This window comes from Arthrobacter sp. C2, assembly GCA_024207135.1.
Taxonomy (GTDB): domain Bacteria; phylum Actinomycetota; class Actinomycetes; order Actinomycetales; family Micrococcaceae; genus Paeniglutamicibacter.
Genome location: CP042428.1, coordinates 3,180,405 through 3,238,075, shown reverse-complemented (window position 1 = coordinate 3,238,075; position 57,671 = coordinate 3,180,405). Strand labels below are relative to the sequence as shown.

40 protein-coding genes, 1 tRNA gene and 6 rRNA genes (2 of these 47 cut by a window edge) are annotated in these 57,671 nt (G+C 63.8%); 14 read left to right on the top strand and 33 right to left on the bottom strand.

The features are described 5' to 3' along the window. The 3 genes from FPY90_RS15000 to FPY90_RS14990 form a co-directional block, all read right to left on the bottom strand. Positions 1-9, bottom strand: the start of a protein-coding gene (locus FPY90_RS15000) for an AzlC family ABC transporter permease (protein WP_071214578.1). It extends 702 nt beyond the left edge of the window; 9 of the gene's 711 nt are visible here — the first part of the coding sequence; its start codon is at positions 7-9; the stop codon falls past the left edge of the window. 80 nt (positions 10-89) lie between these two features. Further along, a complete protein-coding gene (locus FPY90_RS14995) occupies positions 90-764 on the bottom strand; it encodes an alanyl-tRNA editing protein (protein WP_071214577.1) in 675 nt (224 codons plus the stop codon). Between the two features lie 10 nt (positions 765-774). Then, entirely contained in the window at positions 775-1,656 is an 882-nt protein-coding gene (locus FPY90_RS14990) for a glycerophosphodiester phosphodiesterase (RefSeq protein WP_307580430.1), read from the bottom strand. Between the two features lie 115 nt (positions 1,657-1,771). Between FPY90_RS14990 and FPY90_RS14985 the strand changes: the two genes are divergently transcribed. Then, complete coding sequence (locus FPY90_RS14985; RefSeq protein ID WP_307580431.1) at positions 1,772-3,043, top strand: DUF445 domain-containing protein; 1,272 nt, start codon at positions 1,772-1,774, stop codon at positions 3,041-3,043. Here the strand turns inward: FPY90_RS14985 and FPY90_RS14980 are convergent. The 3 genes from FPY90_RS14980 to FPY90_RS14970 form a co-directional block, all read right to left on the bottom strand. Then, positions 3,040-3,861 carry a hypothetical protein gene (locus FPY90_RS14980; RefSeq protein ID WP_498681838.1) on the bottom strand — a complete coding sequence of 274 codons (822 nt, stop codon included), beginning with the start codon at positions 3,859-3,861 and terminating at the stop codon, positions 3,040-3,042. The two genes, FPY90_RS14985 and FPY90_RS14980, sit on opposite strands and share 4 nt — an antisense overlap. Before the next feature lie 159 nt (positions 3,862-4,020). After that, the gene (locus FPY90_RS14975; RefSeq protein WP_498681837.1) at positions 4,021-4,473 is read right to left on the bottom strand and encodes a DUF2871 family protein; all 453 of its coding nucleotides are present in this window, start codon (positions 4,471-4,473) and stop codon (positions 4,021-4,023) included. A gap of 170 nt (positions 4,474-4,643) precedes the next feature. Further along, positions 4,644-5,270 carry an alpha/beta hydrolase gene (locus FPY90_RS14970; protein WP_071214572.1) on the bottom strand — a complete coding sequence of 209 codons (627 nt, stop codon included), beginning with the start codon at positions 5,268-5,270 and terminating at the stop codon, positions 4,644-4,646. A 70-nt stretch (positions 5,271-5,340) separates the two neighbouring features. Between FPY90_RS14970 and FPY90_RS14965 the strand changes: the two genes are divergently transcribed. The 3 genes from FPY90_RS14965 (at position 5,341) to FPY90_RS14955 (ending at position 8,574) form a co-directional block, all read left to right on the top strand. Beyond that, the gene (locus FPY90_RS14965; RefSeq protein ID WP_498681834.1) at positions 5,341-5,916 is read left to right on the top strand and encodes an Lrp/AsnC family transcriptional regulator; all 576 of its coding nucleotides are present in this window, start codon (positions 5,341-5,343) and stop codon (positions 5,914-5,916) included. A gap of 143 nt (positions 5,917-6,059) precedes the next feature. Next, positions 6,060-7,139, top strand: coding sequence for a histidinol-phosphate transaminase (gene hisC, locus FPY90_RS14960; RefSeq protein WP_498681832.1), 1,080 nt, complete (start codon positions 6,060-6,062; stop codon positions 7,137-7,139). Then, complete coding sequence (locus tag FPY90_RS14955; RefSeq protein ID WP_498681831.1) at positions 7,132-8,574, top strand: amino acid permease; 1,443 nt, start codon at positions 7,132-7,134, stop codon at positions 8,572-8,574. The genes hisC and FPY90_RS14955 overlap by 8 nt, the downstream gene beginning before the upstream one ends. An 84-nt stretch (positions 8,575-8,658) precedes the next feature. Here the strand turns inward: FPY90_RS14955 and FPY90_RS14950 are convergent, their stop codons facing one another. From FPY90_RS14950 to FPY90_RS14920, 7 genes are all read right to left on the bottom strand, one after another. After that, positions 8,659-9,912, bottom strand: coding sequence for an endonuclease/exonuclease/phosphatase family protein (locus FPY90_RS14950; protein ID WP_083411179.1), 1,254 nt, complete (start codon positions 9,910-9,912; stop codon positions 8,659-8,661). A gap of 112 nt (positions 9,913-10,024) precedes the next feature. Continuing rightward, a complete protein-coding gene (locus FPY90_RS14945) occupies positions 10,025-11,686 on the bottom strand; it encodes a thiamine pyrophosphate-binding protein (RefSeq protein ID WP_498681829.1) in 1,662 nt (553 codons plus the stop codon). 427 nt (positions 11,687-12,113) lie between these two features. Continuing rightward, positions 12,114-12,878, bottom strand: a complete 765-nt coding sequence (locus FPY90_RS14940) for an ABC transporter permease (protein WP_071214568.1) — start codon at positions 12,876-12,878, stop codon at positions 12,114-12,116. Further along, a complete protein-coding gene (locus FPY90_RS14935; RefSeq protein WP_071214567.1) occupies positions 12,875-13,708 on the bottom strand; it encodes an ABC transporter ATP-binding protein in 834 nt (277 codons plus the stop codon). The genes FPY90_RS14940 and FPY90_RS14935 overlap by 4 nt, the downstream gene beginning before the upstream one ends. A gap of 25 nt (positions 13,709-13,733) precedes the next feature. Beyond that, a complete protein-coding gene (locus FPY90_RS14930) occupies positions 13,734-14,096 on the bottom strand; it encodes a DUF1048 domain-containing protein (protein ID WP_498681826.1) in 363 nt (120 codons plus the stop codon). A gap of 2 nt (positions 14,097-14,098) precedes the next feature. Next, entirely contained in the window at positions 14,099-14,449 is a 351-nt protein-coding gene (locus FPY90_RS14925) for a PadR family transcriptional regulator (protein WP_071214565.1), read from the bottom strand. A 424-nt stretch (positions 14,450-14,873) separates the two neighbouring features. Then, a tRNA-Lys gene (locus FPY90_RS14920) sits at positions 14,874-14,946 on the bottom strand. 296 nt (positions 14,947-15,242) lie between these two features. On the opposite strand from FPY90_RS14920, the gene FPY90_RS14915 reads away from it, so the two are divergent. The 3 genes from FPY90_RS14915 to FPY90_RS14905 all read left to right on the top strand — a co-directional run bounded on the left by FPY90_RS14915 (position 15,243) and on the right by FPY90_RS14905 (position 17,833). Continuing rightward, positions 15,243-15,902, top strand: a complete 660-nt coding sequence (locus FPY90_RS14915; protein ID WP_071214564.1) for a hypothetical protein — start codon at positions 15,243-15,245, stop codon at positions 15,900-15,902. Positions 15,903-16,185: 283 nt separating this feature from the next. Further along, positions 16,186-16,800 (top strand): hypothetical protein, encoded by a 615-nt coding sequence (locus tag FPY90_RS14910; RefSeq protein WP_071214563.1) that lies wholly within the window; start codon positions 16,186-16,188, stop codon positions 16,798-16,800. Between the two features lie 7 nt (positions 16,801-16,807). After that, positions 16,808-17,833, top strand: a complete 1,026-nt coding sequence (locus tag FPY90_RS14905) for an inorganic phosphate transporter (RefSeq protein ID WP_083411178.1) — start codon at positions 16,808-16,810, stop codon at positions 17,831-17,833. A gap of 49 nt (positions 17,834-17,882) precedes the next feature. Here the strand turns inward: FPY90_RS14905 and FPY90_RS14900 are convergent, their stop codons facing one another. The 6 genes from FPY90_RS14900 to pstS all read right to left on the bottom strand — a co-directional run bounded on the left by FPY90_RS14900 (position 17,883) and on the right by pstS (position 24,501). Beyond that, positions 17,883-18,914, bottom strand: coding sequence for an Ldh family oxidoreductase (locus tag FPY90_RS14900; protein WP_498681821.1), 1,032 nt, complete (start codon positions 18,912-18,914; stop codon positions 17,883-17,885). A gap of 231 nt (positions 18,915-19,145) precedes the next feature. Beyond that, positions 19,146-19,901: a DUF3592 domain-containing protein gene (locus FPY90_RS14895; RefSeq protein ID WP_498681819.1), complete on the bottom strand. Its 756-nt coding sequence runs from the start codon at positions 19,899-19,901 to the stop codon at positions 19,146-19,148. 422 nt (positions 19,902-20,323) lie between these two features. Continuing rightward, positions 20,324-21,103, bottom strand: coding sequence for a phosphate ABC transporter ATP-binding protein PstB (gene pstB, locus FPY90_RS14890; protein ID WP_071214559.1), 780 nt, complete (start codon positions 21,101-21,103; stop codon positions 20,324-20,326). Between the two features lie 51 nt (positions 21,104-21,154). After that, positions 21,155-22,306 carry a phosphate ABC transporter permease PstA gene (gene pstA, locus FPY90_RS14885; RefSeq protein WP_498681817.1) on the bottom strand — a complete coding sequence of 384 codons (1,152 nt, stop codon included), beginning with the start codon at positions 22,304-22,306 and terminating at the stop codon, positions 21,155-21,157. Next, entirely contained in the window at positions 22,306-23,238 is a 933-nt protein-coding gene (gene pstC / locus FPY90_RS14880; protein WP_498681815.1) for a phosphate ABC transporter permease subunit PstC, read from the bottom strand. Before pstC ends, pstA begins: the two co-directional genes overlap by 1 nt. Before the next feature lie 147 nt (positions 23,239-23,385). After that, the gene (pstS, locus tag FPY90_RS14875; RefSeq protein WP_498681814.1) at positions 23,386-24,501 is read right to left on the bottom strand and encodes a phosphate ABC transporter substrate-binding protein PstS; all 1,116 of its coding nucleotides are present in this window, start codon (positions 24,499-24,501) and stop codon (positions 23,386-23,388) included. 226 nt (positions 24,502-24,727) lie between these two features. On the opposite strand from pstS, the gene FPY90_RS14870 reads away from it, so the two are divergent. The 3 genes from FPY90_RS14870 to disA all read left to right on the top strand — a co-directional run bounded on the left by FPY90_RS14870 (position 24,728) and on the right by disA (position 28,500). Then, complete coding sequence (locus tag FPY90_RS14870; protein WP_071214555.1) at positions 24,728-25,858, top strand: FUSC family protein; 1,131 nt, start codon at positions 24,728-24,730, stop codon at positions 25,856-25,858. A gap of 56 nt (positions 25,859-25,914) precedes the next feature. Next, positions 25,915-27,306, top strand: a complete 1,392-nt coding sequence (gene radA, locus FPY90_RS14865) for a DNA repair protein RadA (protein ID WP_071214554.1) — start codon at positions 25,915-25,917, stop codon at positions 27,304-27,306. A 117-nt stretch (positions 27,307-27,423) separates the two neighbouring features. Then, on the top strand, positions 27,424-28,500 hold the full coding sequence (disA, locus tag FPY90_RS14860; protein WP_071214553.1) for a DNA integrity scanning diadenylate cyclase DisA: 1,077 nt from the start codon (positions 27,424-27,426) through the stop codon (positions 28,498-28,500). 25 nt (positions 28,501-28,525) lie between these two features. Here the strand turns inward: disA and FPY90_RS14855 are convergent, their stop codons facing one another. Next, positions 28,526-29,146, bottom strand: a complete 621-nt coding sequence (locus FPY90_RS14855) for a hypothetical protein (RefSeq protein ID WP_498681810.1) — start codon at positions 29,144-29,146, stop codon at positions 28,526-28,528. Positions 29,147-29,249: 103 nt separating this feature from the next. Between FPY90_RS14855 and FPY90_RS14850 the strand changes: the two genes are divergently transcribed. Continuing rightward, positions 29,250-30,245, top strand: a complete 996-nt coding sequence (locus FPY90_RS14850; protein ID WP_498681808.1) for an HhH-GPD family protein — start codon at positions 29,250-29,252, stop codon at positions 30,243-30,245. A 27-nt stretch (positions 30,246-30,272) separates the two neighbouring features. On the opposite strand, the gene FPY90_RS14845 is transcribed toward FPY90_RS14850, so the two are convergent. From FPY90_RS14845 to lysS, 5 genes are all read right to left on the bottom strand, one after another. Beyond that, positions 30,273-30,779 (bottom strand): amino-acid N-acetyltransferase, encoded by a 507-nt coding sequence (locus tag FPY90_RS14845; RefSeq protein WP_071214550.1) that lies wholly within the window; start codon positions 30,777-30,779, stop codon positions 30,273-30,275. Positions 30,780-30,920: 141 nt separating this feature from the next. Then, positions 30,921-33,434, bottom strand: coding sequence for an ATP-dependent Clp protease ATP-binding subunit (locus tag FPY90_RS14840; RefSeq protein ID WP_498681806.1), 2,514 nt, complete (start codon positions 33,432-33,434; stop codon positions 30,921-30,923). 228 nt (positions 33,435-33,662) lie between these two features. Then, positions 33,663-33,983, bottom strand: a complete 321-nt coding sequence (locus tag FPY90_RS14835; RefSeq protein ID WP_071214548.1) for a histone-like nucleoid-structuring protein Lsr2 — start codon at positions 33,981-33,983, stop codon at positions 33,663-33,665. Positions 33,984-34,103: 120 nt separating this feature from the next. Then, positions 34,104-34,280, bottom strand: a complete 177-nt coding sequence (locus FPY90_RS14830) for a hypothetical protein (protein ID WP_209905819.1) — start codon at positions 34,278-34,280, stop codon at positions 34,104-34,106. Next, positions 34,281-35,735, bottom strand: coding sequence for a lysine--tRNA ligase (lysS, locus tag FPY90_RS14825; protein ID WP_498685602.1), 1,455 nt, complete (start codon positions 35,733-35,735; stop codon positions 34,281-34,283). A gap of 163 nt (positions 35,736-35,898) precedes the next feature. Here lysS and FPY90_RS14820 point away from each other — a divergent pair, with 163 nt between their 5' ends. Next, complete coding sequence (locus tag FPY90_RS14820; RefSeq protein WP_498681804.1) at positions 35,899-36,771, top strand: alpha/beta fold hydrolase; 873 nt, start codon at positions 35,899-35,901, stop codon at positions 36,769-36,771. 66 nt (positions 36,772-36,837) lie between these two features. Here FPY90_RS14820 and FPY90_RS14815 read toward each other — a convergent pair whose 3' ends face one another. From FPY90_RS14815 to FPY90_RS14800, 4 genes are all read right to left on the bottom strand, one after another. Next, entirely contained in the window at positions 36,838-38,841 is a 2,004-nt protein-coding gene (locus FPY90_RS14815) for a M13 family metallopeptidase (RefSeq protein ID WP_498681802.1), read from the bottom strand. Positions 38,842-39,378: 537 nt separating this feature from the next. Continuing rightward, positions 39,379-39,495: ribosomal RNA gene (rrf, locus tag FPY90_RS14810) — 5S ribosomal RNA — on the bottom strand. Positions 39,496-39,668: 173 nt separating this feature from the next. After that, positions 39,669-42,800 (bottom strand): 23S ribosomal RNA (locus FPY90_RS14805). A 535-nt stretch (positions 42,801-43,335) separates the two neighbouring features. Further along, positions 43,336-44,862 (bottom strand): 16S ribosomal RNA (locus FPY90_RS14800). The 16S, 23S and 5S rRNA genes sit together here, the layout of an rRNA operon. Before the next feature lie 3,553 nt (positions 44,863-48,415). Between FPY90_RS14800 and FPY90_RS14795 the strand changes: the two genes are divergently transcribed. Further along, on the top strand, positions 48,416-49,576 hold the full coding sequence (locus FPY90_RS14795; protein ID WP_498681800.1) for an IS1249 family transposase: 1,161 nt from the start codon (positions 48,416-48,418) through the stop codon (positions 49,574-49,576). A gap of 183 nt (positions 49,577-49,759) precedes the next feature. Here the strand turns inward: FPY90_RS14795 and rrf (FPY90_RS14790) are convergent. From rrf (FPY90_RS14790) to FPY90_RS14780, 3 genes are all read right to left on the bottom strand, one after another. Further along, positions 49,760-49,876 (bottom strand): 5S ribosomal RNA (gene rrf, locus FPY90_RS14790). 173 nt (positions 49,877-50,049) lie between these two features. After that, positions 50,050-53,175 (bottom strand): 23S ribosomal RNA (locus FPY90_RS14785). Between the two features lie 556 nt (positions 53,176-53,731). Continuing rightward, positions 53,732-55,258: ribosomal RNA gene (locus tag FPY90_RS14780) — 16S ribosomal RNA — on the bottom strand. Positions 55,259-55,807: 549 nt separating this feature from the next. On the opposite strand from FPY90_RS14780, the gene FPY90_RS14775 reads away from it, so the two are divergent. Beyond that, positions 55,808-56,824, top strand: a complete 1,017-nt coding sequence (locus FPY90_RS14775; protein ID WP_498681798.1) for an NAD(P)H-dependent flavin oxidoreductase — start codon at positions 55,808-55,810, stop codon at positions 56,822-56,824. A 19-nt stretch (positions 56,825-56,843) separates the two neighbouring features. Here the strand turns inward: FPY90_RS14775 and panC are convergent, their stop codons facing one another. After that, positions 56,844-57,671: the 3' portion of a pantoate--beta-alanine ligase gene (gene panC, locus FPY90_RS14770; RefSeq protein WP_071216278.1), read on the bottom strand. The gene runs 111 nt beyond the window's last position; the window shows 828 of its 939 coding nt (coding positions 112-939); the start codon falls outside the window, past its right edge — the gene reads right to left on this strand; it ends in the stop codon at positions 56,844-56,846.

Genomic DNA, 57,671 nt, shown 5'->3' with positions numbered 1-57,671 from the left:
TGGAGTCATGAGGGATGGCACGGCATCAAGCTTAGCCATCGCCGATGCCGCCGCGTGCATCGTGGTCTGCGGTTGCCTGTGGCCCGGGCTTAGGCGTGGGTGGCCTCGTAGCGCACCTTCAGTGCGCCGCGTTTGATCTTGGCCTCCAGGATCCGGGCACCCTTCAAGGCACCCAGGTCGCTGACGTGGGTGCCGCCGCACGGTTCGGCGTTGACCCCGGCGATCGCCACGGTGCGGATCCCGTGGGCGTCAATGCTGCTGGTGACCGGCGCCCGGGTGTCGATCAGTTCCTGCATCCGCGCCTGGAGCTGCGCGATAACCGCGGCACGGGTGTCCGGGTCGCCGAGGTCCTCGGCGACAGACTCGGGGTGGAAGTCCAGGCGGGCCTGGCCGGGGAAGTGGCTGTGCCCGCTGTGCCGCCAGCCCCGCTCCTCGCCCAGGAATCCAACCAAGTGGCCGGCGGTGTGCAGGGCGGCATGCAGCAAGCGGGTGCCGGGATCCACGGCGGCGTGCACCGTGGTCCCGAGCCCGGGCAGTTCCTCGCCGGACAGGACCACCAGGCCGTTCCCTTGGCGAGCCACTGTGACTTCGCGGCCATCGACCGTGCCGGCGTCCTCCATCTGTCCCCCGCCGCGCGGGTGGAAGATGTTCGGGCCCAACGCGATCCACGCTTCGCCGGCATCGGTGTGCCCGGCGGCGATGACGACGGTTTCGGTCTCGAAGAGGTAGGTGTCGGAGAAATATGCGCTTGTTTGTGGTTCCACGAATGCCAGCCTACGCTTCGGCTCCCGGGCACCCGTTCAGGCCGAGGTGTTCCTTGATGGCCGCGGGAACGTTGCTGGTGAGTTGGGCGACCCCGCGCTTCACGAGGTAGCTGGCGTCCTGCGGGTCATCGACGGTCCACACCCGGAGTATCGCCCCGCGGGCCAGCCAGGCATCGGTCAGTTGTGGGTACTTGCGCATGTAGGCCACGCCCGGGCCGGCGAGCTGCGGCACCCCGGAACCAAGCAGGTCGACCCCCGCGGTCATGGCCCGGGCCAGCACCGCGGCCACGCCGGCCCTGTCGGTTTCCCCGGCCTTGACCAGCTCATCGATCCACTCCTCGTCGACCTCGGTGACCAGTTGGCAGACGTGGTCCGGGGACACCCGTTCCATCAGGTACCGCACCGAATCCGGGTCGAAGCTCATGAAGGAGACCTGGATGTTGCCCAGCGCGGAGGTCTCCGCGTCCCAACCCAGGGCCGAAAGCTCCTCGAACATCGCCTCCTCCAGCCGCCTGCCGAAGGGGCTTGGATGCTTGATCTCCACGGCCAGGCCGATGGGACGGCCGGCATCCTGCAGGAGCCCGACGAGTTCACCCAGCGTCACCAATTGCTCGTGCAGCCCCCCGTAGGCCGCCGGGATCGCCGGGTTCTTCCAGGACGAAAAATCCAGTGCCTTCAACTCCGACAGGGTCTTTTCCCCTACCCGCCCGCTGGAGTCCGAGGTCCTATCGACCGTGGGGTCGTGGTGGCACACCACGAAGCCGTCCGAGCTCAGGTGGATGTCGCACTCGATGCCGTCCGCCCCGTCAGCAAGGGCTTGCATGTAGGCTGCGCGCGTGTTTTCCGCGTAGGCCTGTGACGAACCGCGGTGGGCATAGACGAGGGTTCTCATGCCTTTCACGCTACCGCCGGGCACGGCATCCGTGCCGCTTCCCGCGCCTGTGGCTTAGTGAACTATCGTTGGAACCCTGTCCCACCCGCACGCCCAGGCCAAGGGAGCCGCACCCATGACATCGACAGGATTCGGCCTTGCCGCAGCAAACGATGCCGCCAAGGCGGTCGCGCTGCGCAAGATGAAACGCCTGGCCACCTCCCTGCTGGCGGTCTTTGCCGTGATCTTCGCCGTGGCCTTCGCGCTGCAGCACAGCTACCCGTGGCTGGAGTACGTGCGGGCGGCGGCCGAGGGCGGAATGGTTGGCGCATTGGCCGACTGGTTCGCCGTCACCGCCCTGTTCAAACACCCGATGGGGCTCAAGATCCCGCACACCGCGATCATCCCGCGCAAGAAGGACCAGATCGGCGAAAGCCTGGGCCAGTTCGTGCAGGAAAACTTCCTCTCCCGGGAGGTCGTGGACGCCAAGCTGCAGCAATTCGATGTCTCGCGCAGCGTCGGGACGTGGCTCGCCAAGGACGAGGCGGCCACCCGGGTTTCCCAGGAGGTTTCCACGGTGGCCCGGGCGGTGCTGGAGGTCTTGGACGACCGCGACGTGCTGGCCCTGCTGGAGTCGCTGGCCAAGAAACACATGCTCGCCCCAGAGTGGTCCTCGACCCTGGGGCGGATCATGGCGCGCGTGGTCGCCGACGGGCACCACAAACCCGCGGTGGACCTGCTGGCCGAACGCGCCGAGCAGTGGGTCGACGGCAACCGCGTCATGATCGTGTCCCTGGTCGCCGAGCGTTCCCCTTCCTGGGTGCCGGCGATGGTCGACACCCTGCTGGGCGAGAAGCTTCACCGCGAGCTGCACAAATTCGTCCGTGCCGTGCGCGAGAACCCGCACCACCCGATGCGGCTGAGCATCGATGCGTGGCTGGAGAAATTCGCCACCGACATGCAGGACGACGCCGAAATGATCGCCAAGGTCGAGGCCTTGAAGCATTCGGTGCTGGGGGATGCGCAATTGCGTGATCTTGCGGCCACCAGCTGGTCCTCGATCAAGGCCGGCCTAATCGACTCCATGGAAAACCCGGAATCGGAACTGCGCCGATCCATGATTGCGGCGATCCGCGACCTCGGCGCCAGGCTGCGCGACGACGCGCAGCTCGCGGCGAAGGTCAACGGGTGGGTGGGCAACGCCGTGGGCTACGTCGTGGAGAACTACCGCGGGCAGATCACCTCGCTGATCACCGAGACCGTGGCCCGCTGGGACGGGCGGGAAACCAGCGAAAAGATCGAGTTGCAGGTGGGACGGGACCTGCAGTTCATTCGCATCAACGGCACGGTCGTGGGCTCCCTGGCGGGCCTGGCCATCTTCACGGTGGCCAACGCGCTGCTGCGTTAAGGCGTCTCGCCGGCTTCCAGGCTCGTTCCGCGCCGCAGGCGTTCGGCCTCGATGCCGGCCTCGACCTCGGCCATGGCCTCGCGCCGTTCGCCCTCGCTGACCAGTTGCCCGGGGATGGTGGTCGGCAGGGTGCCGAAGGCCAGGCCCGCGGCCTCGATGACCTTCTTGCCCAGGAAGCGGTTGCCGAAGCCACCAACCGCCGCGCCGATGCCAAAGGGGACCATCCGCCCAAGCATCGAAGCACCCTGGGTGGCGAACATCTTCTTCAGGAAGGTCCGCTGGATGGTTCCCTGCAGCGTCGAGACCAGGCTGGAGGGTTTGTTGGTCCCGAACATTGCCGCCCATCCCTTGACGGGTCCCGCGCCGTGGCCTGCGGCCTGGTGGGTCAGGGCCGAAATCATCGAGCTGCCCTCGTCGCCCAGCAGGATCGCCATGACCAGGAGACGGGCCTTGTCCGGGTCCTCGGTGGTGATGCCGTGAAGTTCCGCCAGTGATTGGGCGTAGAGGGCGCTGGCCTCGAGGAAGGCCACGGTTGCAGCGGCCGAAAACCCCAGGGCCGCGACGGTCCCCACGCCGGGGATGGCCGCGGTGGCACCCACCGCAGCACCGGAGCCGGTGATGGTGAGCAGGTAGTCGCGCTCGACCAGCTTGGCCAGTTCCGCCGCGCTCCGGTCCGGGTTCTTGCGCCGCATCCGCCGCAGGTAGGCCAGGACCATGGGGCGCTGCACGCCAACGGCCTTCATGATGGCGCCCTGCACTCCCGGCTTGGGCTTGCCGTCCGGGCCAATGACAGTGGAGGTAATCGGGTTCTTTTTCATCCTGCCCCCACTCTATGGGCACCGGGCCGGTCGCCGTAAACGTATTTTCGCTGGGCATATGCTGGCAACCGCACCGCCCGCCCTGCGGCAAGCCCGTGGCGCGGCGGGTTTCCGCGGCGGAAGGCGCCGCGCCGCGGGCGCAACCGGCTTGGCGTCCCCTCAGCGACCGGCGAGCGCCGGCGCAACCGGGCCGACGGCCTCGGCCTTCTTCAGCGCCGCCCGCAGGGACACGAACAGCACGGCAACGGCCAGCGAGATGTGTCCCAGGCCGGCGATCCCGGCGAAGGCCGCCGAACTGGCGTCGGCGCCCAGCACCACGAGCGTCCCCTTCACCAGCATCATCCCTCCGGTCACCGCTACGCCGAGCGTCCACAGCCAGTAGAACCAGGTGAAGGCGCGCGGGGCGGCGGCGGTGATGGCGAAGAGCTTCTCCAGCGCCAGCACGATGAGCAGGAAGACGAAGCCGAGCACCAGCAGGTGCGTGTGGACCAACGGCAGCTGGGAGGCCGAGCGGTCCATGAAGTCGTTGGCCTTGGTCAGCTCCCGGTAGTACAGGCCCGAAAGGACCCCGGTGGCTCCAAAGGCAAAGGCGGTGTAGAGCAGGCGCATCATGAGAGTGTTCTTCCTTGTCGCAGGTGCCCGGGCAGGCGATGGTTGTGCCGGCAGGACCCGAGGGGCCCGGGCCTTGCCGCATCCCACCACCAACTCTGCCCGGAAGCGTTCCCGCCCGGATCAACCATCCGGTTGATCCTGCTTGTCGCCCCCGCCAGGCGCAGGCCTGGTCAGGGTGCCAGGTAGTGCTTGAGGAAGTTGCGCACGTCGCGGCGTTCGTCCGCCCCGAACCCGTGCCCCATCTCCGGGTAGGTGCGTGCGGTCAGCGCCGTGTTGCCCGCCAGCCATTGGTCCGTGTGGGCGATGGCGTCCGGGTTGATGACCACATCGCGCGGGTCCCGTCCCCAGAAGCACGGGATCGCGGCCCCGGGCTCGGGAACCGTGTCCGTGAGGTTCAGCAGTTCGTTGGAGAGCACGAAGCCGCTCAGGCCCACGAGGGCCTTGTAGGTTTTGGGCCGCAGCCGATGCAGCGTGGTGGCCATGGCCATGCCCTGGGAATGCCCGAGCACGCTGATCGAACGGTAGCCAAGGGCGTGGCGGTCCTGCCAGTCGAAGACCCGCTGCGCGGCGGCGACGACCTGGGCAAAGTCGTTGGCCAGGAAGTAGTCCAGCAGGAACCAACCGCAGCCCCCGCCCACATCCATCGGGCCGCGCAGTGCCACGCCGGTGGCGTGCGGCGGAAGTTCGTCGAACCAGCCCGTCATGCGTTCGGGGTTCGAACCGTACCCGTGGAGCACCACGACCAGGTCGGTGCCTTCACGCTGCGGCGCCGGGCGCGAATAGATTCCCTCATCCATTCCTCCACCGTAACCGGTGCCGGGCCACCCGATTCGCGCGGACGGTGAGCCGCATCGCATACTGGGGCGCATGAGAATCGATTCGTTGGACGTGTCGCTGATCGAGCTGTTCACCGATTTTCCCGGCATCGGGGTCATGGAGTGCTCCAAGCGCCTGGGGGTGGCCCGCGGCACCGTGCAGAACCGGCTCAACCGGCTGCACGAGTCCGGGGTGATCACCCGGATTGCCCCGCACATCGATGCCGCGGCCATGGGTTACCCGGTCACGGCATTCTGCTCGCTGAGGATCCAGCAGAACCTGGGCCACGACGGCATGGCGGAGAAACTCGCGCAGATCCCCGAGATCCTCGAACTGCACACCGTCTCGGGCTCCAGCGACTTCCTCGTGAAGATCGTCGCCCGCTCGACGGCGGACCTGCAGCGGGTGCTCGATGCGATTTCCTCCACCGAGGGCATGGGGCGCTCCGCCTCCTCCATCGTGCTGGCAACGCACTTCGAGAACCGGGTCATCCCGTTGGCGAGGGATGCAGCCCTCCGGAATCCCGAGCCCGCCCCCGAGCCCGGCGGGCGGTCGCGAAACGGCGTGCAGCGCAATGGCGGTACGCTGAATGCGGCTAGAAAAAACATTGGACACAATGCCCAGTGATTCACGACGCACAGTGAACCTTGTGTACATGTTGTGCGGTGTTTTGCCGGGCGGTTGACCCGCCGGAGCTTGTTTTCGTAGCTTTTGTGAGTCACGTCACCGGCGACGTGCGAGCAGCTTGTTTTCGAAAGGCACCCCCCACCATGAGCATTGTCCAGCGCACATCCCTGCACGCGATCCCCGCCTACAAGCAGGGCGCCACGCCGGGTGCCGGTCAGCAGGCGTTCAAGCTCTCCTCTAACGAGAACCCCTACCCGCCGCTGGATTCGGTCGCCGGCGGGCTTGCCGCGGAACTGGGCGCCATCAACCAATACCCCAACGCCGCGGCCCCCCAGCTGGTTGGCGCACTGGCCGCACGCCTCGGCGTGGAGCCGGGCACCATTGCCCTGGGTGCCGGCTCGGTCGAGGTCGCAGGACAGCTGATCCACGCCACCGCCAACCCGGGCGACGAGGTCGTCTTTGCCTGGCGCTCCTTCGAGGCCTACCCGATCCTCACCCACGTGGCCGGGGCAACCCCGGTGGCGGTGCCGCTGGACGCGCGCGGTGCCCACGACCTTCCCGCCATGGCCGAGGCCATCACCGAGCGCACCGCGCTGGTGTTCATCTGCAACCCGAACAACCCGACCGGCACCGTCGTGGACACCGCCGCGGTCGATGCCTTCATGGCCAAGGTCCCGGCCCGCGTGCTGGTGGTCATCGACGAGGCCTACGTCCACTTCAACACCGACCCGGGCTCGGCCATCGGCCTGGATTTCTTCCGCCGCTATCCCAATGTCGCGGTGCTGCACACCTTCTCCAAGGCCTACGGGCTGGCCGGGCTGCGCATCGGCTACGCCGTGGCTCCCCCGGAGGTCGCCGCGAACCTCCGCAAGACCGCCGTCCCCTTCGGCGTCACCGCCCTGGCCCAGCGCGCCGCGGTGCTTTCGCTGGAGCACGAGGGCGAACTGCAGGTGCGCATCGACAACCTGGTCGCCGCCCGCGAAACCCTGCTGGCCACGCTCCGCGACGCCGGAATCAACGCCACCGATTCCCAGGCCAACTTCATCTGGATTTCCACCGGCGAGGACACCGGGGCCGTGGATGCGGCGCTGCGCGCCTCCGGCATCTGGGCGCGTGCCTTCCCCGGGGAAGGCATCCGGATCTCCATCGGGTCCGCCGAGGCCAACGAGACCATCGCCACCGCCCTCATCTCCGCACTGCAGGAAGCCCCCGCCCATGTCTAGCAACGCCGTGGCTCCCAAGACCGCGAGCCTGAACACCCGCCAGATCACCATGATGGGCCTGGGCGGCGCCATTGGCGCCGGACTGTTCATCGGCTCCGGGCAAGCCGTTGCCGTGGCCGGCCCGGGCATCATCCTGGCCTTCGCGCTGGCCGGCTTCCTGGTCATCCTGATCATGAACATGCTCGGCGAGATGGCCGCGGCGAACCCGTCCTCGGGCTCCTTCTCCGTCTATGCCGCCAAGGCCATGGGTCCCAACGCCGGGGCGATCATCGGCTGGCTCTACTGGATCCAGGGGGTCATCGTCATCGCCGCCGAGGCCACCGGCGCCGCGGCCATCATCGGCGGCTGGTTCCCCGGGGTTTCCCAGGGCACCTGGTCGCTGCTCTTCGTGGTGCTGCTGACCGCCGTCAACCTCGCGAACGTGGCGCGCTTCGGGCAGTTCGAGTACTGGTTCTCCTTCCTGAAGGTGGCCGCGATCGTGGCGTTCCTGGGCATCGGCGTGGCGATCATCCTAGGTTTGGTGCCCGGGGTGGCGGCCACGGGACTGTCCAACCTGGTGGCGCACGACGGCTTCCTGCCCAACGGCCTGGTCGGGCTGTGCGCCGGGCTGCTGATGGTCATCTTCGCCTTTGGCGGCATCGAGATCGTGGCCATTGCCGCGGCCGAAAGCGACGACCCGCGCACCTCGATCCGCAAGGCCGTGCGCGGCGTGCTGTTCCGCGTGCTGGTGTTCTACGTGGGCTCGGCCCTGGTGATGGTCTCGGTGCTGCCCTGGTATTCGCCGGAGCTTGCCGCCTCGCCGTTCGTCGCGGTGCTCACCTTCGCGCACATCCCCTGGATCGACTCGGTCATGGCCCTGGTGGTGGTCATCGCCCTGCTCTCGGCCATGAACGCGAACATCTATGCCGCCTCGCGCATGTTGCTTTCGCTCTCCGAGCGCGGGATCGCACCCAGGGTCATCCAGGTGCGCAACCGCAGAAACACCCCGTACGTCGCGGTGACCGCCTCGGTGGTCCTGTGCACGGTCGCGGTGGTCATGAACTACCTGGCCCCGGATTTGGTCATGCCGATGCTGCTCAACGCCGTGGGCTCCACGCTGCTGGTCACCTGGGGGTTCATCGCGGTGTCGCAATTGATCCTGCGCATCCGCGCGGACCGGGACCCGTCCATCCACCTGCCGGTGCGGATGCCGTTCTTCCCGTACCTCTCGATCCTGGCACTTGTGATGCTCGCGGGCATCGTGGTGCTGGCGCTCTTCGACCCCGCCAGCCGCACCCAGCTGCTTGCCACCCTGGGGCTCACGGTGGCAATCGGGGTGCTCAACGCCCTGGCCCAGCGGCGCGCCCGGCGCCTGGCGGCCCCCGGGGCCCCCGGAGCCGGGGTCCAGCCAGGGGAATCCGCGGACGCGGAGCGTGGCGACCACCGGGTTTCCTGACCCGCCGGCCGCCCCGAATGCCGAACGGCCGCCACCTCCCCGCGGGGAAGTGGCGGCCGTTCGTCGTGGCCCGGAACGCCGCGCCTAGTTCCCGAGCGAGACCTCGACCCAGACCAGCCGGTGGTCGCTGCTGGCCGGCGGCCATCCGGATACCAGGTCGGCGCCGTCCTGCCCGGCGGCGGGCCAATAGACCCCCGAGCTGCGCACCGGCAGCGTCGCCGAGGGCAGGACGTAGTCCACGCGCAGCACCCCGGCGCCTCCCCTCCCGAAGTCGGCGGTGCCCGTCACGTCGCGCGTGATCCCGGCAAGCCCGCGCACCGGGTCGCCCGCGGCCTGGGGCACTGCGGGCAGCGGATCAACCAGCAGCGGGTTTTCCAGCAGCTCCCTGATGGCCTCCGGGCTGGAATCCCCGGAGCGCGGATCGGCGTTCAGGTCCCCGAGCACCACGAAGTTGCTGCCCGGGGCCAGCGGGCCGCGCTTGCCCGCATCGTCGTAGATGTAGCTGCCGCTGCCGCCGAGGTAGTCGTTGACCATCCGGATCTCGTCGTGGTTGCGTGCCTGGTTGCGTTTTTCGGGGCCGTCGAAGACCGGCGGGGTGGGGTGGGCGGCAATCACGTGGACCGTTTGGCCGCCGACCTGGACCGGCACGTCCCACATGGACTTGCTGGGCAGCCGCAGCACGCCGCGGACCAGTTCGTCGTAGTGCCGGGTCGGCAGCCGGGAATCGGGCATGTCCTTCCACAGGAACTTCTGGAAGGTGCGCACGTTGGCGGTGTCGATGGGGTACTTCGAATACAGCACCATGCCGTACTGTCCCTCGAAGTCGCCGTAGCCCAGCGCGTCGGCCGGGCCGCCTACGACGCCGTCCCCGTCGAGGTCGGCGCCGCTGGGGATGCCCGTGTTGGAGGGGGCCAGGTACATGTAGGGGTAGTCGATGGGCGCCTGTCCGCGCTGGGAGCGGGCCAGGTAGTTGTCCCTGAAGCTTTCCGCGGCGGCACCCTCGGCGTCGTGGTCGAACTCGTTGAGCAGCAGCACGTCCGGGGCGTTGCGCTGGACGATCTCGGCCACGGCCTGCGCCTGGGGGTCGACAAACGACTCGAGTTCCAGGGCCAACTGCCCGGGCTGGGGCCGGTTGAGCGAGGCGTTGAAGGTTGCCACCCGCAGCCTTGGCCCCACGGTGTCGAAACCATCGGGGATGGGCGCGGTGGCCGCACTGTCGGGGTGCACGATGCTCGACCTCACTTCGGTCACGGGCCGGGCCTGCGCCGGGACGGCTCCCCCGAGGGCCAATGCGCCCACTGCTGCTGCGGCCAGGGCCGTACGGATCAGGTAATGCACCCTCCCACCCTAGGCGCGGAACCTACTTGACGGTAGGTCAATAATTTATCCACTCAACGGTTTTTCTTCCGGCGGAATCCGGCGGCCCCGCGGGGAGCCGCCGGCAGCGGGCTCAGCGGCGCACCTCGGCGGCCCTGCGGTTGGCCTGAAGGACCTCTTCCATGTAGGGGGCGCGCACCTCCGGGGAGATGCGGCAGTCCACCAGGAACACCCCGTTGGCGCCGGCGGCGACCCAGTCCCGCAGGCCCGCGAGGTCTTCGATGGTGCGGACCTTGGTGGCCCGGGCGCCGAGCCCACGGGCCACGGCGGCGAAGTCGACCTCGGGAATCAGCATGGGCCCCTCGTGCAGCCCGATCGAGCCGTACTGGTGGATCTCGGCCCCGTAGCCGGCGTCGTTGTAGATGACGATGATGCCGCTGCGCACCGAGCGGATGACCGATTCCAGGTCCGCCAGCCCCATCAGGAAGCCGCCGTCCCCGCTGGCCAGCACGACCGTGGAATCCGGCGCTGCAGCCCCGGCACCCACCGCGGAGGCCAGGCCCAGTCCGATGCTTTGGTAGGCGGTGCCCACCAGGTGCAGCGCGTGCGGGCCCGGCACCTTCCAGTACATCGGGCCCCAGCCGATGAAGTGCCCGCCGTCCTGCACCACCACGCGCTCCGCCGGCATGATCGAATCCAGTTCCCGGGCCACCGTGCGGGGGTCGAGCAGCCCGTCCGGCGCCGTCTCATCCCCGGGCGCATGGTCGCCGGTCCGGGCCAGGCGGTCTCCCGCCTGGTCCACCCAGCGCGCACCGGTCGCGCGCCGGGCCACCAGCGGCAGCAAGGCGGTCGCAACCGCCGCGGCGTCGGCCCGGATGAAGGCATCCACCCGCGGGCTGGTCGCTGCCTGCGCGACATCGACCTGGACCACCTGGGCACCGTCGTTGAACAGCTCCCCGAAACGGGTGGTGAATTGGTTCAGGCCCGCTCCGAGCACCAGCACCACGTCGGACTCGTGGACCAGTGCCGCGGTTTCTTCCGAGGAAAAGCCGCCGGTGATCCCCAGGTCGCCGTGGCGCCCGGCCAGCAGGTTCGGCGCCAGGACGGTGCTGGAACTCAGCGCACCCAGGGAATCGGCGAGCGCGGTGATCGCGTTCGCGGCACCGGCCAGGCGCGCCCCGCGCCCGTAGAGCACCAGCGGGCGCTTGGCCTCGTTCAGGGCCGAGGCGGCCTGTGCGAGCAGTTGCGGTGCGGCGGACGGGTAGCCGGGATCAAGGGCAAAGTCCGCCAGGGCAGGGGCCTGTTCCTCGGCGGCTTCGTCGGCGACGATGTCGTAGGGAATCGAGATGACCACCGCGGTGCGCTCGCGCAGGGCGTGGGCCACGGCCTTTAGGGCAATGGCCATGGGGCGCCGGGCATCGACCACGAAGGTCTTGGCTCCCACGGCGTCGCCGACGGCCTTCTGGTCGATGTCCCACGGACGGGCGCCGGCGGTGGGCTGGTCGCCGGTGAGCAGCACCATCGGGACCCGGGCCTTGGCGGCCTCGGCCAACGGGGTGACCGCGTTGCTGAAGCCCGCGCCGTAGGTGGTGGTGGCGATGGCGGGCTTTCCGGTGATCCGGAAGTAGGCATCTGCGGCGGTGACGGCGGCGGCTTCGTGGCGCACGGCGGTGAAGCGGAACCCGGTGCGCACGGCGGCGTCAAGGAAATGGGCATTGCCGTTCCCCATGACCCCGAAGATCTCGGAGGTGCAGGTTAAAAGGGCGCGGGAAACGGCAGCGGAAACTGTAGACATTTTTGTGACTTTCGAATGCAGCAAAAAAGAATTATGGCCATATTCGTCTTCGGGCATTGCGCCCGGATTTCGCCCATTTTTAGAGCGACGGCCAGAACTGCAGAATCGTTCCGCCTGACGATGCCACGATATCCGGGGCACTGTGTCCTGCGCAACATTGCTACTTCGAAGGACGGGGTCGACAGCACCTTTGCCCCTTGGCTGATCCCGGCGGGGCGCGGAAGCAACGCAGCTTCTCCGGATGTCTTGGTGTCGCGGATTTTCCCGATCTCCGCCCGGCCCTTCCCCGGCTGGCCGTGCTGCCGCACCAGGCCCCTCCACGGCCCCCTCGCTTGGCACGACGAAAGCGACGTGGCCTGTGTCTTCACAAGCCAACGCCGCTTTGTCGCGTGACGTTCACGGCGGCGGAGCTGCGGGCCCCGGCGCCTCAGCGGATCTTGCGGCGGTACTTGGCGATCGCGAACCCGTAGGAGACGGCCAGGATGCCGAGCAGCCAGGCCAGCGCGATCCAGATGTCGTTGCCGACGGGCTGCTGGGCGAACAATGCCCGGACGGTGTTCACGATGGAGGTCACCGGCTGGTTCTCGGCGAACCACGCCACGGGGCCGGGCATCGACCCGGTGGGCACAAAGGCCGAAGAGATGAACGGGAGGAAGATCAACGGGTAGCTGAACGCGCTAGCCCCGTCGACCGTCTTTGCCGAGAGTCCGGCGATCACGGCGATCCAGGTCAGCGCGAGGGTGAAGAGGACCAGGGTGCCGACCACGGCGATCCAGGCGCCCACCGAGGCCCCCGTGCGGAAGCCCATGAGCAGCGCGACGCCGACGACCGCCGCAACGGAGAGAAGGTTTGCGGCCAGGGACGTCAGCACGTGGGCCCAGAGCACGGACGAGCGGGCGATCGGCATGGAGGCGAAGCGTTCGAAGATGCCGCCCTGCATGTCCAGGAACAGGCGGTAGGCGGTGTACGCGACGCCGGAGGCGATGGTGATCAACAGGATGCCCGGGAGCATGTAGTTGACGTATGACTGCCCGGAGCCGGTATTGATCGCGCCGCCGAGCACGTACACGAACAGCAGCATCAGGGCGATCGGGGTGATGACGGTGGTGATGATGGTGTCGGGGCTGCGCAGAATGTGGCGCAGCGAGCGGCCGGTCAGGACGCCGGTGTCGGCCAGGACGTGGGTGGTCATTGGATTTCCTTTCCCGCTTGGACCGTGCCGTCGGTGCGGCCGCCCGTGGCGGTGTCAATCCCGCCGCTCTCTTCGACGAGGGCCAGGAAGACGTCTTCGAGGGAAGGCTGCTTCTCGACGTATTCGAGCTTGGCGGGCGGGAGCAGTGCCTTGAGTTCGGCGAGGGTGCCGTTTTGGATGATGGTGCCCCTGTGCAGGATCGCAATGCGGTCCGCCAGGGTCTCGGCCTCGTCAAGGTATTGCGTCGTGAGCAGCACGGTCGTGCCGGCGGCGGCAAGGCCCCTGACGGTCTGCCACACCTCGAGTCGGGCCTGCGGATCCAGTCCGGTGGTGGGCTCGTCGAGGAAGATGACCGGCGGATTGCCGATCAGGCTCATCGCGATGTCGAGCCGGCGGCGCATGCCGCCGGAGTACGTCGAGGCCTTGCGGTTCCCCGCCTCGGTGAGCCCGAAGCGGGCTAGCAGGTCCTCGGCGATCGCGCCGGGGTCCTTCAGGTGGCGCAGCCTGGCGATCAGCACCAGGTTCTCCCGGCCGGTGAGCACCTCGTCGACCGCGGCGAACTGGCCGGTCAGGCTGATCGACTCGCGCACCTGGCTTGGCTGGGCGGCGACGTCGAAGCCGTTGACCGCCGCGGTGCCCGCGTCGGCCTTCAGCAGCGTCGAGAGAATCCGCACCAGCGTGGTCTTTCCGGCGCCGTTGGAGCCGAGCAGCGCGAAGATGCTGCCCGTCCACACGTCGAAGTCGACGCCCCGCAGCACCTGCAGGTCCTTGAAGGATTTCTCGATGCCCCGCACCCGGATCGCGGGCCCGGGGGCTTGGTCTGTTTCCATAGGGGTTTCTCCGTTTCCGGTGGGGTCAGGCTTCGTCGACGGACTGGTCGATGGCATCGTTCAGGCGTTTGCGTTCCTTGTTGATCCATTGGCCATCCGCGTAGTTTGCGATGAAGGCATCGGCGAACTCGACCGGGTCTTCCCCGACGATGTCCCGGATCGGGGTGCCGTCGGTGGCTGCGCGCTCGATCAGGTCGGCGAGCTCCTCGAGCATCTGCATGAAGACATCGCCCTTGACGATCGACCCGGCGTACATGAAGTAGCGCTCGATCCCGTCGATCGCGGTTCGATAGCTCGTGGGGAGCTGTTCCTTGCGCGCCTTGTACTGGCGCCAGCGTTTCTTATCCTCGAACGATCCGGTGACCAGTTCGATCCATTTTGCTGCCATGTCTACTCTCCTTTTTCCTGCGTGTTTTCAATGTGCTGCTTCAGTTCTGCGATCCGTTCCGCAAGGAAGCTCCAGGTCCCCCAGAACTCCTCCAGGTACTCGCCGCCCTGTGCGTTCAGCGAGTAGACCTTGCGTGGTGGCCCCTTTTCGGACGGGACCTTTTCGACGTCGACGAGGTCGCGCTTCTCGATCCTGATCAGCACGGCGTATACGGTGCCCTCGACGATGTCGGAGAAGCCCTCCTCGCGCAGCCGGGCCGTGATCTCGTAGCCGTATGCCGGCCGCACGGCCAGGATCGCGAGGATCATGCCCTCGAGCGTGCCCTTGAGCATCTCGGTCATTTGCTTGCCCACGGAACCCCTCTCCCTAACTACTCTGTACTGCTAACTACCACTAAATAGTAACACTGAATAGCGGTCGCGCAAGAGGGAAATTCCCGAATCTTGGTCGTTTGATTTCGGCGGTGGCGCACCGCCCCTCACGCGCCCGGGGCACCCCGGGCCGGTCGCCATCGCTTGCTGCTTGGCACGGGGGCTTCGTTGCGCGCGGGGGCTGCCGTCCGCGAGCGCAGGCCGCAGTTCGACGGCCGAAGGGAACAAGGGGGCCCGGGGCCAAGCCGACGCGGGTCGGGGGCAGTGCCGTCCATCAGTTCGGGCCTGAAACACGCGCTGGCACTCCTGGCATGACGCAGGACGATCACGAGGCCGGGCCATCGCTGGCCAAGCCATCCGGAAACAGAAGATCCCCGCTCTCCCAAGGAGAACGGGGACTGATCTGTGCGCCCTGCGGGGCTCGAACCCGCGACCAATGGATTAAAAGTCCAGTGCTCTACCAACTGAGCTAAAGGCGCATTGGCACTTAGCCATCACCCATATTAGCGGATAACCCGGCATCTTCTGGACATCCTGGCCAGATTCAACCGGCACGTGGAACCCGGGGGTTTGTGGTGGTCACCCTCGTCATGGCCGCGTTGCCCACCGGCTTCCCGGCCAGGGCAGGCAGCGGCCCAACTCCAATTGGCGGGCCGCGCAGGCCTGGACCCGGGCGGGGCAGCGGCCGCAGCGGTCACCACGCATGTTGCCTCCGGTCCGGCCGGCCTGCCCGCCGATGGGCAAGTATCCAGCCGGGCAGAGTATCCTCTAGCCCATGAAAGGCCATCCAGCATTGACTCCTCCGGCAACCACGTTCCGCCACCACAAGCCCAAGCCGTTCGCGCCCATGGACTTCGACCCGTTCGAAGGCGGCGCCGATCCGGCACGCGTCTCGGAGGCCGCGCACCTCTCGGCCCAGGCGCTGGTCCACGCCGGAAAACTCAACAACGACCCCCAGGTCCGCGAGCGCCTCGTGCGGCTCGCCGAGGACGAGGGCCTGGAGGTCATTGCGGAGCTCTGGTCCAAGGCCCCGGCCCGGTCGCTTCCCGGGGCGCTGTGGCGCTTGTACGCAATCAGAGCCGCAACGGTCAACAACCCCGAGGCCATGGCCTCCTTCTTTGCCGCCGGCGCCCACCTGGCCCAGGTCGAGCGCGTCGTTGCCGGAGCCGCGGAGCCTCCGGGCGCCGAGGAGCTGTGCGCCATGACCAGCTCGATCCTCACGGGCGCCTTCGACGGCGAGTTCGACGTCGCATTGGAACGCACCGCCGCCTACTGCCGGGTCATCGCCCTGGGCCAGGCCGAACAAGCCGACGCGGCCGAGCTCTCACACCCGGAGCGTGCCACGCTGATGACCACCCGGGCCCACGCCCTGGTGAAGACCGCCGAGGACCTGGAATCCGCAGCTGCCTCATGGCGGGCAGGGGAGCTTGACTGAGAATTCCTTCACGCTGCGCGCGAATATGGGGCGCCCCATGTTGACAGGAAGGCCTGTTTCCTAGAAAACTGGACTCACGGTGCCGGACCGCGGCAGCCCCGGGCTCCAACTTTCAGCCGCTACGAGCGGCCTTCCGCCGAGAGGCGCTCCCGGTTCGGCACCGCCAACTTCTTCCCCGCATTCTCAGGGGACACACTTCACACCGTCCCGGACGGGCTTGTTAACCTTCGATGCGTAAACTGGGCATCGACCCGCACTTTCCTTTCCATCCGGTGGTATCTTCGTGAAGTTTAGATTGTTCCCTTCGGACACGCGTGGCCTAGAGCTCCTGCGCGACCTGGCCACCGAGGTCCACCACTGCGTCGGCGTGCTCTCCGAAATGCTTGGATCCGACGAGGACCGCGAACTGCACCTCGAGGCGCTCAACGCCTCCGAGGTCAAGACCACCGACCTGCACTACGCGGTGCTCACCCACCTGCGCACCAGCTACGTCAACCCGTTGCCGCGCGAGGACGTCTACACCTTTTCCCGCCTGCTCCACGAGGCGGTCGAACAGCTCAGCGGCGCCGGCGACCTCATCTCCCACCTGGGCAAGCGCCAGCTTTCGCACCGGGCGGCCGAACAGCTTGAACTCATCGGGCGGCAGGCCGAGCTCACCACCCAGGCCCTGGGCCAGCTCCAGCACCTGGACGACCTCGAGGACCTGTGGCTGGAACTGGTGCGGATCTCCAAGCGGGCGCACCGGACCCACCGAACCTGGGTTGGGGAGATCGGGGAACTGAGCAAGGCCGGAACCATCATCCGCCACCGCTCGGTCGCCGAGCAGTTCCTGGCCTCTGCGCAATCCCTGCGCGCCGTGGCCGACCACCTTGGCCGAGTCCTGGTCAAGGAATCCTGAGCCGGGCGTGATTACCGGACAATCCTTCATGATGGTCGTGGTGCTGTTGTGCACCTGCGCCTTCGCGTTCCTCAACGGCTTCCGCGACGCCTCGAACTCCGTTGCAGTCGCGGTGCGCAACCGGGCGCTGACCCCCACCTATGCGGTCCTGGTGGCGGCGTTCTTCACCTTCGCGGGCACCATGCTTTCGACCAGCTTCGGGGTCTACCTGATTTCGGCGGTGGAACTCAACGTCCCGACCGGGATCCCGGGCCTGGCCCTGCTGCTGTCCGCGTTGCTTGCGGGCGGCGCCTGGGCGCTGCTGTGCTGGTGGCGCGGGCTGCCGGTGTCCTCCACGCATTCGCTGATCGCGGCGCTTGCCGGGGCCTCCGGCGCCTCCGCGCTGCTGGGCAACGACGGCGTGCATGACGCCTGGCGGATGCTCGCCGGCGGGGTGCTGCTGCCGCTGGTCTTCACCCCGGTCTTCGCCTTCGCCGTCTCCTACGCCCTGGTCATCCCCGTCACCTGGCTGGTGCGCCATTCAACGGCCTCCGACGTCAACGGCGTGTCCCGTGCCGGCCAGGCCATTGCGGCGTGCGCGGTGGCCCTGGGCAACGGGCTGCAGGACGGCCAGCGCACCGGTGCCTTCCTGACCCTGGCCCTGGTGACCGCCGGTGCAGCCGAGCCCGGCTCCATCATGCTCGGCCCGCAGCTGCTCGGCGCCGGCTGCCTGGCCGCCGGTGTCCTCTTTGGCGGCTGGCGCATCGCCCACACCCTTGCCTACCGGCTGGTCAACATGGACCCGTTGCGCGGCATGGTCGCCCAGTCGGTCTCCGCGGCCATGCTCTTCCTCGGCGCCATGCTGATCCACCTGCCGATCTCCACCACCCAGGCGGTCACCAGCTCGATTGTCGGGGCCGGCGCAAACCAGCGCTTCGAGTCCGTGACCTGGCGGCACGTGAACCGCATCCTGCGGCACTGGGTCGCCACCCCACTTGTGTGCGCCGTCGTGGGCGGGATCCTGTACCTGGCCATGCACCCGCTGGTGAACTGACCGGCGAGCGCCCGCCGGGCAACGGCCCCTTGGCCATTGCCCTTGGAAATTAGCGCCCCTGGGTCAACGCGGGCATTGCCAGCTTCAGCTCCGCGGCGATCCGCCCGAGTTCCGACCAGGTCCTGGAGTTGACCTCCACCGGGTGCCCGGCCGGGCACCCGTCCCCCACCGACGGGCCTTCGCCCGGCACCCGGATGGGTCCGTTGCCGTCCTCCGGTTCGCCGGATTTCACATGGGCGATGAACTCCTCGACCTGGGCGGTGAAGTCGTGCAGCTCGCGCAGCTGCGCCACGTCGATCGCGATCACCAGGGCCCCCTGGTGGTCGGCCGTCTTCCGCTCCGACACGGTTTCCGAGCCCGTCAGCGCCCCGCCCAGTGCCTCGACCAGCAGCGCCAGCCCGAAGCCCTTGAACCCGCCAAAGGGCTTGAGCAGCCCGTCGGGGGTCACCCACTGCTCCGGAAGCTCGGCACCGCGGTCGCGTTCCTCCGCCAGCCGGCCGCCGGCGACGGTGCTGGTGGCAAAGTCGATGACCAGGTGCGGTGCCTGGCTGCGCGGGACCCCGGCGGCAATCGGGTTGGTCGACAGCCGCGCCCGGGTGCCGCCCGGCGGCACCACGACCTGCCCGGCACCGTTGTTGTTCCCGAACAGCAGGGTCGCCACCCCCGCGTTGGCCGCCTCCTGGCAGAACGGGGCAAACCGCCCCGCATACTCGCTGTTGCGCACCGCGACCGCGGCGATCCCGTGGGCCTTGGCACGGGCCACGGCCACCGCCGTGGCATCGCGCAGCGCAAAGTGCCCGTAGGTGCCGTTGCCGTCCATGCGCACCAGGGAGCCGGTGTCCAGCTCGATCGCGGCCCGGGCCCCGGGCCGCGCGAATCCCTGCAGCGCCCGGTCGACGTACTCGGGAAGCCTGCGCATCCCGTGCGAGGGGTGGCCGGCCAGCTCCGAGGCGAGCAGCTGGTCCGCCATGTAGGCGGCATCCGTCCCGGAGGCCCCGACCGCGGCCATGGCCTTCACCACGAACCCGTGCAGGTCCCCGGCCCGGCTCACGTGGTGCACCGCTGCGGTTTCTTGGCTCACGTTGTTTCCTCCTATTTGGGGGTCGTACCGGCTCCCCACCATACCGAGGTCACGGGCCCGCTGCGGGCAGGCCCGGTGGCGCGGCACCGCCAAATCGTGCGATCCCACACCGCTCCACACGTGCGTGCCAACTATCCCTCCGGGCTAATCGGGCCGCCGTGGCGGTGGCGATGGTGCAGGGCATCGTAGCGTCCCGCCCGGAGATGGTGCCTGCCTCGAACCCCGCGCGACTCAGAGCAGGCTATTCTGCATCAACTCCACAACGAGTGGACCGACGAATTCTATGCCACAGACAAACACGGTGAAGAACGCCGCCAGGATCGCCAGAAAGATGAGCAGCAGAAGCGCCAGCACGCCGAACTCGGCGGCTGCCTGCTGGACCTTGGACCTGTCAGGCTTCGCCGTGCCCGTCGCGGTTCCGCGGGTTCCCGGGTTGGGGGTTTTGGGCTTTCGCCGTCGTGATGTGATCACCCGGAACAACTGCCACGAGAACCAAGTGAAGACCACCGCCACCGCTATTCCTACCAACATGCCGATCATGTCGGACGCAAACGGCGATAGGCGCTTGAGTATCATCGTCGGCTGGTTGTCGGCGGGGTTTGAGGCGTTGTACGTCACCATGATTGTTGAGCCGGCTTCCACCGTGTTCCACAGATCCGAGGGCAATATCACCTCGGTGGGGTGTTCCTCTGCCTTGCCGATTGGCGTGAAGGTGTAGTCAATCAGGTGGTACACGCTGGTGGTTCTGCCGCCCACGGTTTTCTTGTGGTGCTGGGTGACCGTGGCCGGTGCCTGCACCCCTGTTTGTGTCAGTTCTCGTTTCTCAACAATGGATGTCGCCAACGAGACGCCACCCCACGACAGGCCTGAAAGCAGCACGGCTACGGAAATGATCTGCGGAACCAGGCCCATGCGGCTGGCTTTCCGGGCCTTCGATGGCCGTCTGTTCGGCTTCGGCCCGGTCGGCGCGCGGTGCTTGGCATTCATCGTAAAGGAACCATCGATCCATTCTCTGAGGCGCTTCCCGCAGTGATGCGACACTCCGTGGAGAGGGCCGCTAAAGGCGAAGCAAAGATGTCGTCTCCCAGCGACTTTACGGAAGGGCAGGTCGTTTTCCGCAAAAAGTCGACCCTGGTGTGGTGAGGCAAGGGCAAGCCCAAGATCCTTCGCATCTGCCGACCTGAATCCGGATTTCCTCCGGAACGGGCCAGGCATGCGGCTGAACAACCAGGCCTGTTGGGCTTAAACGAGGCGACGGCGGAGGAAGGTGCGCAAGACTCGCGCACATTCCTCCGCCGTCGCGATCCCCCTCCAGGGATCCCCGGAAGATCCCCCTTCCGGTACCGCCGCCACGACCTGTTCGGTCATGCCGGCGAATTCTGGTGTTGCGTGTTTTCCCCGGGCGGGGATTATCCGAAGCGGCCCGAGACGTAGTCCTCGGTGGCCTTGACGGCCGGGTTGGAGAAGATCGTCGCGGTTTCCGCGTATTCGATCAGCTTGCCGGGCTTGCCGGTTCCGGCGATGTTGAAGAACGCGGTCTTGTCGCTCACGCGTGCGGCCTGCTGCATGTTGTGGGTCACGATCACCACGGTGAACTCGCTCTTGAGCTCGTTGATCAGGTCCTCGATGGCCAGGGTGGAGATCGGGTCCAGGGCCGAGCACGGCTCGTCCATCAGGATCACCTGCGGCTTCACCGCGATGGTGCGGGCGATGCACAGGCGCTGCTGCTGGCCGCCGGAGAGGCCCGATCCGGGCTTGTCCAGGCGGTCCTTGACCTCGTTCCAGAGGTTGGCCCCGCGCAGCGACTTCTCCACCAGCGAGTCCGCATCGGACCTGGAGATCTTCTTGCCGTTGAGCTTGACCCCGGCCAGCACATTGTCCTTGATGGACATGGTCGGGAACGGGTTGGGCCGCTGGAAGACCATGCCGATCTGGCTGCGCACGGTCACCGGGTCGACGCCGGATTCGTAGAGGTTGTCCCCGTCCAGGAGGACCTCGCCCTCGACGCGGCCGCCGGGGATGACCTCGTGCATGCGGTTCAGGGTGCGCAGGAAGGTGGACTTCCCGCAGCCCGAGGGGCCGATGAACGCGGTGACGGACTTGGCTTCGATTTCGATGTTGACATCTTCAACGGCCAGGAACTTGGAGTAGTAGACGTTGAGGTCTTTGACGTCGATGCGCTTTGACATGGTGGTTGTTCCTTAGAAAGTTTTTTGGTGTCGGGTCCGGAGCCTAAAGGCTCAACGGCCCTTCTTGGGGGCGAACAGGCCGGCAACCAGCCGGGCACCGAGGTTGAGCACCATGACCATGATGATCAGCAGCAGGGCCGCGGCCCAGGCACGCTGGATCGAGGGGTCCACGTTGGTCGGCGAGGTCGGGGTGAGGATCTGGTAGTAGATGAACGTCGGCAGCGTGGCCATCCAGTTGCCGAAGACGTTCACGTTGATGTTGTTCGCCAGGCCGGCGGTGACCAAGATCGGTGCGGTTTCGCCGATGACGCGGGCGATGGCCAGGGTGACGCCGGAGGCGATGCCGGAGATGGCCGTAGGGATGACGACCTTGGCGATGGTGCGCCACTTGCGCACGCCCAAGGCGTAGGCGGCCTCGCGCAGCTCGTTCGGGACGATCTTGAGCATTTCCTCGGTGGAGCGGACCACCGTGGGGATCATCAGCACGCTCAACGCGACTGCGGCGACGATGCCCATGCGGGCGGTGGGGCCCATCAGCACCGCGAACAGCGCGGTGGCGAAGAGGCCGGCGACGATCGAGGGGATGCCGGTCATCACGTCGACGAAGAAGGTGATGGCGCGGGCCAGCGGCCCGTTCTTTCCGTATTCGACCAGGTAGATTGCTGTCAGCATGCCCACGGGCACCGAGATGACCGTCGACCACAGGGTGATCAGCAGCGTGCCGATGACCGCGTGGTAGGCCCCGCCGAGCACCGGGGTGCCGTCTTCGACGCTGGCGTTGTCGACCGCGCCGGTGATCCCGTTCATGGAGTGGAACAGGAAGTGCGTGTTGATGCCCGGCAGTCCCTTTTGCAGCACCGTGAACAGCACGGAAGCCAGCGGGATCAGTGCCAGCAGGAAGGCTGCGTAGACCAGGTTGGTGGCCAGCGCGTTGCGGCCCTGGCGCGGGCCCTCCACCAGCGTGGTGATGACGGTGGAGGCGATGACGAAGATGATGGCTGTGTAGATGGCCAGGGTTGCCACCGAGAAGCCGCCGAGCGTGGAGGCCGCGGCCCCCAGGATCAGCGAGGCCGCGGCGATGCCCGGCACCGCCCAGCGGGGCAGGTGGCCCTTGGCCAGGGAGTTGCGCTTGCGGGCAACCGGCGGCGGGTTCTGCACGTTGCGCGAATCGTTCGAGGTCTTGCGCGTGGTTGTGGCACTCATCAGTTGGCTCCCGAGAATTCCTTGTGGCGGGCGATGATGGCCCGGGCGATGAGGTTGACCACCAGGGTGATCACGAACAGCACCAGGCCGGCGGCGATCAGCTCGGCCAGGCGCAGGCCGAAGGCCTCGGGGAAGTTCAGTGCGATCTCCGCGGCGATGGTCTGGTTGCCGGACTTGATCAGCGACGGGATCAACCCGCCGGTGGACAGCACCAGGGCAACGGCCATGGTCTCACCCAGGGCGCGGCCCAGGCCGAGCATCACGGCGGAGATGATGCCGGGGCGGGCGAAGGGAAGCACCGACATGGTGATCATTTCCCAGCGCGTGGCGCCCAGCGCGAGCGCGGCTTCCTCATGCAGCTTCGGGGTCTGCAGGAAGATCTCGCGGCTCAGCGAGGTGATGATCGGGAGGACCATCACGGCGAGCACGATGCCGGCGGTGAGGATGGTCTTGCCGGTCTGCGAAGCCGGGCCTTCAAAGAGCGGGATGAAGCCGAGGTTCTCGGACAGCCACTGGAAGCTGGGGACCAGCGCCGGGGCCAGCACCAGGTAGCCCCAGGCTCCGTAGATGACCGACGGGATCGCTGCCAGCAGGTCGATGACGTAGCCGAGCCCGGCGGCCAGCCGGCGCGGGGCGTAGTGCGAGATGAACAGCGCCACGGCAATGCCGACCGGGGTGGCGATCAGCAGGGCTATGGCAGCCGCGATGACGGTGCCGATGACGATCGGGAAGATGTAGGCGAGGAAGCCCTCGCCGCCGCTGACCAGCGTCGGGTCGGCGGTGAAGGTGGGCAGCGCCTGGATGAACAGGAAGATCGCCACCGCAAGCAGCGTTGCGAGGATCAGGATGCCTGCGCCCAGCGCGGCACCGGAGAAGATTTTGTCTCCGGCCTGTCCCTTGGATCCGTTGCGCCGAAGCGCGTTGGTAGTCATATGGGTAAGCCTTTGGATGTTGTGCAAACGGGTTCAGGGGGATCGGACGGCCCGCTTGCGCCGGGATGTGGAGAGGGGCAAGTGCGATGCTACTGCGCCCGCCGGGGAATATCGATGATTCGACGTTCCCCGGCGGGAGTGTGACAGCTAGGAAGCAACCTTGATGGAGTCGATCGACTTGATTGCCGCTTCGCTCATCTTGGCAGAGAGCGGTGCGTTTCCGGCGGAAGCTGCGGCTTCCTTCTGGCCGGCTTCGGAGAGCACGTACTCGCCGAAGCTCTTGACCAGGTCAACGGTTGCCTGGTCCTTGTAGCTGGAGCAGAACACGTGGTAGGAGACCAGGATGATCGGGTAGGACCCGGACTCGGTGGTGTCGCGCTTCAGGTCCAGGGACATGTCCAGTGCGCCGCGGCCTTCGACCGGGGTGGCTGCCTCGACGCCCTTGGCTGCTGCCTCCGCGGAGATCTCGGTGAAGTCGTCGCCGACCTTCACGTTCACGGTGCCGAGCTTGCCCACGGCGGAGAAGTCGGCGTAGGTGATTGCGCCCTCGGTGGCGGTCGTGGTGGCCACGACGCCGGAGGTGCCCTTGGCGTTCTCGCTTGCGAGGTCCTTGGGCCAGTCGCCGGAGACGTCGTAGGTCCAGACGTCCTTCGCGGCGGCCGCGAGGTAGTCGACAAAGTTCTCGGTCGTGCCCGACTCGTCGTTGCGGTGCACCACGGTGATGGCGGTGTCCGGAAGGCTCACGCCTTCATTGGTTGCGGCGATGGCCGGATCGTTCCACTTGGTGATTTCCAGCTTGAAGATCTTGGCGATGGTGGCCGCGTCAAGGTTCAGGGTTTCGACGCCCGGAAGGTTGAAGGCAACCGCGATCGGGGAAACGTAGGCCGGGACGTTGAAGGCACCCTCGGGGCCGCAGATTTCCTTCGAGGATTCGATTTCCTCGTCCTTCAGGTAGGCATCCGAGCCTGCGAACTGCGCGCCGCCGGCCAGGAAGGCCTTGCGGCCCGCGCCGGAACCGTCCGGGGAGTACTGGACCATGGTGCCGGGGGTGGCGGCTTCGAAGCCGGCCTTCCAGGCTTCCATGGCGGACTTCTGCGAGGACGCGCCGGAACCGGTCAACGTGCCGGAAACCGCAGCGGCGGAGCCGCCGGTCGAGTCAGCCGTGCCGGCCGAGGCGGTCGGGCTGTCCGAACCGCAGGCGGTCAGGGCCAGGGCGGCGACGGTAAGAACAGCAGCCGCGCTGCCAATGCGATGAAGCTTCACGAGTTATCCTCTTTCAAATGCCTGTCAATGACGAAACGTGTCGTCCTGGTTTGTTCCCAAGGATGCGCACGCCGGCACATCGCTTCAATACGAAGTTAGGCCCCGCAGGTAACCAGCTACTGCGATGAAGGTGAACGCAAGGTGAACACGGCTGATTCGCACCGGTGTTTCGCGTCACGTTTAACACTTGCCGGTGCGGCGCCCAAGCCGTGACAGACTGTTGCCCATGGGAATCGGAACTTCGGCGGGCGGAGCATGGACCTTCGTCAAGCGCCGCTACCGCGTGGGCATGCGCCGCGCGGGCACTTCGTTCCCCAGGATCATCCAGATGACCGCCTCCGCGGTGCTGGCCTATTGGATTGCCGAGCAATTGCTGGGGCACGTCGGGCCGATCTTTGCCGCAACCAGCGGCCTGCTGGTGCTGGGCTTCGGCACCGCGACCACGGTGCGCCGATCCCTTGAAGTCGCCATCGGCTGCACCCTGGGCGTGGCGGTCGGCGACCTGCTACTCACCTTGCTGGGAAGCGGCCTGTGGCAGGCGGGATTGGTGCTCTTCCTGTCCCTGACGATCGCCCGTTTCCTGGATTCCGGTCCCATCTTCACCACCCAGCTGGGCCTGCAGTCGGTGCTCGTGGTCCTGCTGCCCATCGCCGATGCGGCCGGCCCGTTCAGCCGCTCCCTGGACGCCGTGGTCGGCTCGCTGTGCGGCCTGTTGATTGTCATGGTCTTTCCGCGGGACCCGCGCCGCACACCCATTGCCGAACTCGGCAAGCTGCTCAGTGAGCTTTCGGGGATTCTCCAGGAGTGCGCGCGCGCCGTGAGCTCCTCGGATGCCACCCTGGCCTTCCACGCACTGGTCCGCGCCCGCGGCACCCAAAAGCTCATGGACTCCCTGCCCGCGGCACTGAACGTGGCACACGAGGTTGCCACACTGGCCCCTGCCCACCGGCGACGCCGTTCGGACCTGGAGCGGTTGTCGATCGCGGCCGAAAAAACAGACCTGGCGATGCGCAACTCCCGGGTCCTGGCCCGGAGATTGGCCACGGTGATCAACCACGGCGCGCTGACCGACCGCGGGGTAGAAGCCGTGGCCAGCCTGCTGGGTGAGTTGGCCGAGGCCGTGGACGCCTTCGGCTATGCGGTGCTGGAAACAAACGAGTCCGGGTACCAACGGGCCGTGGGGCGGGCGCAGCGCGAGCTGGCCGAGTGCGCAGCCCGGCTGGATCCCCAGACGCTTCAGGTCAGCGGGCTGCAGGGCGAGGGCATGGTGCTGCTGTTGCGCCCCTTGGTGGTCGACCTGCTCGAGGCCTCCGGCGTCAGCCACGAAGACGCAGTCGCACTGCTGCCGCGCCTGTAGCGAAAGCCCGCCGCGGCGAAACCAAACCGTTGGCGCCGGGCACTAGCATCAAGCACATGGCTAAGAATTCCCGCACCAAGAACACACCCGCATACCGTTGCGCGGAATGCGGGTGGAGCGCCGTGAAATGGGTGGGCCGTTGCGGCGAATGCCAGGCCTGGGGCACCGTGGAGGAAATGGGCGCGGTCACGGCCAAGACCACCGTGGCAACCACCATCGCGGTCCCCGCCCAGCCCATCGGCGAGGTCGATGCCACCGCCGCCTCCTACCGCACCTCCGGGGTGGATGAGCTTGACCGGGTGCTCGGCGGCGGGCTGGTGCCTGGGGCCGTCATCCTGCTGGCCGGGGAGCCAGGGGTGGGCAAGTCCACGCTGCTGCTGGACGTCGCGGCGCGCGCCGCACGCACCGGCCGCAGGGTCCTGTACATCACCGGCGAGGAATCCGCCGCCCAGGTCAAGGTCCGCGCCGAACGCATCAACGCGATGGCGGAGACCCTCTACCTGACCGCCGAGACCGACCTGGGCATCGCGCTGGGCCAGGTGGAAAAGATCGACCCGGAGCTGCTGATCATCGACTCCGTGCAGACCCTGGCCTCGTCCGAGGTCGACGGGACCGCGGGCGGCATTTCCCAGGTCAAGGAGGTTGCCGCATCCCTGATCAACGCGGCCAAGCGGCGGAACATGACCACCATCCTGGTCGGCCACGTCACCAAGGACGGCTCGATCGCCGGGCCACGGACGCTTGAGCACCTGGTGGATGTGGTGTGCCAGTTCGACGGCGAGCGCCACTCCCGCCTGCGGCTGCTGCGCGCCCTGAAGAACCGCTACGGCCCCACCGACGAGGTCGGCTGCTTCGACTTGACCGAGGGCGGCATCGAGGGCCTGGCCGACCCCTCCGGGCTCTTCGTCACCCGCACCAAAGACCCGGTTCCCGGCACCTGCATCACCGTGACCCTCGAGGGCCGCCGGCCCCTGGTTGCCGAGGTGCAGACCCTGCTCTCGCGGGCCACCAGCGCCATCCCCCGCCGGGCCACCAGCGGCCTGGACGCGGCGCGCACCCAGATGATCCTGGCGGTGCTGCAATCGCGGGCCCGGATGGAGCTGGGCGGGCTCGACTCCTACGTGGCCACCGTCGGCGGGGTCAAGCTGAGCGAACCGGCAACGGACCTGGCCACCGCGCTGGCGCTTGCCTCCTCGATGCACAACCATCCGCTGCCGCCGCAGTTCGTGGCCTTCGGCGAGGTCGGGCTGGCCGGGGAGGTTCGCCCGGTGCCGGAGATCGGCAGGCGGATCATCGAGGCCGAACGGCTCGGATTCCGCTACGCCATGGTCCCGGCATCCCCGCAGCCGCCGAAGAACATCCCGGACTCGATCAGGGTCTTCACGGTCTCCTCGGTGCTCGAGGCGCTGGACATCGCCTTCGAACAACGCGTCAAGACCGGCGCCTGAGCGTGGCTTCGGTAACAAAGGGGTACCGAAGTGTCCCCGACCTGCCCCAAAGGGCGGGTCGGGGTCCGGCCGTGGCCATACGATAGGTAGTAGTCCCCTGGAAGGAAATGGCCACCCATGTCGAAGAGCCCCGAAGATGCGCTGCGCGCCACGCTGGCCCGCGTTGCACCCGGAACGGAGCTGCGCGACGGGTTGGAGCGCATCCTGCGCGGCCGCACCGGCGCGCTGATCGTGCTGGGGCACGACCGGGTGGTCGATTCGATCTGCTCCGGCGGCTTCGACATCGACATCGCCTTCTCCCCCACGCGGCTGCGCGAGCTGGCCAAGATGGACGGGGCGATCGTCTGCGACAAGGACGGTTCCAACATCCTGCGTGCCGGGGTCCAGCTGGTCCCGGACCACTCGATCCCCACCCAGGAATCGGGAACCCGGCACCGCACCGCCGAGCGCGTGGCCATCCAGACCGGTTTCCCGGTCGTCTCGGTCTCGCAGTCGATGCACATCATCGCCCTGTACGTCCAGGGCATCCGCTACCTGCTCGAGGGCTCCGAACCGGTGCTGGCCCGCGGAAACCAGGCACTTGCCACGCTGGAACGCTACCGCTCCCGCCTGGACCAAGTCACCAGCGCGCTGTCCGCGGCCGAGATCGAGGCCGTCGTGACGGTCCGCGACGTCGCGGCGGTGCTGCAGCGCCAGGAAATGGTGCGCCGCATCTCCGAGGAGATTGCCCAGTACGTGCTGGAGCTCGGCGCCGACGGCCGACTGCTCGCGCTGCAGCTCGACGAGCTTTCCGCAGGCCTTGGCCCGGGCTCGGACCTTTTGCTGAAGGACTACTCGAACCTGGGCCGCGAGGAACTGGACATCGACGCGGCACTGAAGAAGCTGCAGAACCTTGATTCCACCGACCTGATCGACCTGGGCAAGTTCGCCGCCATCCTGGGCATCAGCCCCGGCATCGATTCGCTCGAGGCCGTCGTGGCGCCCAAGGGACACCGGTTGCTCGCGGGAATCAAGTCGGTGCCGCGCGCGGTGGCCGACCGGCTGGTCAACAACTTCGGCGGCCTGCAGCGGCTGATGGCCGCCAACATCGAGGACCTGATGGCGGTGGACGGGATCGGCGAGCAACGCGCCCGCACCGTGCGCGAGGGGCTCTCGCGCGTCGCCGAGTCCTCGCTGCTGGACCGCTTCCTCTAAGCCGGAGAACTGGCCGGCCGCCGCGCTACTTCAATTCGAACTTTGCGGTCTCGCTGGTCAGGTCCCCCAGTTTCGCGGTGAATCCGTACCAGCCCGGCCGCGGCTTCGCATTGACGACCTTGCAGCCCGGCGCGCTGCGCGCCCGGGTCCAGGTGAAGCGGGCGGTCTCGCTGGCGCCCGGCTTGATGGCGATTTCCGTGTCCATCGGGTCCTGCACGCAGTCCGAGGTGGAAAAGATCCGGTCCGCCCCGCTCGTGACGGAGAAATCCTGCTGGCTGGTGCCCACGTTGACCAGGCACTCGGTCGTCCCGGCGTTCTTGATCGTCATCACCAGCACCGGGTTGTCGGCCGGTCCGTGGGTGGCCCGGGCCGTGGATGCCGTGACGACCACGTCCCCCTCGGGGCACACCGCCGGGCCCGCGGAAGGCTCCGCGGTGGGTTCAACGGATGCCTGCGTGGAGCTTCCTCCCCCCTGGCTTGGCGCCGGGGCGGCACCCGGGTCGGCGGGGCGCAGCAGGGAAGCAATGCCGAATCCGGCCCATGCCACAAGCCCGATGAGAACCAGCGTGGCAATGAGCACCGCGAGTCGACGACGCCGAAAAACCCGTGCGGAGGGGCGGGTGGAACGGACCTGCTTTTGTGCCATGCCTCAAGGCTACGAAACCAATCGTTTTGATCCCGACTCCCACGCCGCCAGCTAGAGTGATATCGCCAGCATTCCCCTTCCAGCCAAAGGATTTCTCCCCATCGTGGCCCACCCCGACCTGCCGAAGATCCACCGTGAAATCACCGACTGGTACCTCGCCCATGCCCGCGACCTGCCATGGCGCCGCGAGCCTGCCGGGCCATGGGCCGTGATGGTCTCGGAGTTCATGCTGCAGCAGACCCCGGTGGTTCGGGTGCTCCCGGTGTGGGAGGCCTGGATGGAACGTTGGCCCACCCCGGCCGCGCTGGCCGCAGAGCCGGTCGCCGAGGCCGTCAAGGCCTGGGGCCGGCTGGGCTACCCGCGCCGGGCCCTGCGCCTGCATGCCGCCGCCACCGTGATCGCCAACGAGCATGGCGGCCGGGTCCCGGGGACCGAGGCGGAGCTGCTCGCCCTGCCCGGAATCGGCACCTACACCGCCGCGGCCATCGCGTGCTTCGCGTTCAAGGTCCCCACCGTGGTGGTGGACACCAACATCCGCCGGGTCCACGCCCGTCTGGTCAGCGGCAAGGCGTTGCCGGAACAAAACCAGAACGCCGCCGAACTCGCGCTGGCCGCACGCCTGCTCCCCGCCTCCGGGCCCGAGGATCCGAACGGCACAGCTCTTGCCAACGGCTGGAACATCGCCGTGATGGAACTCGGTGCACTGGTGTGCACGGCCCGATCCCCGCGCTGCGAGGACTGCCCGGTGCTCGAGAGCTGTGCCTGGATTGCCGCCGGACGGCCCGAACCGCACTACAAGCCCAAGGGCCAGCCGTGGCACGGCACCGACCGGCAGGTGCGCGGGGCCATGATGGCGGTGCTGCGGCACTCCGCCGGCCCGGTGGACCGCTCCGAGCTGCTCGGGGTCCCCGACCTTGCGCTCGAGGGGCAGGATCCCCGCCGGCTGAACCCGGCCCGCGAGGCGGAGCCCGTCCACCAGGCGTGGGTCGGCCTGCACGCGCTGGAAGCCGGCGCCGAGCAACGCGAACGCGCCCTGGGGTCCCTGCTGGCCGACGGCCTGGCCCAGCAATCCGCCGCGGGCATCGGGTTGCCGCACTGACCCGGAAGGTTCGGGTCAGTTCCGCAGCTAGAAGTGGGTGATCATCCGGGTGTTGCCCAGCGTGTTTGGCTTGACCCGGGCCAAGTCCAGGAACTCGGCCACGCCCTCGTCGGTGGAGCGCAGGAGCTCGGAGTAGACCTCCGGGTCGACGGCGGACTGCTCGGCCATCACGGAGAACCCGTTGCGCAGGAAGAAGTCGACCTCGAAGGTCAGGCAGAACACCCGTGACACCCCCAGCTCGCGGGCCTCGGCGAGGAGCTTCTGCAGCAGGCGGTGCCCCACGCCGTGGCCGCGCCATCCGGCGTCCGTGGCCAGGGTGCGGACCTCGGCAATGTCTTCCCACATCACGTGCAGCCCGCCGCAGCCGATGACATTCCCCTCCGAATCCTCGGCAACGAAGAACTCCTGAAGGTTCTCGTAGTAGGCGACCGCCTCCTTTTCCAGCAGGACGCGGTTCTCGGCCAGCGGCCGGACCAGGTTTCGGATGCTCTTCACATCGCTGGTCTTGGCCCGCCTGACGGTAAAGGAATTCATCTACGTATCCTATGCCCGGGGCCGGGGCCCGAGGTCAATTGTGTAGCTGAAGCCCCGGACCGTTGCCGGCGCATGCAAAACGCCCCTGGGGTGGCCTTCCTTGCGGATGCCGCCCCAGGGGCGTAGTTGCTTGCTTCGGGCCTAGCCCTCGATGGCGACCGGGGCCGGTTCGCCCTCGATCTGCGGGGTTCCGCCCTCGCCGTGGAAGGTGAACGTCGCTTCGTCGCCCTCGCCGTCGACATCGACCTTGATGTGTTGTCCGGCGACCAGCTCGCCAAAGAGGATCTTCTCCGAAAGCTGGTCCTCGATGTCGCGCTGCATGGTCCGGCGCAGCGGCCGGGCGCCCATGGCCGGATCGTAGCCGCGGGTTGCCAGCAGGACGCGTGCGGCCTGCGACAGCTCGATGGTCATGTTCCGGTCCACCAGGCGCTTGCGCAGGCGTCCGAGGAACAGGTCCACGATCTCCACGATCTCGTCCTGGGTCAGCTGCGGGAACACCACAACGTCGTCAACACGGTTCAGGAACTCGGGACGGAAGTGCTGGCGCAGCTCTTCCTGGACCTTGGCCTGCATCCGGTTGTAACCGGTCTTGGTATCGCTGGACGACTGGAAGCCGGTCATGACGCCCTTGGAAATGTCGCGGGTGCCAAGGTTGGTGGTCATGATGATGATCGTGTTCTTGAAGTCCACGACACGCCCCTGGGAGTCGGTCAAACGGCCGTCTTCCAGGATCTGCAGCAACGAGTTGAAGAGGTCGGCGTGGGCCTTCTCGACCTCGTCGAAGAGCACCACGGAGAACGGGCGGCGACGGACCTTCTCGGTCAGCTGGCCACCTTCCTCGTAGCCGACGTAGCCCGGAGGGGCACCGAAGAGACGCGAGACCGTGTGCTTCTCCGAGTACTCGGACATGTCCAGCGTGATCAGCGCGTCTTCCTCACCGAAGAGGAACTCCGCGAGGGCCTTGGCCAACTCGGTCTTGCCGACGCCGGTGGGGCCGGCGAAGATGAACGAGCCGCCGGGGCGGTTCGGGTCCTTCAGCCCGGCACGGGTGCGGCGGATGGCCTGGGAGATGGCCTTGATTGCCTCGTCCTGGCCGATGACCCGCTTGTGCAGCTCATCTTCCATGTTCAGCAGTCGCGTGGATTCTTCCTCGGTCAGCTTGATGACCGGGATGCCGGTGGAGTTGGCCAGGACCTCGGCGATCAGGTCGGCATCGACCTCGGCGATCTCGTCGAGCTCACCGTTCTTCCAGGCCTTTTCCTTCTCCGCGCGGGCTTCCTGGAGCTTGCCTTCCTTGTCGCGCAAGGCGGCGGCACCTTCGAAGTCCTGCGCATCGATGGCGGCTTCCTTCTCCAGTCGGACCGTGGAGATTTCCTCGTCCATGGCCTTGAGAGCCGGGGGCGCGGTCATGCGGCGGATGCGCAGGCGTGCACCGGCCTCGTCGATCAAGTCGATGGCCTTGTCCGGAAGGAACCGGTCGGAGATGTAGCGGTGCGCCAGTTCGGCGGCGGCCACGAGCGCCCCATCGGTGATGGAGACGCGGTGGTGTGCCTCGTAGCGGTCGCGCAGCCCACGCAGGATCTGCGTGGTGTGCTCCACCGAAGGTTCCTTGACCTGGATCGGCTGGAAACGGCGTTCGAGGGCCGCGTCCTTCTCGATGTGCTTGCGGTACTCGTCAAGCGTGGTCGCGCCGATGGTCTGCAGTTCGCCTCGGGCCAGCATGGGCTTGAGGATCGAGGCCGCATCGATGGCGCCTTCGGCGGCACCGGCACCGACCAGCGTGTGGATCTCGTCAATGAAGAGGATGATGTCGCCGCGCGTGCGGATTTCCTTGAGGACCTTCTTCAGGCGTTCCTCGAAGTCACCGCGGTAGCGGGAACCGGCCACCAGGGAACCGAGGTCAAGGGTGTAGAGCTGCTTGTCCTTGATGGTTTCCGGGACGTCGCCGCGCACGATCGCCTGGGCAAGCCCTTCGACGACCGCGGTCTTGCCGACGCCGGGCTCGCCGATGAGCACCGGGTTGTTCTTGGTTCGTCGCGAGAGGACCTGCATGACGCGTTCCATCTCGAACTCGCGCCCGATGACCGGGTCGAGCTTGCCTTCGCGGGCAGCGGCGGTGAGGTTGCGGCCGAACTGGTCCAGCACAGCCGAACCTGCCGGAGTGCCTTCGGTCTGGCCGCCGGAGCTGACGCCGGCACCCGCGGTTTCCTTGCCGCCCTGGTAACCGGAGAGCAGCTGGATGACCTGCTGGCGCACGCGGGACAGATCGGCGCCGAGCTTCACCAGGACCTGGGCGGCAACGCCCTCGCCCTCGCGAATCAGGCCGAGCAGGATGTGCTCGGTGCCGATGTAGTTGTGGCCTAGCTGGAGCGCCTCGCGCAGCGAGAGCTCGAGCACCTTCTTGGCCCGGGGGGTGAAGGGAATATGACCGGACGGAGCCTGCTGGCCCTGTCCGATGATCTCTTGGACCTGCTCACGCACGGCGCCGAGAGAGATGTTCAGCGACTCAAGGGCCTTGGCCGCTACTCCCTCGCCCTCATGGATGAGGCCGAGCAATACGTGCTCGGTTCCGATGTAGTTGTGGTTGAGCATGCGCGCCTCTTCTTGGGCAAGCACGACAACGCGACGGGCACGGTCGGTAAATCTCTCAAACATGCGGCACACTCCTAGCTAACACGTATTTCGATGCTACGCATCAAATTCGGGCAAGTGTTGCATGTTCGCCCAAGGGATAACATTGTTCACCCTCGGCGTTCAACTTTGGATTAAACAACGTCGAGGGACCGGTTCCATTTCACTGGAGCCGATCCCTCGACGTTTATTCGCATTCCCCACAGCGGCCGGGGGCGCTGGGCCCGCCGGAAGTATCAGGTGCCGAAAGTGCTACTTGGACTTCGAGCGCGACTTCTTCGCCTGGGCTGCGTGGTAGGCAGCGATTACATCGGCCTGCAGACGGCCGCGGGCGTTGACCTTGACGTTGTTCTCCTTGGCCCAGGCGCGGATGGCCGGAGCTTCCTTCGGGGTGAACTGCTTCGAGGTGCGGGCAACCTTGATGTAGGGCTTAAAGGCTTCACGGAAAGCTTCTGCATTTTCCTCATTGAGGTCAATTTCATAGTGCTGTCCGCCGATGCCGAATACGATGGATTCTACTGCCTCGGAACCGTCGATATCATCAATCAATGCTATTTGGACCTGACGTGCCATTACCGTCTCCTTGCTGGGGTGGGAATTCGCATGAACCAATTAACGGTATTGGCCCATGCTCGCACTCATATCATAAACACAAGTAAGCGTCATTCAGCAAGTGGAAATAGAGATAATGGGCTAATTATCAGCTTTCGGGCTTTTGTTGTCCTTGGCCTGTGCCGCCAATTTAATTTGTTCCTCGACTTCGGCTTCCGCTGCGCGCTCCGTGCGATCCACGTTGGATACAGCACGGATGGCAAACCAAAAGACCAGGGCAACAACAATGGTCGGGACAAGCGCCTCGATATACGGCATTTAGGCCTCCGGCTTGAGCAACGGAAAGAGAATGGTTTCGCGGATCCCGGTGTCGACAAACAGCATGACGAGGCGGTCGATGCCCAGCCCGATACCGCCCATTGGCGGAGCGCCATATTCCAGCGCACGCAGGAAGTCTTCGTCCAGCTGCATGGCCTCGTCGTCGCCATCCGCGGCCATGCGGGACTGCTCGGTCAACCGCTCACGCTGGATCACTGGGTCAATCAGTTCGGAGAAGGCAGTGCCGCGCTCCATGCCGCCAATGATCAGGTCCCAGGCCTCGATGACGCCCGGCTTGCTGCGGTGCGGGCGGGCCAGCGGCTGGGCAGCCGGCGGGTAATCGTAGACGAAAGTCGGATTGATGAGAGTCGGTTCAACGATTTCTCCAAACAATTCAATGACCAGCTTTTCAGCATCCCATTTTGGATCGACTTTCACTTCATGCTTCTGCGCAATTTCGCGCAGTGTTTCCGCAGAAGTCTCGGGGGTGATTTCCTGGCCCACTCCCTTGGAGAGACCCGGGTACACACCAAGCCATGCCCATTCCCCGTCCAGGTCGATGGTTCCCTTGGGGGTCTCAAGCTGGCGGCCGGCACCCACGGCGTCGGCCGCATTGAGGATGATTTCCTGGATGCGCTCGGCCATCACGAACTGATCTGCGTATGCTTCGTAGCATTCGAGCATCGTGAACTCCGGGGAGTGCGTGGAGTCCACACCTTCATTGCGGAAGATCCGACCCATTTCGAACACGCGGTCAATACCGCCAACGACGGCGCGCTTGAGGTACAGCTCGAGGGCTATGCGCAGGGTCATTGGCTGGTCAAATGCGTTCAGGTGGGTCTCGAACGGGCGCGCGGAAGCGCCGCCGTGGACCAGCTGCAGCATCGGGGTCTCAACCTCGACATAGCCGCGGGAGTGCATGGTGTCCCGCACCGAGCGGGTGATCGCCGCACGCTTGTAGACCATTTCACGGGCTTCGTCACGCACGATCAAGTCCGCGTAGCGCTGGCGAACGCGGGTCTCTTCGTTGAGCTCGGCGTGCAGGACAGGAAGGGGACGCAGTGCCTTGGACGCCATCTTCCAGTCGGTGGCCATGACCGAAAGCTCGCCACGGCGGGAGGCAATGACCTCACCGGTGATCAGCACGTGGTCGCCCAGGTCCACCAGGGACTTCCAATCAGCCAGCTTATCCTCGCCGATGTTGGCAAGCGAGAGCATGGCCTGGAGCCGGGTGCCGGCGCCCTCGGGCCCGCCCTCCTGCAAGGTGGCGAAGCACAGCTTGCCGGTATTGCGCATGAACACGATGCGCCCGACGATGCCAACGGTCACACCCGTTGCGGTGTCCGGAGCCAGCTCGGGGAATTGTTCCCGGATTTCATGTAGCGAGTGAGTGCGCGCGACGCCCACTGGATAGGCTTCGTCTCCGCGGGCCAACAAAGCGGCACGCTTGTCCATGCGCACCTGGCGCTGGTCGTTGGTCTCGGCAGGGCTGGCTACTGGGGCAGTTTTTTCGGCAGTCACAATAGCCAATTCTAGTCCGAATAATCTGAGCGCGGGCTGAGAGGTGTTCAGCAACACCCCGACGCCATTTTCCTGCGCAGAATAGGATGGAGGAATCATGGAAGAAAACATTCTGCGAACCTCCGATGGCGGCTCACTGGCTCTGTATTCATATGGCGATCCGCAAGCTCCCGGGCACCGTCGGATCCTGGTTGTCGGCGGAGCGTTCTTGACCGCATTGATCTATCGTCCGTTTGCCGCGGCCCTCGGAGCCAGGTTGGGCGAGAACTGGACGGTGGACGTATACGACCGCCGCGGGCGTGGCAATTCGACCGAGCAGCCTGCGGACTACTCCATGGACACCGAGATCGCAGACGTGGCGCTCATGCTCGAACACACCGGGGCGCAAAGCCTCTTTGGGCACTCCTTGGGCGGCGCCGTGGTGCTCAATGCAGTGCGCAGGTTCCTGGACCCCGGGGCGAAGGGCGATGGCCCGGTTCCCGCGCGCCTGGCGGTCTACGACCCGGCCATCAACCTTGACGCCTCCATCGACACGACGTGGCTGGATGCTTTCTCGGACGATGTGGCGGCGGGGAGAAACAGTCGAGCCCTGGCACGTATGCAGCGCGGCATGAAGTTTTCACCCACCCTGGGGAAGATTCCCGAGCCAATCCTTGCCGCGCTGCTGGCAGGGACTTCCCGAACCAAGGCCGGCAAGCTGGCCCGCACAATGCTGCCCAGCGGGGTGGGCGAGCTGAAGGCCGCACTTGAGGAATCGCAACCCGCAAGCGGATTCTCGATCCTGCCGGAAAATACTCGCTTCATGGCGGGATCCAAAAGCGCGAAGTACTTCCGTTCGACCGCACGGAAGCTGCATGAGGTGGTCCCGGGATCCACCTACCTCGAAACCCCCAAGGGCATGCACGGGTCCGTTCCGGCTGCGTTCACGTCGTTGCTCGACGACATCGGCGACTACTTCACCCGGCCATAGTCGCCGGAACCAAGAATGCTGCCGCCGTCCATCCCGGATGGGAACGGACGGCGGCAGCATCGGCGGTCACCAGATCTTGACGCGATCCTCCGGATCCAGCCACATGCCGTCTCCCGGCTTGGTGCCGAAGGCATCGTGGAACGCATCCATGTTCTTGGGTACCTGGTTGCAGCGGAATTCGCCCGGAGAGTGCGGGTCCGTGGTGATGCGGGTGATCATGGTCTCCGGGCGGGACAGCGTGCGCCAGCATTCGGCCCACGAGTAGAAGAAGCGCTGATCCCCGGTCAGCCCGTCAATGACCTCGTCGGTGTCCATCCCGCGGGCCGCCATGTCGAGCTTGTAGGCGGTGTAGGCGATGCCGAGACCGCCCAGGTCGCCGATGTTCTCCCCGAGCGTGAGCTTGCCGTTGACGTGGTGTTCCGGGGCTTCCGGGGGCACCAACACATCGTACTGGTCAACGAGCTTGCCGGTGAGCTTTTCGAAGGCCTCCCGGTCCTCGTCGGTCCACCAGTTCTTCAGTTCGCCGGTCCCGTCGAACTGCGAGCCCTGGTCGTCGAAGCCATGCCCGATCTCGTGCCCGATGACCGCACCGATGGCCCCGTAGTTGGATGCAGCGTCGCGATCGGCGTCAAAGAACGGTGAGCGCAGGATGGCAGCAGGGAAAGCAATCTCGTTCAGCAGCGGGTGGTAATACGCGTTGACCGTCTGCGGGTACATGAACCACAGTTCTCGATCCACACCATCATCGATCTTTTTCAGTTCGCGCAGGAATTCGAATTCGTTGGCCGCGGCGATATTGGAAATGACATTGTCCGCCACCGTCGAAATGCCGGAGTAGTCGATCCACTCGTTCGGGTAGCCAATCTTCGGGCGGAACATCGACAGCTTTTCCAGTGCCTTGTCCTTGGTTTCCGGGCTCATCCAGGAAAGCTCGCCTATGGACTGGCGATAGGCGTCAATGAGGTTGGCCACCAGAGCATCCATCTCGTCCTTGCTGCGTTGTGGGAAGTGCTCCGCAACGTAGAGCTGGCCGATGTCTTCGCCGACAGCACCTTCGGTGAATGCCACCCCGCGCTTCCAGCGTTCGCGTAGTTCCTGCACCCCTGCGAGCTTCGCGGAGTAGAAGGAGAAGTTTTCATTCACGAATGCGCTGGAGAGGTACGGTGCGTTTGAGCGGATCAGTTGCACGGCCAGCCAGTGCTGCCAGGAGGCGAGGGGTTCGCTGCCAAGGACCTGCTCAAGACCCTTGAGATAGCTTGGCTGCCACACGTCGACCTCGGCGAAGTACTTCTCCTCGATTCCTGCACCTTCGAGCCACCCAGCCAGGGACGGGATGTGTTCCAGCAACTCTGCGGCCGTCATGAGGTTGTAGCGTGCCTGGGCGTCGCGGCATTTGACCCTGTCCCAGTGGTGGGAGGCCAACGCGGATTCCAGCGCGACAACGTCCCGCGCCGCCGTCCCAGTGTCGGTCAGCTCTCCCAAGGACAGCAGCCTGCCCAGGTGCTCCTGGTATTCGCCCAGGAGCTCCGCGAATTGCTCTTCACGGTAGTAGGACTCGTCCGGCAAGCCCAGGCCGCCCTGGATCAGGGTCAGCAGGTTGCGTTCCGGAGATCCGGCATCTGAGCTGGCCCCGGCCTGGATGAAGCCGGAAACGCCTCGGCGGAAAAACGATCCGCTCAGCGCGAGGAGTTCTGCGATGTTAGTGGTTTCGTAGATGGCCGCCAGGTCGGCGCGGATCGGTTCGACTCCACTAGCCTCGATGCGCTCTTCGTCCATGAAGCTGGCGTAGAGGTTGGCGATGCGCTCCTTGCGCCCATCCACGGAGCCGTCGGCCGCTTGGCGGTTTTCCGCGGCTGCCTCGATGATGGCTCGGACAGCGGCCTCCGAATCGTCTCGCAGCGCCATGAAGGAGCCGTAGCTGCCTTGGTCGGCCGGGATCTGTGCACTAGAGAGCCAGGTGCCGTTTGCGTGGCGATACAGGTCGTCCTGTGGCCTGACGCTTTCGTCGCGGTGGTTCTCGCTGAGTTTCGGATCCCCGGCGTTGGTAGCAAGTGACGAATCGGTGCTCATTGTGGTCCTATTCCATTCATCCATACGCGTGCAGCTGGAGCCGCAGCAAATCTGCCTCATCGCGACCTAGTTCCTTGCACCAGGTCGAGGAGGGAAAGACGCGGGCGGCGACGCGTAGCGTGTTCTGCGTCTCAAGAACTCACTTTACGCGTCTGAAACAAGAATTTGACATAATTTTGCGTGGTTATTCCGATGGTGAAATAGCCCGCGGGAAGTGCCGCTGCGGAACCGTCAATCGAGACCAATCAATTCACGGAATCATGGAGCGACTGGGGCCATGCACTGCTCAACGGCCAACGCTCGTGGCCTCACGCAATTGGTGGGCTCGGTGCACAGAAAGGCGTACAGAGTTATCCACCGAAGCTGTGCATAACTTTTGGCCGGATTCGTTGGGTGTTGGTTTCCCTGGTTCCTGCGGTGCCGGCCGGCGGTGCCGGTCCTTAAGCGGGTGCGGCCCCCGGCGGGTGCCGGGGGCCGGGAACGGGCGTTAAGCATCGGAACCCCCAAGCCACAGGCTTGGGGGTTCCGGGACAGGGTGTCCGGCGGTGACCTACTCTCCCACACCCTCCCGAGTGCAGTACCATCGGCGCGGTGGGTCTTAGCTTCCGGGTTCGGTATGGGACCGGGCGTTTCCCCCACGCTATGACCGCCGTAACTCTAGCCACGCACTGCCCGGAGGTTCTCCGGGGGCGTGAAAAATGGGTTACGACCACAATAGTGGTTGTTGTGTTGTTGTGGTTCCGCGACAACAAGGGTTGTTGTTTCGGGACCGCATAGTGGACGCAGCGTATCTTGCCAACCACCCCAGGGGGGTGGTGTGGTGTTTGTGGTTGAAGTTGTCGGCCTATTAGTACGGGTCAGCTTCACGAGTCTTTGGTCCTCGCTTCCACATCCCGCCTATCAACCCAGTGGTCTGGCTGGGGGCCTCTCGCCACACAAGGTGGCGTGGAAATCTCATCTTGAAGTGGGCTTCCCGCTTAGATGCTTTCAGCGGTTATCCCTTCCGAACGTAGCTAATCAGCGGTGCACTTGGCAGTACAACTGACACACCAGAGGTTCGTCCGTCCCGGTCCTCTCGTACTAAGGACAGCCCTTCTCAAATTTCCTGCGCGCGCAGCGGATAGGGACCGAACTGTCTCACGACGTTCTAAACCCAGCTCGCGTACCGCTTTAATGGGCGAACAGCCCAACCCTTGGGACCTACTCCAGCCCCAGGATGCGACGAGCCGACATCGAGGTGCCAAACCATGCCGTCGATATGGACTCTTGGGCAAGATCAGCCTGTTATCCCCGAGGTACCTTTTATCCGTTGAGCGACGGCCGTTCCACAACGTGCCGCCGGATCACTAGTCCCGACTTTCGTCCCTGCTCGAGCTGTCGCTCTCACAGTCAAGCTCCCTTGTGCACTTACACTCGACACCTGATTGCCAACCAGGCTGAGGGAACCTTTGGGCGCCTCCGTTACTCTTTAGGAGGCAACCGCCCCAGTTAAACTACCCATCAGGCACTGTCCCTGACCCAGATCATGGGCCGAAGTTAGGTGACCGGTACAGCCAGAGTGGTATTTCAACGATGACTCCACCCGAACTGGCGTCCGGGCTTCAACGTCTCCCACCTATCCTACACAAGCTGCACCGAACACCAATACCAAACTATAGTAAAGGTCTCGGGGTCTTTCCGTCCTGCTGCGCGTAACGAGCATCTTTACTCGTAGTGCAATTTCGCCGAGTTCATGGTTGAGACAGCGGGGAAGTCGTTACTCCATTCGTGCAGGTCGGAACTTACCCGACAAGGAATTTCGCTACCTTAGGATGGTTATAGTTACCACCGCCGTTTACTGGGGCTTAAATTCTCAGCTTCGCCCACAAGGGGCTAACCGGTCCTCTTAACCTTCCAGCACCGGGCAGGAGTCAGTCCGTATACATCGTCTTGCGACTTCGCACGGACCTGTGTTTTTAGTAAACAGTCGCTTCCCCCTGGTCTCTGCGGCCCACACCCGCTCCGGAACGCATGGTCCCATCACGGGGCAGGCCCCCCTTCTCCCGAAGTTACGGGGGCATTTTGCCGAGTTCCTTAACCATGATTCTCTCGATCGCCTTAGTATTCTCTACCTGATCACCTGTGTCGGTTTGGGGTACGGGCGGCTAAAACCTCGCGTCGATGCTTTTCTTGGCAGCATAGGATCACCGAATCACCCCCCAAGGGGGGCGCCTATCGGATCTCAGGCATCATGAGTCACGGATTTGCCTATGACTCGCCCTACATCCTTGGACCAGGTCAATTCCATTGCCTGGCTCGGCTACCTTCCTGCGTCACACCTGTTAATACGCTTACCTCCCTGGTTCGGGTCCCACGCCGCACACCCGGTACCGCTCCCGAAGGAACGATGGTGGGCACTTGGGGTGGTTAGCATCACCAGGTCAATATGGGCGGTTTTTCGCCGGTACGGGAATATCAACCCGTTGTCCATCGACTACGCCTGTCGGCCTCGCCTTAGGTCCCGACTTACCCAGGGCAGATTAGCTTGACCCTGGAACCCTTGATCATTCGGCGGACGGGTTTCTCACCCGTCATTCGCTACTCATGCCTGCATTCTCACTCGTGTGGGCTCCACCGCTGGTTTACACCGCGACTTCACTGCCCACACGACGCTCCCCTACCCATCCACACGGCTGGACCACGAAGGCCTGCCAAAAATATGAATGACGCAACTTCGGCGGTGTGCTTGAGCCCCGCTACATTGTCGGCGCGGAATCACTTGACCAGTGAGCTATTACGCACTCTTTCAAGGGTGGCTGCTTCTAAGCCAACCTCCTGGTTGTCTTCGCAACTCCACATCCTTTTCCACTTAGCACACGCTTAGGGGCCTTAGTTGGCGTTCTGGGCTGTTTCCCTCTCGACTATGAAGCTTATCCCCACAGTCTCACTGCTGCGCTCTCACTTGCCGGCATTCGGAGTTTGGCTGACGTCAGTAACCTTGTAGGGCCCATTAGCCATCCAGTAGCTCTACCTCCGGCAAGAAACACGCAACGCTGCACCTAAATGCATTTCGGGGAGAACCAGCTATCACGAAGTTTGATTGGCCTTTCACCCCTACCCACAGCTCATCCCCTCCATTTTCAACTGAAGTGGGTTCGGTCCTCCACGCGCTCTTACACGCGCTTCAACCTGGCCATGGGTAGATCACTTCGCTTCGGGTCTAGATCACGCCACTGACTCGCCCTATTCAGACTCGCTTTCGCTACGGCTTCCCCACACGGGTTAACCTCGCGACGTAACACTAACTCGCAGGCTCATTCTTCAAAAGGCACGCTGTCACCCCAACAAGGAGGCTCCAACGGATTGTAAGCGCACGGTTTCAGGTACTATTTCACTCCCCTCCCGGGGTACTTTTCACCATTCCCTCACGGTACTTGTCCGCTATCGGTCATTGGGTAGTATTTAGGCTTACCAGGTGGTCCTGGCGGATTCAAACGGGATTTCTCGGGCCCCGTCCTACTTGGGATGCTCTCACAAAGCGGCGGAACGCATTCGCACTACGGGACTCTCACCCTCTATGGTCCGGCATTCAAGCCGATTCGCCTATGCGCCCGCACCTCACTTCACCAGTCCGGCAGAACTGGTATGTAAAAGTCCCACAACCCCGACCATGCAACGCCCGCCGGCTATCACACATGGCTCGGTTTAGCCCCATCCGCGTTCGCTCGCCACTACTAACGGAATCACTTTTGTTTTCTCTTCCTGCGGGTACTGAGATGTTTCACTTCCCCGCGTTCCCTCCACGCAGCCTATGTGTTCAGCTGCGGGTCGCACCACATGACATGGTGCGGGGTTTCCCCATTCGGAAATCCTGGTCTCAACGTCCGGTTATCGACTCCACCAGGCTTATCGCAGATTCCCACGTCCTTCTTCGGCTCCCAATGCCAAGGCATCCACCGTGCGCCCTTAAAAACTTGACCACAAACAAGGGTCAAAAATTTACATGAGCTTCATACATACAATCGAAAGAACCAAGAAACACACACCGCGAACGATGCGCATACCAGGTTCAATAATTCATAAGAAATTGCTTATGCAAAACAAGGACAAAGTCCCTGCTTCACAAGATGCTCGCGTCCACTATGCAGTTCCCAAACAACAACCCCGTCGCACCCACCACCCACACACCCGCAACAAAGGGGAACGTGTCGGCTTAGGCCATGCGCGGGAACACTGAAAAAACAAAACCCGATCCCGCAAGGGGACCGGGGCCTGTTGTTTCAGGACCCAACAGTGTGCCAAAGACCACCCGCGCTCACCGATGGTCCCCGTTCCAGCCACCGGACAAGTCCGGAAGCGTACTAGAAGACCATCCACCAGCGATGGACGGCCGTGATTTGTTGATATTCCACCCTTGAGCACTCGCCCACCAACACAAGTGGTGGATGCGAGCAGCACTGAACACCCGCAAGGGAAACACTGTGGAATCCCTGCCTGGTGCTAGTTGCTCCTTAGAAAGGAGGTGATCCAGCCGCACCTTCCGGTACGGCTACCTTGTTACGACTTAGTCCCAATCGCCGGTCCCACCTTCGACGGCTCCCTCCCACAAGGGGTTAGGCCACCGGCTTCGGGTGTTACCAACTTTCGTGACTTGACGGGCGGTGTGTACAAGGCCCGGGAACGTATTCACCGCAGCGTTGCTGATCTGCGATTACTAGCGACTCCGACTTCATGGGGTCGAGTTGCAGACCCCAATCCGAACTGAGACCGGCTTTTTGGGATTAGCTCCACCTCACAGTATCGCAACCCATTGTACCGGCCATTGTAGCATGCGTGAAGCCCAAGACATAAGGGGCATGATGATTTGACGTCGTCCCCACCTTCCTCCGAGTTGACCCCGGCAGTCTCCCATGAGTCCCCGCCTTTACGCGCTGGCAACATGGAACGAGGGTTGCGCTCGTTGCGGGACTTAACCCAACATCTCACGACACGAGCTGACGACAACCATGCACCACCTGTGAACCAGCCCCAAAGGGGAAACCGTGTTTCCACGGCGGTCTGGCACATGTCAAGCCTTGGTAAGGTTCTTCGCGTTGCATCGAATTAATCCGCATGCTCCGCCGCTTGTGCGGGCCCCCGTCAATTCCTTTGAGTTTTAGCCTTGCGGCCGTACTCCCCAGGCGGGGCACTTAATGCGTTAGCTACGGCGCGGAAAACGTGGAATGTCCCCACACCTAGTGCCCAACGTTTACGGCATGGACTACCAGGGTATCTAATCCTGTTCGCTCCCCATGCTTTCGCTCCTCAGCGTCAGTTAATGCCCAGAGACCTGCCTTCGCCATCGGTGTTCCTCCTGATATCTGCGCATTTCACCGCTACACCAGGAATTCCAGTCTCCCCTACATCACTCTAGTCTGCCCGTACCCACCGCAGATCCGAGGTTGAGCCTCGGACTTTCACGATAGACGCGACAAACCGCCTACGAGCTCTTTACGCCCAATAATTCCGGATAACGCTTGCGCCCTACGTATTACCGCGGCTGCTGGCACGTAGTTAGCCGGCGCTTCTTCTGCAGGTACCGTCACTTTCGCTTCTTCCCTACTGAAAGAGGTTTACAACCCGAAGGCCGTCATCCCTCACGCGGCGTCGCTGCATCAGGCTTTCGCCCATTGTGCAATATTCCCCACTGCTGCCTCCCGTAGGAGTCTGGGCCGTGTCTCAGTCCCAGTGTGGCCGGTCACCCTCTCAGGCCGGCTACCCGTCGTCGCCTTGGTGAGCCATTACCTCACCAACAAGCTGATAGGCCGCGAGTCCATCCCTGACCAACAAGTCTTTCCACCAAGGACCATGCGGTCCACGGTGCATATCCGGTATTAGACCCAGTTTCCCAGGCTTATCCCGAAGTCAGGGGCAGGTTACTCACGTGTTACTCACCCGTTCGCCACTAATCATCTTGTGCAAGCACAAAAGTCATCGTTCGACTTGCATGTGTTAAGCACGCCGCCAGCGTTCATCCTGAGCCAGGATCAAACTCTCCGTAAAAAAATACAGACACAACCAACACGACCCTGGAAAAAGGGTTGCGGGTTGCACCAAGTAAAAAAATCCCGGCAAATTGCCCCAGGCGCCCACACGGGGGTGCGGACCCTGAAACCATTCACCAATAAAATAAATAAATTGGTATCAACAAACTTGGCACACTATTGAGTTCTCAAACAACAGACGCTTCCAACTTCCACGACCCGGACTGACGTTTCCTGCCGGCGCTTCGCTCTGGAGCAACTTGTCTACCTTACCCCACCGCGTGTCCCGACGCAAATCCACCGTTTCCGGCCCGACCTGGTCTAGCATGCGATTCCCGCCGTACTTTTTCCGGCGCACGAAGGCACCGGGAAAATACTGGGTGGGGGTTTTGGTAGAGATTTCGGTCGCCCGGCGATTCTTCCAGCGGCTTTCCCGCTGTGTCCCTCGCGGCGACTTAGAAAACTATACACACCATTTCCCACCACCGCAAATCGACGCTTACCTGCACTGATTCAGCAAAGAACCCAAGCAAACAAAGGGAAGGCGCTCCCGCCGCGGCACCCAACCAGGCCAATCGGCGGAAACAGAAGGAAGTGATCCGCGCCATGCTGACACCCCCGTAATCCAAAGCAAGCAGCTGCACGAATCTGGACGATTGATAGCTCGGCACGGTTTCATCCAGCTAAAGCAAGATTTTCGTGGCCAACAGGCTGAACAAGAACCAAGCAGGACACCGCCTCATCCATTGTTAGGTTGTCACCGAACTCTGGGTTCGACCCGGTGCGTCGAAAGCAGCCATGGTCCTCCAGCTCCGATCTGAACCCCGCGACGATACAGCAATGTAAGCAAGAGAGCACTGAAGTCGTAGCGGCAAGTCAGCTTGGGCTTCACGTCGGTAGCAGATTACCGGGGATGGCGATCAGGATCCTGCGCGCGTGCTCTTCCCTGACCATCCCAGGGGCCGTCGCTACTGGCCGCATGTTCGCCTGCGCTATTTTCGGTACGCGCCATACGCGCATCCGACACTTGCTCAAGGTTGCAACGAAGTGCGGTTGACTCGGCGTGGGCTAGTGACGCCCTTTTGGCGCCGAGCTCCGAGCTCCTTCCCGATCATGAGTTAGCCGCGTCGCCGAACTGCTGAGACGATCCCTCATGCGTCCCTGACCATGGAGTTCCGGTCATAAGGAAACCCGACACCAACGGCAGCGACTCCAGCGCCGCTCTGCCATGATTCTCAGCTGGATTGACGACCGCGGCATAAATGGCGGATCTACACCGAGAGTTCCCGGTAACTACTACCGCGGGCATCCTGCCACATCAAGACAGAAGTAGAACTTGGTCCCTCCCTGTTCCCGAGGCTTCCCACGCCGGCGGCTAGGGTGTTCTGCATTCGGAAGCAAAACAGTTATGCGGCGCGGCCTGGCAATGGAGCGGTACCTACTGCGGCGTCGATGCACAATCCTCTCGGTTGTTGTCGACTGTGGTCTGAAGCATGGATAGCATCGGGATCATTTGGCTTCCGCTGTTCCTGGCCGAACAATGCATTCTCCCCGCTGCCTCCTTGCAGCCACCCTTTGCTTCGGTCCATCTCTGCGGTGAGCTCTGGCCGCAAGAAGGGATTCCACGCACCGCGGCTGAGTCCCGTGGATTCCTCTCTAATCGGGCAGGATGATGCATTTAGGCCCCGGCAATATCGTAGATCCACAAATTCACGAGCTGGACCCCTCAAGCCGGAACTAGTCGTGCAAGCCGCTTTGACGCAGCACCATTGGTTACCGGAGAGGGATCTTCTTGGGGAACTTCATGGCCGGCGAGATATGCCAGCTTGAACTAGGGCATCAGCAGGCAATACGCGAGCAGACGCCAGACCGCCAATGGCGATCTTCGGCAGGCTGCCGGAGACACCGCCACAATTGGCATATTTCGGGCCGCCACCGTCTGGGCCGGCGTATCACCTGATTCCTGGCCTGCACCGCGCGTTGGTTGCCCCGCTGGACAAGGTGATCGTGCAGATGAAAACTTGTTTTCCTCATTGATTGAATATTTGCCCCTGTGGGAGCCAGCAATATTGCGGGTGGGGACCATCCCGGGAAAACGCGAATATCCTCCATGGGAGCCACCAAGGGCATGTCTGGAAGCCACCTTGCCGTCGACGGGTGGCCGCGGCCATGCCGGGACCCAGCCGGACCGGGGACAGACCGGTTGCCCATGACAATTCGATCGGCGTTACAACAATGCTTCGGAGCAGCATGGCTGGTTCAATCCTGCCGGCGTGGCACCGCCATTGCCGGGACCCACCACCGGAAAGTGCCTGCGCACGCTGCGTGGGCGAAGGCCACGCAGCCGCGGCCGGACGGTGTTCCCCCCGCAGTGTCTTCAGGCGGGCCGGCGCCTACGGTCCGGCACTTCGTCCACGACGAAGCGGTCATGGGGCGGATCATCTACAACGCCCTCTGGATCGGTGTCGGAAGCTGGAACATGCAGGTGAAGATCGGCACCGTTCAACATTCGTGGATCCGTTGGGGCAGGTGGCTCCCATCCGGGCAGTTGCTGCCCCCAACGGCAATATCGCTGGCACCCAAGCACAATAATGGGTGGCCCCCAAAGCGTCGAATACTCATTGATGCCTGAACTGCCGAACTGTATTGTGCAGGGATTGCGTGTCAGGGCTAACCAGTGCTTCAGGGTTGAACGCCTCCAGCGGCGAAGCTCAGCTCGGTGGTCCTTGATTCGAGGATCGAGGACATGCTCGAGGGAGAGGGCTGTCGGCGGATGGCGGTACTTGGGGGCCCAACGCGGGGAAGCGCAAGATTGTCTGTAAGCGGCCATGAGGAAATGTCCACCTGCGGCCACGGCTTAGCTCACATTTGGCCGCAACCCAATGGACATCCGTGTGTGGTCCAATCCCTGCCACGGACTTTCAAGCGTCCGAACAGAAAACTTCTAAATTTGGCATTGGATCGGCACCAATATGGGCCGTGCCTGTCAGGGCCGGGACACACCTAGCCTGCGACTCGCTTCGATCGGCATTCGCTGCCGAACCGGGGAAATACGGTTCGAGACGTACAGGACGTTTCGATCTTCCGTTGTCCCACCGAGCGGTGGGCACGCAATCGTAGCTGGACCCCACGTGTCCCGGGAACGAATCGAAGCCCCAGCCACCTGGGGATTCGAGCTTTTGGGCTGACTGACCGCCAGCAGGCCACCCTCGTGGCCGGGCATGGAAAATATGGTGGTCTCAGGATGGCCACCAGTGGGCATATTTCCAAGGCCACTAACAACAGTTGCCTCTTGCGGTCATCGGCGCTGCCAGGGGGTTTCTCAATGCGGCTCACCTGAAGGTCACGTCCGATCACCACGGATGAAAGCATCACGATGCCCTTGGGGTGCGCCTACGAAAAGCCAGTCCCTGGGCGCATAGACCTGCGCAATATGGGTTGGGTGTTGGTTTCCCTGGTTCCTGCGGTGCCGGCCGGCGGGGCTTATAGGACAGAAAGTGTGTCTGTGAGGGGCCTGCTTCCCAACGGTAGCGCGGCAGAACGGGGTTTCTTATAGCCTTGGGCCATTAACCGTGAATGGTTCTGGAAAATCGAAGCACTGTGATGTATGCGGATCTCGGCTGAAACGCAATGGAAAGACGACCGCCGGGACCCAACGCTGGAGATGCATTGACTGCGGAGCCAGCAGCGTCCGCAAACGTAGCGACCTAGCCCGCAAAGCCGAACTGGACCAGTTCCTGCAGTGGCTCATGGGCAAGGATTCCCAAGCAGAGATCGGCCCCGGTGGCGGTCGGACCTTCCGCCGCTCCACGCAGTGGTGCTGGAACATCGAACCCGTGGTCGCGGTGACCGGCGAGATCCACGGCCAGGTCCAGATGGACGGCATCTACCTGGGCCGGGGCTGGTGCTGCCTGATCGCGATCGCCGACGGGCACGTCATCGGCTGGCAGTGGTGCGACACGGAAAAGTCGGCCGCCTGGCTGGCGCTGATGGAACTGATCCCGGCCCCGCGCGCGGTGGTCATCGACGGCGGATCGGGGCTGGCCTCAGCCCTGTCTCGGGCGTGGCCCGAGACCAGAATCCAGCGCTGCCTGGTCCATGTCCAGCGCAACGTTCGCACCTACCTGACGTTGCGGCCGCGCACCGATGCCGGGCGGGCCCTGCGTCGTATCTCCCTAGCGCTGACGCGGCTGAAGACCACCGAAGAGGCCGCCGCCTGGGTCCAAGTGCTGAACCAGTGGAATACCGAACACGGGGACCTGATCAAGCAACGCTCCTACCAACAGGGGCCCGCAGGCTTCCGGCCGGCCGGGGTCCGTTCAAATCAAGCCTGGTGGTACACGCACGACCGGCTGCGCAAGGCCTACCGACTGATGGAACGTCTGGCTAAGAATGGGCACCTGTTCACGTACCTGCATCCTGAACTCATCGACGTTGGTGTCGACTCGACGACCAACAAGATCGAGGGTGGGGTCAACACTCACCTGCGCGCCTTGTTGCGCAACCACCGTGGGATGCGGCCAGAACATGCCAAACGCGCTGTCGAATGGTGGCTCTACACTCACAGCGAGAAACCTGCCGCACCGCACACTCTCATCCGTCCCGAACATCTGAAGCCGGCACCCAAGGCAATACATGAGGAAGAACAGATCGGACCGGAAACGTTGGGCACCGGATTCAGTCCGGAGGAAGGGCTTTGGGCCAGGAAGGGATGGGCAGGTCGGCCCTGCTAAACCGTGCCCTGACATGAGAAAGCCCCGGGTGACACACCCGGGGCAGACACACTTTTTGTCCTATAGGCCGCCGGCGGTGCCGGTCCTTAAGCGGGTGCGGCCCCCGGCGGGTGCCGGGGGCCGGGAACGGGCGTTAAGCATCGGAACCCCCAAGCCACAGGCTTGGGGGTTCCGGGACAGGGTGTCCGGCGGTGACCTACTCTCCCACACCCTCCCGAGTGCAGTACCATCGGCGCGGTGGGTCTTAGCTTCCGGGTTCGGTATGGGACCGGGCGTTTCCCCCACGCTATGACCGCCGTAACTCTAGCCACGCACTGCCCGGAGGTTCTCCGGGGGCGTGAAAAATGGGTTACGACCACAATAGTGGTTGTTGTGTTGTTGTGGTTCCGCGACAACAAGGGTTGTTGTTTCGGGACCGCATAGTGGACGCAGCGTATCTTGCCAACCACCCCAGGGGGGTGGTGTGGTGTTTGTGGTTGAAGTTGTCGGCCTATTAGTACGGGTCAGCTTCACGAGTCTTTGGTCCTCGCTTCCACATCCCGCCTATCAACCCAGTGGTCTGGCTGGGGCCTCTCGCCACACAAGGTGGCGTGGAAATCTCATCTTGAAGTGGGCTTCCCGCTTAGATGCTTTCAGCGGTTATCCCTTCCGAACGTAGCTAATCAGCGGTGCACTTGGCAGTACAACTGACACACCAGAGGTTCGTCCGTCCCGGTCCTCTCGTACTAAGGACAGCCCTTCTCAAATTTCCTGCGCGCGCAGCGGATAGGGACCGAACTGTCTCACGACGTTCTAAACCCAGCTCGCGTACCGCTTTAATGGGCGAACAGCCCAACCCTTGGGACCTACTCCAGCCCCAGGATGCGACGAGCCGACATCGAGGTGCCAAACCATGCCGTCGATATGGACTCTTGGGCAAGATCAGCCTGTTATCCCGAGGTACCTTTTATCCGTTGAGCGACGGCCGTTCCACAACGTGCCGCCGGATCACTAGTCCCGACTTTCGTCCCTGCTCGAGCTGTCGCTCTCACAGTCAAGCTCCCTTGTGCACTTACACTCGACACCTGATTGCCAACCAGGCTGAGGGAACCTTTGGGCGCCTCCGTTACTCTTTAGGAGGCAACCGCCCCAGTTAAACTACCCATCAGGCACTGTCCCTGACCCAGATCATGGGCCGAAGTTAGGTGACCGGTACAGCCAGAGTGGTATTTCAACGATGACTCCACCCGAACTGGCGTCCGGGCTTCAACGTCTCCCACCTATCCTACACAAGCTGCACCGAACACCAATACCAAACTATAGTAAAGGTCTCGGGGTCTTTCCGTCCTGCTGCGCGTAACGAGCATCTTTACTCGTAGTGCAATTTCGCCGAGTTCATGGTTGAGACAGCGGGGAAGTCGTTACTCCATTCGTGCAGGTCGGAACTTACCCGACAAGGAATTTCGCTACCTTAGGATGGTTATAGTTACCACCGCCGTTTACTGGGGCTTAAATTCTCAGCTTCGCCCACAAGGGCTAACCGGTCCTCTTAACCTTCCAGCACCGGGCAGGAGTCAGTCCGTATACATCGTCTTGCGACTTCGCACGGACCTGTGTTTTTAGTAAACAGTCGCTTCCCCTGGTCTCTGCGGCCCACACCCGCTCCGGAACGCATGGTCCCATCACGGGGCAGGCCCCCCTTCTCCCGAAGTTACGGGGGCATTTTGCCGAGTTCCTTAACCATGATTCTCTCGATCGCCTTAGTATTCTCTACCTGATCACCTGTGTCGGTTTGGGGTACGGGCGGCTAAAACCTCGCGTCGATGCTTTTCTTGGCAGCATAGGATCACCGAATCACCCCCCAAGGGGGCGCCTATCGGATCTCAGGCATCATGAGTCACGGATTTGCCTATGACTCGCCCTACATCCTTGGACCAGGTCAATTCCATTGCCTGGCTCGGCTACCTTCCTGCGTCACACCTGTTAATACGCTTACCTCCCTGGTTCGGGTCCCACGCCGCACACCCGGTACCGCTCCCGAAGGAACGATGGTGGGCACTTGGGGTGGTTAGCATCACCAGGTCAATATGGGCGGTTTTTCGCCGGTACGGGAATATCAACCCGTTGTCCATCGACTACGCCTGTCGGCCTCGCCTTAGGTCCCGACTTACCCAGGGCAGATTAGCTTGACCCTGGAACCCTTGATCATTCGGCGGACGGGTTTCTCACCCGTCATTCGCTACTCATGCCTGCATTCTCACTCGTGTGGGCTCCACCGCTGGTTTACACCGCGACTTCACTGCCCACACGACGCTCCCCTACCCATCCACACGGCTGGACCACGAAGGCCTGCCAAAAATATGAATGACGCAACTTCGGCGGTGTGCTTGAGCCCCGCTACATTGTCGGCGCGGAATCACTTGACCAGTGAGCTATTACGCACTCTTTCAAGGGTGGCTGCTTCTAAGCCAACCTCCTGGTTGTCTTCGCAACTCCACATCCTTTTCCACTTAGCACACGCTTAGGGCCTTAGTTGGCGTTCTGGGCTGTTTCCCTCTCGACTATGAAGCTTATCCCCACAGTCTCACTGCTGCGCTCTCACTTGCCGGCATTCGGAGTTTGGCTGACGTCAGTAACCTTGTAGGGCCCATTAGCCATCCAGTAGCTCTACCTCCGGCAAGAAACACGCAACGCTGCACCTAAATGCATTTCGGGGAGAACCAGCTATCACGAAGTTTGATTGGCCTTTCACCCCTACCCACAGCTCATCCCCTCCATTTTCAACTGAAGTGGGTTCGGTCCTCCACGCGCTCTTACACGCGCTTCAACCTGGCCATGGGTAGATCACTTCGCTTCGGGTCTAGATCACGCCACTGACTCGCCCTATTCAGACTCGCTTTCGCTACGGCTTCCCCACACGGGTTAACCTCGCGACGTAACACTAACTCGCAGGCTCATTCTTCAAAAGGCACGCTGTCACCCCAACAAGGAGGCTCCAACGGATTGTAAGCGCACGGTTTCAGGTACTATTTCACTCCCCTCCCGGGGTACTTTTCACCATTCCCTCACGGTACTTGTCCGCTATCGGTCATTGGGTAGTATTTAGGCTTACCAGGTGGTCCTGGCGGATTCAAACGGGATTTCTCGGGCCCCGTCCTACTTGGGATGCTCTCACAAAGCGGCGGAACGCATTCGCACTACGGGACTCTCACCCTCTATGGTCCGGCATTCAAGCCGATTCGCCTATGCGCCCGCACCTCACTTCACCAGTCCGGCAGAACTGGTATGTAAAAGTCCCACAACCCCGACCATGCAACGCCCGCCGGCTATCACACATGGCTCGGTTTAGCCCCATCCGCGTTCGCTCGCCACTACTAACGGAATCACTTTTGTTTTCTCTTCCTGCGGGTACTGAGATGTTTCACTTCCCCGCGTTCCCTCCACGCAGCCTATGTGTTCAGCTGCGGGTCGCACCACATGACATGGTGCGGGGTTTCCCCATTCGGAAATCCTGGTCTCAACGTCCGGTTATCGACTCCACCAGGCTTATCGCAGATTCCCACGTCCTTCTTCGGCTCCCAATGCCAAGGCATCCACCGTGCGCCCTTAAAAACTTGACCACAAACAAGGGTCAAAAATTTACATGAGCTTCATACATACAATCGAAAGAACCAAGAAACACACACCGCGAACGATGTGCATACCAGGTTCAATAATTCATAAGAAATTGCTTATGCAAAACAAGGACAAAGTCCCTGCTTCACAAGATGCTCGCGTCCACTATGCAGTTCCCAAACAACAACCCCGTCGCACCCACCACCCACACACCCGCAACAAAGGGGAACGTGTTGGCTTAGGCCATGCGCGGGAACACTGAAAAAACAAAACCCGACCCCTCCGCACACCCCAAAGGGGCAGCGAAAACGCCGGGGCCTGTTGTTTCAGGACCCAACAGTGTGCCAAAGACCACCCGCGCTCACCGATGGTCCCCGTTCCAGCCACCGGACAAGTCCGGAAGCGTACTAGAAGACCATCCACCAGCGATGGACGGCCGTGATTTGTTGATATTCCACCCTTGAGCACTCGCCCACCAACACAAGTGGTGGATGCGAGCAGCACTGAACACCCGTGACACACGCGCTTTGGCGTGCACACCTGGTGCTAGTTGCTCCTTAGAAAGGAGGTGATCCAGCCGCACCTTCCGGTACGGCTACCTTGTTACGACTTAGTCCCAATCGCCGGTCCCACCTTCGACGGCTCCCTCCCACAAGGGGTTAGGCCACCGGCTTCGGGTGTTACCAACTTTCGTGACTTGACGGGCGGTGTGTACAAGGCCCGGGAACGTATTCACCGCAGCGTTGCTGATCTGCGATTACTAGCGACTCCGACTTCATGGGGTCGAGTTGCAGACCCCAATCCGAACTGAGACCGGCTTTTTGGGATTAGCTCCACCTCACAGTATCGCAACCCATTGTACCGGCCATTGTAGCATGCGTGAAGCCCAAGACATAAGGGGCATGATGATTTGACGTCGTCCCCACCTTCCTCCGAGTTGACCCCGGCAGTCTCCCATGAGTCCCCGCCTTTACGCGCTGGCAACATGGAACGAGGGTTGCGCTCGTTGCGGGACTTAACCCAACATCTCACGACACGAGCTGACGACAACCATGCACCACCTGTGAACCAGCCCCAAAGGGGAAACCGTGTTTCCACGGCGGTCTGGCACATGTCAAGCCTTGGTAAGGTTCTTCGCGTTGCATCGAATTAATCCGCATGCTCCGCCGCTTGTGCGGGCCCCCGTCAATTCCTTTGAGTTTTAGCCTTGCGGCCGTACTCCCCAGGCGGGGCACTTAATGCGTTAGCTACGGCGCGGAAAACGTGGAATGTCCCCACACCTAGTGCCCAACGTTTACGGCATGGACTACCAGGGTATCTAATCCTGTTCGCTCCCCATGCTTTCGCTCCTCAGCGTCAGTTAATGCCCAGAGACCTGCCTTCGCCATCGGTGTTCCTCCTGATATCTGCGCATTTCACCGCTACACCAGGAATTCCAGTCTCCCCTACATCACTCTAGTCTGCCCGTACCCACCGCAGATCCGAGGTTGAGCCTCGGACTTTCACGATAGACGCGACAAACCGCCTACGAGCTCTTTACGCCCAATAATTCCGGATAACGCTTGCGCCCTACGTATTACCGCGGCTGCTGGCACGTAGTTAGCCGGCGCTTCTTCTGCAGGTACCGTCACTTTCGCTTCTTCCCTACTGAAAGAGGTTTACAACCCGAAGGCCGTCATCCCTCACGCGGCGTCGCTGCATCAGGCTTTCGCCCATTGTGCAATATTCCCCACTGCTGCCTCCCGTAGGAGTCTGGGCCGTGTCTCAGTCCCAGTGTGGCCGGTCACCCTCTCAGGCCGGCTACCCGTCGTCGCCTTGGTGAGCCATTACCTCACCAACAAGCTGATAGGCCGCGAGTCCATCCCTGACCAACAAGTCTTTCCACCAAGGACCATGCGGTCCACGGTGCATATCCGGTATTAGACCCAGTTTCCCAGGCTTATCCCGAAGTCAGGGGCAGGTTACTCACGTGTTACTCACCCGTTCGCCACTAATCATCTTGTGCAAGCACAAAAGTCATCGTTCGACTTGCATGTGTTAAGCACGCCGCCAGCGTTCATCCTGAGCCAGGATCAAACTCTCCGTAAAAAAATACAGACACAACCAACACGACCCTGGAAAAAGGGTTGCGGGTTGCACCAAGTAAAAAAATCCCGGCAAATTGCCCCAGGCGCCCACACGGGGGTGCGGACCCTGAAACCATTCACCAATAAAATAAATAAATTGGTATCAACAAACTTGGCACACTATTGAGTTCTCAAACAACAGACGCTTCCAACTTCCACGACCCGGACTGACGTTTCCTGCCGGCGCTTCGCTCTGGAGCAACTTTTCAAGCTTAGTCCCATTCAAACCCGGAGTCAAATCGACTTCCGAAATTCATTTGGAATTCTTTGCATCCGCCTTCCGCTGCTCTCCCTTTCGGGCTACGCTGCGGGGCTCGGTGCGAGAAACAACTCTACGCGCAACCCGCCCGAATGTCCAAACGGGCGCCTCCTGCACCGGCCGGACACCAAGAACCGCGGAAACCCGGGGACCATTCCGGGTTTTCGCCCGGGAATGCCCGTATTCCTCCAATTTCGACCTTTGAGCGCTGCATCACATCGACTGTGCCGCATCAGTCCTAGACTGAAAAACATGCCTGAACTTCCAAAGAACACAGCGGTCAGCATCTACCCCGCCAACAAACTGCAGCAGGTACTTGGTTATGCAGAACCCATCTTCAATGCCTCCATGGCCGGTGCTGCCGGCGGTGCATTGGCCGCAGCCGTGTCGGCAGCGGGCGGTTTTGGCATGCTGGGCATCGGCGGAAACGCCACCAAGAAGTGGATCGATATCGAGGCAGGGATTACGGCTTCGTCCGGACACCCCTGGGGTGCCGGTCTGATGGCCTGGGTCTTGGACAAGAACCTCGATCCCCTGGAGCATGTCCTGGAACACGGCCCGTCCTTCGTCTGCATCAGCTTCGGCGAACCGGGCCCTGCTGCCGCGTTGGTCCATGAATCCGGAGCCTTGACCGGGATGCAGGTAGGCAATGCGGCCGAACTGTCACGTGCACTTGAGGACGACATCGACGTAGTGATCTGCCGCGGGAACGAGGGCGGGGGCCACGGCCGGAACGAAGTCTCCACACTCCCCCTGCTGCAACTGGCCTTGGAAAAGACCACCAAGCCGGTGGTCGCAGCGGGGGGACTGGCCACGGCCGCCGGAGTCGCGGCCGTCCTGGGTGCAGGGGCTTCGGCGGCCTGGATCGGCACACGCTTTGCCGCGGCCACGGAATCGATGAGCCACCGGAACATCAAGGATGCAATCGGGGCCGCCGGAATCGATGACACAATCTACACTCGGGCCTTCGACATCGCCCAGAGAATCGATTGGCCGGTGGAATACGGCGGCCGGGCCCTGCGCAACGAATTCAGCGACAACTGGGCCGAAGACCTCGAGGCGCTCAGTGCCACGGTCGACGCAAACGATTCCCTGACCAACTCGATCAACGAGGCCCGGGCGCAGGCCGACCTGTCCTTGGCTCCGGTCTATGCCGGCCAATCGGCAGGACTCTCCGCCGCAGGCCAAAGCGCCGCGGAAATCGTTGCGGACCTTGCCCGCTTCCGCTCGGTATTGCGACAGGCGTCCCAACGCTGGGAGACCTCCTAGCCAGCACGGTTCTTGGTGCTCAGTAGCCCAGCGGCATGTTGTCGATCAACCGGACTTCGCCGACCTTCGCCGCAACCAGCAGCAAGCCTTCCCCGGTGAACGGGGTGTCCTGGCAGTTGAAGGCCAACTCCTGCAAGGTGCGCGGGTCGACAAGTTCGAAGTAGTCCAGCTCCACCAGCGGTTCCATCTCGAAGAGCCCCGCGGCGTCCTCCAGGTACAGCGGTTCATGGCGGTCGGCCCGCCGCTTGACCAGATTCAGCGCCCGGTGGATCACCAGGGCCGCCTCCGCCTGCTCCTTGCTGAGGAACTGGTTCCTGCTGGAAAGCGCCAGGCCCTCGGCGCTGCGGATGATCGGCACCGAGCGGATCTCGACCGGGAAGTTCAGGTCCGCCACCATGCGGTTGATCAGCACCAGCTGCTGGGCATCCTTCTGTCCGAAGTAGGCACGGTAGGCAACGGGGACCCCCAACGAGGCCGGCGGCATACAGAAGTGCAGCAGCTTGGCGACCACCGCAAGCATCCCGTCGAAGTGGCCGGGACGCGAAGCGCCCTCGAACTTCTCGCCCAGGGCCCCGGAATCGAGCTTGACCAGCGGACGGCCGTCGGGATAGACCGTCGACACCTCGGGGGCAAAGACGATGTCGGCACCGGCCCGGGCCAGGATCTCGACGTCGGCCTCCAGGGTGCGCGGGTAGCGGTCGAAGTCGGCCCGGTCATTGAACTGCAGCTCGTTGACGAAGATGCTGACCACCAGCACGTCGTTTTGCTCCCGGGCGGTGGACACCAGCGATTCGTGCCCCGAATGCAGGGCCCCCATGGTGGGCACCAGCCCCAGGGTCGCCGGGCG

What these genes read in the sequence shown, in the direction of transcription:
- FPY90_RS14830 (WP_209905819.1), bottom strand. Translation starts at nt 34,280, where the DNA reads ATGCCGTATATCGAGGCGCTTGTCCCGACCATTGTTGTTGCCCTGGTC.
- pstB (WP_071214559.1), bottom strand. Translation starts at nt 21,103, where the DNA reads ATGTCAAAGCGCATCGACGTCAAAGACCTCAACGTCTACTACTCCAAG.
- FPY90_RS14820 (WP_498681804.1), top strand. Translation starts at nt 35,899, where the DNA reads ATGGAAGAAAACATTCTGCGAACCTCCGATGGCGGCTCACTGGCTCTG.
- FPY90_RS14940 (WP_071214568.1), bottom strand. Translation starts at nt 12,878, where the DNA reads ATGACCACCCACGTCCTGGCCGACACCGGCGTCCTGACCGGCCGCTCG.
- pstC (WP_498681815.1), bottom strand. Translation starts at nt 23,238, where the DNA reads ATGACTACCAACGCGCTTCGGCGCAACGGATCCAAGGGACAGGCCGGA.
- FPY90_RS14930 (WP_498681826.1), bottom strand. Translation starts at nt 14,096, where the DNA reads ATGGCAGCAAAATGGATCGAACTGGTCACCGGATCGTTCGAGGATAAG.
- FPY90_RS14965 (WP_498681834.1), top strand. Translation starts at nt 5,341, where the DNA reads ATGAGAATCGATTCGTTGGACGTGTCGCTGATCGAGCTGTTCACCGAT.
- FPY90_RS14845 (WP_071214550.1), bottom strand. Translation starts at nt 30,779, where the DNA reads ATGAATTCCTTTACCGTCAGGCGGGCCAAGACCAGCGATGTGAAGAGC.
- pstA (WP_498681817.1), bottom strand. Translation starts at nt 22,306, where the DNA reads ATGAGTGCCACAACCACGCGCAAGACCTCGAACGATTCGCGCAACGTG.
- lysS (WP_498685602.1), bottom strand. Translation starts at nt 35,735, where the DNA reads ATGGACAAGCGTGCCGCTTTGTTGGCCCGCGGAGACGAAGCCTATCCA.
- FPY90_RS14985 (WP_307580431.1), top strand. Translation starts at nt 1,772, where the DNA reads ATGACATCGACAGGATTCGGCCTTGCCGCAGCAAACGATGCCGCCAAG.
- radA (WP_071214554.1), top strand. Translation starts at nt 25,915, where the DNA reads ATGGCTAAGAATTCCCGCACCAAGAACACACCCGCATACCGTTGCGCG.
- FPY90_RS14975 (WP_498681837.1), bottom strand. Translation starts at nt 4,473, where the DNA reads ATGATGCGCCTGCTCTACACCGCCTTTGCCTTTGGAGCCACCGGGGTC.
- FPY90_RS14835 (WP_071214548.1), bottom strand. Translation starts at nt 33,983, where the DNA reads ATGGCACGTCAGGTCCAAATAGCATTGATTGATGATATCGACGGTTCC.
- FPY90_RS14955 (WP_498681831.1), top strand. Translation starts at nt 7,132, where the DNA reads ATGTCTAGCAACGCCGTGGCTCCCAAGACCGCGAGCCTGAACACCCGC.
- FPY90_RS14815 (WP_498681802.1), bottom strand. Translation starts at nt 38,841, where the DNA reads ATGAGCACCGATTCGTCACTTGCTACCAACGCCGGGGATCCGAAACTC.
- FPY90_RS14855 (WP_498681810.1), bottom strand. Translation starts at nt 29,146, where the DNA reads ATGGCACAAAAGCAGGTCCGTTCCACCCGCCCCTCCGCACGGGTTTTT.
- FPY90_RS14895 (WP_498681819.1), bottom strand. Translation starts at nt 19,901, where the DNA reads ATGAATGCCAAGCACCGCGCGCCGACCGGGCCGAAGCCGAACAGACGG.
- FPY90_RS14870 (WP_071214555.1), top strand. Translation starts at nt 24,728, where the DNA reads ATGGGAATCGGAACTTCGGCGGGCGGAGCATGGACCTTCGTCAAGCGC.
- disA (WP_071214553.1), top strand. Translation starts at nt 27,424, where the DNA reads ATGTCGAAGAGCCCCGAAGATGCGCTGCGCGCCACGCTGGCCCGCGTT.
- FPY90_RS14945 (WP_498681829.1), bottom strand. Translation starts at nt 11,686, where the DNA reads ATGTCTACAGTTTCCGCTGCCGTTTCCCGCGCCCTTTTAACCTGCACC.
- FPY90_RS14840 (WP_498681806.1), bottom strand. Translation starts at nt 33,434, where the DNA reads ATGTTTGAGAGATTTACCGACCGTGCCCGTCGCGTTGTCGTGCTTGCC.
- FPY90_RS14970 (WP_071214572.1), bottom strand. Translation starts at nt 5,270, where the DNA reads ATGGATGAGGGAATCTATTCGCGCCCGGCGCCGCAGCGTGAAGGCACC.
- FPY90_RS14915 (WP_071214564.1), top strand. Translation starts at nt 15,243, where the DNA reads ATGAAAGGCCATCCAGCATTGACTCCTCCGGCAACCACGTTCCGCCAC.
- hisC (WP_498681832.1), top strand. Translation starts at nt 6,060, where the DNA reads ATGAGCATTGTCCAGCGCACATCCCTGCACGCGATCCCCGCCTACAAG.
- FPY90_RS14990 (WP_307580430.1), bottom strand. Translation starts at nt 1,656, where the DNA reads ATGAGAACCCTCGTCTATGCCCACCGCGGTTCGTCACAGGCCTACGCG.
- FPY90_RS14775 (WP_498681798.1), top strand. Translation starts at nt 55,808, where the DNA reads ATGCCTGAACTTCCAAAGAACACAGCGGTCAGCATCTACCCCGCCAAC.
- FPY90_RS14935 (WP_071214567.1), bottom strand. Translation starts at nt 13,708, where the DNA reads ATGGAAACAGACCAAGCCCCCGGGCCCGCGATCCGGGTGCGGGGCATC.
- FPY90_RS14980 (WP_498681838.1), bottom strand. Translation starts at nt 3,861, where the DNA reads ATGAAAAAGAACCCGATTACCTCCACTGTCATTGGCCCGGACGGCAAG.